This window comes from Azospirillum oleiclasticum (genome assembly GCF_013423485.1).
GTDB lineage: Bacteria > Pseudomonadota > Alphaproteobacteria > Azospirillales > Azospirillaceae > Azospirillum > Azospirillum oleiclasticum.
The window spans coordinates 1-55,392 of record NZ_JABFFR010000050.1 but is presented as its reverse complement, the minus strand read 5'-3'; the positions used below and the strand labels follow the sequence as shown (position 1 = coordinate 55,392).

Annotated in this window: 52 protein-coding genes, 1 tRNA gene and 1 pseudogene (1 of these 54 only partly in view); 19 read left to right on the top strand and 35 right to left on the bottom strand. The window is 68.6% G+C overall.

Annotated features, from left to right (window positions below; translation table 11 throughout):
- Together HL658_RS32830 and pgi are read left to right on the top strand one after the other, a co-directional pair.
- Positions 1 to 982, top strand: partial view of a catalase family protein gene (locus tag HL658_RS32830; RefSeq protein ID WP_343055407.1) — the 3' portion only. Its footprint begins 29 nt before the window's first position; 982 of the gene's 1,011 nt are visible here — the last part of the coding sequence; its start codon lies off the left edge, out of view; its stop codon occupies positions 980 to 982.
- Positions 983 to 1,076: 94 nt separating this feature from the next.
- Positions 1,077 to 2,720 (top strand): glucose-6-phosphate isomerase, encoded by a 1,644-nt coding sequence (gene pgi / locus HL658_RS32825; protein WP_180286478.1) that lies wholly within the window; start codon positions 1,077 to 1,079, stop codon positions 2,718 to 2,720.
- A 48-nt stretch (positions 2,721 to 2,768) separates the two neighbouring features.
- On the opposite strand, the gene HL658_RS32820 is transcribed toward pgi, so the two are convergent.
- On the bottom strand, positions 2,769 to 4,124 hold the full coding sequence (locus HL658_RS32820) for an esterase-like activity of phytase family protein (RefSeq protein ID WP_180286479.1): 1,356 nt from the start codon (positions 4,122 to 4,124) through the stop codon (positions 2,769 to 2,771).
- A 246-nt stretch (positions 4,125 to 4,370) separates the two neighbouring features.
- Here HL658_RS32820 and aqpZ point away from each other — a divergent pair, with 246 nt between their 5' ends.
- Positions 4,371 to 5,111 carry an aquaporin Z gene (gene aqpZ / locus HL658_RS32815; protein ID WP_180286480.1) on the top strand — a complete coding sequence of 247 codons (741 nt, stop codon included), beginning with the start codon at positions 4,371 to 4,373 and terminating at the stop codon, positions 5,109 to 5,111.
- 77 nt (positions 5,112 to 5,188) lie between these two features.
- Entirely contained in the window at positions 5,189 to 6,640 is a 1,452-nt protein-coding gene (locus HL658_RS32810) for an ATP-binding protein (RefSeq protein ID WP_180286481.1), read from the top strand.
- Between the two features lie 53 nt (positions 6,641 to 6,693).
- Here HL658_RS32810 and HL658_RS32805 read toward each other — a convergent pair whose 3' ends face one another.
- The 3 genes from HL658_RS32805 to HL658_RS32795 all read right to left on the bottom strand — a co-directional run bounded on the left by HL658_RS32805 (position 6,694) and on the right by HL658_RS32795 (position 8,470).
- Positions 6,694 to 7,929: an argininosuccinate synthase gene (locus HL658_RS32805; RefSeq protein ID WP_180286482.1), complete on the bottom strand. Its 1,236-nt coding sequence runs from the start codon at positions 7,927 to 7,929 to the stop codon at positions 6,694 to 6,696.
- A 63-nt stretch (positions 7,930 to 7,992) separates the two neighbouring features.
- On the bottom strand, positions 7,993 to 8,223 hold the full coding sequence (locus HL658_RS32800; RefSeq protein ID WP_180286483.1) for a hypothetical protein: 231 nt from the start codon (positions 8,221 to 8,223) through the stop codon (positions 7,993 to 7,995).
- 13 nt (positions 8,224 to 8,236) lie between these two features.
- The gene (locus tag HL658_RS32795) at positions 8,237 to 8,470 is read right to left on the bottom strand and encodes a hypothetical protein (RefSeq protein WP_180286484.1); all 234 of its coding nucleotides are present in this window, start codon (positions 8,468 to 8,470) and stop codon (positions 8,237 to 8,239) included.
- Between the two features lie 160 nt (positions 8,471 to 8,630).
- Here HL658_RS32795 and HL658_RS38110 point away from each other — a divergent pair, with 160 nt between their 5' ends.
- A complete protein-coding gene (locus HL658_RS38110; protein WP_180286485.1) occupies positions 8,631 to 10,784 on the top strand; it encodes an ATP-binding protein in 2,154 nt (717 codons plus the stop codon).
- A gap of 24 nt (positions 10,785 to 10,808) precedes the next feature.
- On the opposite strand, the gene HL658_RS32785 is transcribed toward HL658_RS38110, so the two are convergent.
- From HL658_RS32785 to dnaK, 5 genes are all read right to left on the bottom strand, one after another.
- The gene (locus HL658_RS32785) at positions 10,809 to 11,102 is read right to left on the bottom strand and encodes a hypothetical protein (RefSeq protein WP_180286486.1); all 294 of its coding nucleotides are present in this window, start codon (positions 11,100 to 11,102) and stop codon (positions 10,809 to 10,811) included.
- Between the two features lie 69 nt (positions 11,103 to 11,171).
- Complete coding sequence (locus HL658_RS32780; protein ID WP_343055406.1) at positions 11,172 to 12,323, bottom strand: GGDEF domain-containing protein; 1,152 nt, start codon at positions 12,321 to 12,323, stop codon at positions 11,172 to 11,174.
- A 213-nt stretch (positions 12,324 to 12,536) separates the two neighbouring features.
- Complete coding sequence (locus HL658_RS32775; protein WP_180286488.1) at positions 12,537 to 13,067, bottom strand: hypothetical protein; 531 nt, start codon at positions 13,065 to 13,067, stop codon at positions 12,537 to 12,539.
- A 344-nt stretch (positions 13,068 to 13,411) separates the two neighbouring features.
- Complete coding sequence (gene dnaJ / locus HL658_RS32770; RefSeq protein WP_180286489.1) at positions 13,412 to 14,563, bottom strand: molecular chaperone DnaJ; 1,152 nt, start codon at positions 14,561 to 14,563, stop codon at positions 13,412 to 13,414.
- Between the two features lie 115 nt (positions 14,564 to 14,678).
- Positions 14,679 to 16,613, bottom strand: a complete 1,935-nt coding sequence (dnaK, locus tag HL658_RS32765) for a molecular chaperone DnaK (RefSeq protein ID WP_180286490.1) — start codon at positions 16,611 to 16,613, stop codon at positions 14,679 to 14,681.
- Between the two features lie 610 nt (positions 16,614 to 17,223).
- Between dnaK and HL658_RS32760 the strand changes: the two genes are divergently transcribed.
- The gene (locus HL658_RS32760) at positions 17,224 to 17,406 is read left to right on the top strand and encodes a hypothetical protein (protein WP_343055405.1); all 183 of its coding nucleotides are present in this window, start codon (positions 17,224 to 17,226) and stop codon (positions 17,404 to 17,406) included.
- A gap of 24 nt (positions 17,407 to 17,430) precedes the next feature.
- Here the strand turns inward: HL658_RS32760 and HL658_RS32755 are convergent, their stop codons facing one another.
- Complete coding sequence (locus HL658_RS32755) at positions 17,431 to 17,946, bottom strand: hypothetical protein (RefSeq protein WP_180286492.1); 516 nt, start codon at positions 17,944 to 17,946, stop codon at positions 17,431 to 17,433.
- Positions 17,947 to 18,012: 66 nt separating this feature from the next.
- Here HL658_RS32755 and HL658_RS32750 point away from each other — a divergent pair, with 66 nt between their 5' ends.
- From HL658_RS32750 to HL658_RS32740, 3 genes are read left to right on the top strand one after another with little or no spacing between them, the layout of a single operon-like run.
- Positions 18,013 to 18,549, top strand: coding sequence for a GNAT family N-acetyltransferase (locus HL658_RS32750; protein WP_180286493.1), 537 nt, complete (start codon positions 18,013 to 18,015; stop codon positions 18,547 to 18,549).
- 31 nt (positions 18,550 to 18,580) lie between these two features.
- Entirely contained in the window at positions 18,581 to 19,495 is a 915-nt protein-coding gene (locus HL658_RS32745; protein WP_180286494.1) for a DUF1848 domain-containing protein, read from the top strand.
- The gene (locus HL658_RS32740) at positions 19,495 to 19,878 is read left to right on the top strand and encodes a hypothetical protein (RefSeq protein ID WP_180286495.1); all 384 of its coding nucleotides are present in this window, start codon (positions 19,495 to 19,497) and stop codon (positions 19,876 to 19,878) included. Before HL658_RS32745 ends, HL658_RS32740 begins: the two co-directional genes overlap by 1 nt.
- A 52-nt stretch (positions 19,879 to 19,930) precedes the next feature.
- On the opposite strand, the pseudogene grpE reads toward HL658_RS32740, so the two are convergent.
- Together grpE and hrcA are read right to left on the bottom strand one after the other, a co-directional pair.
- A pseudogene (grpE, locus tag HL658_RS32735) lies at positions 19,931 to 20,530 on the bottom strand (nucleotide exchange factor GrpE); the annotation flags it as partial.
- Between the two features lie 39 nt (positions 20,531 to 20,569).
- Positions 20,570 to 21,604: a heat-inducible transcriptional repressor HrcA gene (gene hrcA, locus HL658_RS32730; protein ID WP_180286497.1), complete on the bottom strand. Its 1,035-nt coding sequence runs from the start codon at positions 21,602 to 21,604 to the stop codon at positions 20,570 to 20,572.
- Positions 21,605 to 21,799: 195 nt separating this feature from the next.
- On the opposite strand from hrcA, the gene rph reads away from it, so the two are divergent.
- The 5 genes from rph to HL658_RS32705 all read left to right on the top strand — a co-directional run bounded on the left by rph (position 21,800) and on the right by HL658_RS32705 (position 28,916).
- The gene (rph, locus tag HL658_RS32725; protein ID WP_180286498.1) at positions 21,800 to 22,522 is read left to right on the top strand and encodes a ribonuclease PH; all 723 of its coding nucleotides are present in this window, start codon (positions 21,800 to 21,802) and stop codon (positions 22,520 to 22,522) included.
- Positions 22,519 to 23,118: an RdgB/HAM1 family non-canonical purine NTP pyrophosphatase gene (gene rdgB / locus HL658_RS32720; RefSeq protein WP_180286499.1), complete on the top strand. Its 600-nt coding sequence runs from the start codon at positions 22,519 to 22,521 to the stop codon at positions 23,116 to 23,118. The genes rph and rdgB overlap by 4 nt, the downstream gene beginning before the upstream one ends.
- The gene (hemW, locus tag HL658_RS32715) at positions 23,106 to 24,272 is read left to right on the top strand and encodes a radical SAM family heme chaperone HemW (protein WP_180286500.1); all 1,167 of its coding nucleotides are present in this window, start codon (positions 23,106 to 23,108) and stop codon (positions 24,270 to 24,272) included. Before rdgB ends, hemW begins: the two co-directional genes overlap by 13 nt.
- A gap of 97 nt (positions 24,273 to 24,369) precedes the next feature.
- A complete protein-coding gene (locus HL658_RS32710) occupies positions 24,370 to 25,494 on the top strand; it encodes a CaiB/BaiF CoA transferase family protein (RefSeq protein ID WP_180286501.1) in 1,125 nt (374 codons plus the stop codon).
- Positions 25,495 to 25,646: 152 nt separating this feature from the next.
- Complete coding sequence (locus tag HL658_RS32705; protein WP_180286502.1) at positions 25,647 to 28,916, top strand: beta strand repeat-containing protein; 3,270 nt, start codon at positions 25,647 to 25,649, stop codon at positions 28,914 to 28,916.
- A gap of 18 nt (positions 28,917 to 28,934) precedes the next feature.
- Here the strand turns inward: HL658_RS32705 and HL658_RS32700 are convergent, their stop codons facing one another.
- The 8 genes from HL658_RS32700 to HL658_RS32665 form a co-directional block, all read right to left on the bottom strand.
- On the bottom strand, positions 28,935 to 30,116 hold the full coding sequence (locus HL658_RS32700; RefSeq protein ID WP_180286503.1) for an acetyl-CoA C-acyltransferase family protein: 1,182 nt from the start codon (positions 30,114 to 30,116) through the stop codon (positions 28,935 to 28,937).
- Positions 30,117 to 30,176: 60 nt separating this feature from the next.
- Positions 30,177 to 31,994: an AMP-dependent synthetase/ligase gene (locus HL658_RS32695; protein WP_180286504.1), complete on the bottom strand. Its 1,818-nt coding sequence runs from the start codon at positions 31,992 to 31,994 to the stop codon at positions 30,177 to 30,179.
- On the bottom strand, positions 31,991 to 32,794 hold the full coding sequence (locus HL658_RS32690; protein WP_180286505.1) for an ABC transporter ATP-binding protein: 804 nt from the start codon (positions 32,792 to 32,794) through the stop codon (positions 31,991 to 31,993). The genes HL658_RS32695 and HL658_RS32690 overlap by 4 nt, the downstream gene beginning before the upstream one ends.
- Before the next feature lie 125 nt (positions 32,795 to 32,919).
- Positions 32,920 to 34,104, bottom strand: a complete 1,185-nt coding sequence (locus HL658_RS32685) for an ABC transporter substrate-binding protein (RefSeq protein WP_211109911.1) — start codon at positions 34,102 to 34,104, stop codon at positions 32,920 to 32,922.
- A gap of 28 nt (positions 34,105 to 34,132) precedes the next feature.
- The gene (locus tag HL658_RS32680; RefSeq protein WP_180286506.1) at positions 34,133 to 35,176 is read right to left on the bottom strand and encodes a branched-chain amino acid ABC transporter permease; all 1,044 of its coding nucleotides are present in this window, start codon (positions 35,174 to 35,176) and stop codon (positions 34,133 to 34,135) included.
- Positions 35,177 to 35,180: 4 nt separating this feature from the next.
- Positions 35,181 to 36,065 carry a branched-chain amino acid ABC transporter permease gene (locus HL658_RS32675; RefSeq protein ID WP_180286507.1) on the bottom strand — a complete coding sequence of 295 codons (885 nt, stop codon included), beginning with the start codon at positions 36,063 to 36,065 and terminating at the stop codon, positions 35,181 to 35,183.
- Positions 36,065 to 36,916: an ABC transporter ATP-binding protein gene (locus tag HL658_RS32670; RefSeq protein WP_180286508.1), complete on the bottom strand. Its 852-nt coding sequence runs from the start codon at positions 36,914 to 36,916 to the stop codon at positions 36,065 to 36,067. The genes HL658_RS32675 and HL658_RS32670 overlap by 1 nt, the downstream gene beginning before the upstream one ends.
- Positions 36,906 to 37,691 (bottom strand): enoyl-CoA hydratase-related protein, encoded by a 786-nt coding sequence (locus HL658_RS32665; RefSeq protein WP_180286509.1) that lies wholly within the window; start codon positions 37,689 to 37,691, stop codon positions 36,906 to 36,908. The genes HL658_RS32670 and HL658_RS32665 overlap by 11 nt, the downstream gene beginning before the upstream one ends.
- A 156-nt stretch (positions 37,692 to 37,847) precedes the next feature.
- Between HL658_RS32665 and HL658_RS32660 the strand changes: the two genes are divergently transcribed.
- Entirely contained in the window at positions 37,848 to 38,465 is a 618-nt protein-coding gene (locus tag HL658_RS32660; protein WP_180286510.1) for a TetR/AcrR family transcriptional regulator, read from the top strand.
- Between the two features lie 34 nt (positions 38,466 to 38,499).
- Here the strand turns inward: HL658_RS32660 and HL658_RS32655 are convergent, their stop codons facing one another.
- The 6 genes from HL658_RS32655 to HL658_RS32630 all read right to left on the bottom strand — a co-directional run bounded on the left by HL658_RS32655 (position 38,500) and on the right by HL658_RS32630 (position 45,264).
- Positions 38,500 to 38,784, bottom strand: coding sequence for a DUF2934 domain-containing protein (locus HL658_RS32655; protein ID WP_180286511.1), 285 nt, complete (start codon positions 38,782 to 38,784; stop codon positions 38,500 to 38,502).
- A gap of 11 nt (positions 38,785 to 38,795) precedes the next feature.
- Positions 38,796 to 39,227 (bottom strand): CBS domain-containing protein, encoded by a 432-nt coding sequence (locus HL658_RS32650; protein ID WP_180286512.1) that lies wholly within the window; start codon positions 39,225 to 39,227, stop codon positions 38,796 to 38,798.
- A gap of 55 nt (positions 39,228 to 39,282) precedes the next feature.
- Entirely contained in the window at positions 39,283 to 40,836 is a 1,554-nt protein-coding gene (locus HL658_RS32645) for a SpoVR family protein (protein WP_180286513.1), read from the bottom strand.
- Positions 40,837 to 40,850: 14 nt separating this feature from the next.
- Positions 40,851 to 42,140, bottom strand: a complete 1,290-nt coding sequence (locus HL658_RS32640; protein WP_180286533.1) for a YeaH/YhbH family protein — start codon at positions 42,138 to 42,140, stop codon at positions 40,851 to 40,853.
- 57 nt (positions 42,141 to 42,197) lie between these two features.
- Positions 42,198 to 44,144, bottom strand: coding sequence for a PrkA family serine protein kinase (locus tag HL658_RS32635; protein ID WP_180286514.1), 1,947 nt, complete (start codon positions 44,142 to 44,144; stop codon positions 42,198 to 42,200).
- 730 nt (positions 44,145 to 44,874) lie between these two features.
- The gene (locus HL658_RS32630; protein ID WP_180286515.1) at positions 44,875 to 45,264 is read right to left on the bottom strand and encodes a response regulator; all 390 of its coding nucleotides are present in this window, start codon (positions 45,262 to 45,264) and stop codon (positions 44,875 to 44,877) included.
- Positions 45,265 to 45,487: 223 nt separating this feature from the next.
- On the opposite strand from HL658_RS32630, the gene HL658_RS32625 reads away from it, so the two are divergent.
- Entirely contained in the window at positions 45,488 to 46,336 is an 849-nt protein-coding gene (locus HL658_RS32625; RefSeq protein WP_180286516.1) for a DUF4743 domain-containing protein, read from the top strand.
- 16 nt (positions 46,337 to 46,352) lie between these two features.
- Here the strand turns inward: HL658_RS32625 and HL658_RS32620 are convergent, their stop codons facing one another.
- The 3 genes from HL658_RS32620 to HL658_RS32610 all read right to left on the bottom strand — a co-directional run bounded on the left by HL658_RS32620 (position 46,353) and on the right by HL658_RS32610 (position 48,144).
- Positions 46,353 to 46,730 carry a response regulator gene (locus HL658_RS32620; RefSeq protein WP_180286517.1) on the bottom strand — a complete coding sequence of 126 codons (378 nt, stop codon included), beginning with the start codon at positions 46,728 to 46,730 and terminating at the stop codon, positions 46,353 to 46,355.
- A 265-nt stretch (positions 46,731 to 46,995) separates the two neighbouring features.
- Positions 46,996 to 47,898: a tRNA glutamyl-Q(34) synthetase GluQRS gene (gene gluQRS / locus HL658_RS32615; RefSeq protein ID WP_180286518.1), complete on the bottom strand. Its 903-nt coding sequence runs from the start codon at positions 47,896 to 47,898 to the stop codon at positions 46,996 to 46,998.
- Positions 47,899 to 47,976: 78 nt separating this feature from the next.
- Positions 47,977 to 48,144 (bottom strand): hypothetical protein, encoded by a 168-nt coding sequence (locus HL658_RS32610; protein WP_180286519.1) that lies wholly within the window; start codon positions 48,142 to 48,144, stop codon positions 47,977 to 47,979.
- Between the two features lie 131 nt (positions 48,145 to 48,275).
- Here HL658_RS32610 and HL658_RS32605 point away from each other — a divergent pair, with 131 nt between their 5' ends.
- Both HL658_RS32605 and HL658_RS32600 read left to right on the top strand, forming a co-directional pair.
- On the top strand, positions 48,276 to 48,935 hold the full coding sequence (locus HL658_RS32605) for an alpha/beta hydrolase (protein ID WP_180286520.1): 660 nt from the start codon (positions 48,276 to 48,278) through the stop codon (positions 48,933 to 48,935).
- A gap of 157 nt (positions 48,936 to 49,092) precedes the next feature.
- Positions 49,093 to 49,656, top strand: coding sequence for an HNH endonuclease (locus HL658_RS32600; RefSeq protein WP_180286521.1), 564 nt, complete (start codon positions 49,093 to 49,095; stop codon positions 49,654 to 49,656).
- Between the two features lie 7 nt (positions 49,657 to 49,663).
- On the opposite strand, the gene HL658_RS32595 is transcribed toward HL658_RS32600, so the two are convergent.
- Positions 49,664 to 50,284 (bottom strand): demethoxyubiquinone hydroxylase family protein, encoded by a 621-nt coding sequence (locus HL658_RS32595; RefSeq protein WP_180286522.1) that lies wholly within the window; start codon positions 50,282 to 50,284, stop codon positions 49,664 to 49,666.
- Complete coding sequence (locus tag HL658_RS32590; protein ID WP_180286523.1) at positions 50,281 to 50,790, bottom strand: disulfide bond formation protein B; 510 nt, start codon at positions 50,788 to 50,790, stop codon at positions 50,281 to 50,283. The genes HL658_RS32595 and HL658_RS32590 overlap by 4 nt, the downstream gene beginning before the upstream one ends.
- A gap of 110 nt (positions 50,791 to 50,900) precedes the next feature.
- Here HL658_RS32590 and HL658_RS32585 point away from each other — a divergent pair.
- Positions 50,901 to 50,987 (top strand) — tRNA-Leu (locus tag HL658_RS32585).
- Positions 50,988 to 51,163: 176 nt separating this feature from the next.
- On the opposite strand, the gene HL658_RS32580 is transcribed toward HL658_RS32585, so the two are convergent.
- From HL658_RS32580 to HL658_RS32565, 4 genes are all read right to left on the bottom strand, one after another.
- The gene (locus HL658_RS32580; protein ID WP_180286524.1) at positions 51,164 to 52,735 is read right to left on the bottom strand and encodes a DUF927 domain-containing protein; all 1,572 of its coding nucleotides are present in this window, start codon (positions 52,733 to 52,735) and stop codon (positions 51,164 to 51,166) included.
- A gap of 556 nt (positions 52,736 to 53,291) precedes the next feature.
- Complete coding sequence (locus HL658_RS32575) at positions 53,292 to 53,915, bottom strand: class I SAM-dependent methyltransferase (RefSeq protein ID WP_246338155.1); 624 nt, start codon at positions 53,913 to 53,915, stop codon at positions 53,292 to 53,294.
- Between the two features lie 154 nt (positions 53,916 to 54,069).
- Positions 54,070 to 55,002 carry an electron transfer flavoprotein subunit alpha/FixB family protein gene (locus tag HL658_RS32570; protein WP_180286526.1) on the bottom strand — a complete coding sequence of 311 codons (933 nt, stop codon included), beginning with the start codon at positions 55,000 to 55,002 and terminating at the stop codon, positions 54,070 to 54,072.
- 2 nt (positions 55,003 to 55,004) lie between these two features.
- A partial coding sequence (locus tag HL658_RS32565; RefSeq protein WP_180287707.1) for an electron transfer flavoprotein subunit beta/FixA family protein occupies positions 55,005 to 55,392 on the bottom strand: 388 nt, incomplete at its 5' end.

The window sequence follows — 55,392 nt, the reverse complement described above, 5'->3', positions numbered from 1 at the left end:
GCTCGACGCCATGCATGGACAGGTGGTCGGGATTCTCCGCCGCACCTTCCAGCGGCGGCGTCCCGACGGTGCCCTGCCCCGTTTCTTCCACGAGAAGAGCCACGGTTGCCTGCGCGGCACCTTCCGCGTCGAGCCACCGGTGGATCCGGCCTTGCGGCAGGGGCTGTTCGCCGTGCCGGCCGAGTACCCGGCGCTGGTGCGCTTCTCCAGCGGCATGATGGCCGACGACCGTGAGCCCGACACGCGCGGCCTGGGCATCAAGCTGTCCGGCGTGCCGGGCCCGGTGTGCGACGGCGCGCCCGCCGGCCAGCAGGATTTCCTGATGATCAGCCAGCCCGCCATCCCCACCCGCGACGTGACGGAGGCGGTGGAGTATTTCGGAAAGATCGACGGCGCCCGCGCGATCACGCCGCTGACCGCGCTGGTCCCGTCCTACCTGATGCCCGGCTTCCGGCCCTGGCGCACCCGCTGGCAGTATCTGGCGCTGATCATGGCCGCCATCCGCGCCCACCTGCGGGGCTGGGACCTGGCCCGCCTCACCTATTACGGCGTCACCCCCTACCGGCTGGGTGAGGGCGCCATGCTCTACCGCTGCCAGCCCGACCCGGCGACCTTCGCCCGCCGCCGGCCGCGCGGGCGCAGCTTCGCCGAGCGGCTCCAGGCCACGCTGGACGACGGCCCCCTCGCCTTCGACTTCCTGATCCAGCCCCGCCAGGGCGAGACCGACCCGCTCGACCGCATCGGCGTACCCTGGACCGGCCCCCTGCTCCGCGTCGCTCGGCTGGAGATCCCGCCGCAATCGGTGTCCGCCCTGCTGCCCACGGGCGACCGCCTGACCATGAGCCCGTGGAACGCGCTGAAGGCCCACGAACCGCTCGGCTCCATCAACGCCCTGCGCCGTACCGTCTATCACGCCTCCGCCACCGACCGCGGCGCCGACCCGTTGTTTCCAACAACCCTCTCCCCCCGGGGAGAGGTATAGAAATGCGCTCGGCACCTGCGCCGTTCCGCGCGTGCCCGCGCGGGCGGGATTGGTGTTAGACTCCCGGCCAAACCCGCAGGGAGACGAAACGACAATGTCCGCGCTCACCGAATCCCCCGCCTGGACGGCGCTGGCCCGGCATCGCGCGGCGATGGAGGGCGTGCGCATGCGCGACCTGTTCGCCGCGGATCCCGGCCGCTTCGACCGCTTCTCGGCGGAGGCTGCCGGCCTGTTCCTCGACTGGTCCAAGAACCGCATCACGGCGGAGACCCAGGCGCTGCTGCTCGACCTTGCCCGCCAGCAGGATGTGGAGGGCTGGCGCGACCGCATGTTCGGGGGCGAGGCGATCAACCTCACCGAGGGGCGTGCGGTGCTGCACACGGCACTCCGCAACCGCTCCGGCCGGCCGGTGACGGTGGACGGCAAGGATGTGATGCCGGAGGTGTCGTCCGTTCTGGAACGCGTCGGCCGCTTCGTGGGCGCTTTGCGCGCCGGCGACTGGAAGGGCTGGACCGGCCGGCCGATCACCGACGTGGTCAACATCGGCATCGGCGGCTCCGACCTCGGCCCCGTGATGGCGACCGAGGCGCTGAAGCCCTACCGCCACCCGCAGATCGAGGTGCATTTCGTCTCCAACGTCGACGGGACCCACCTCGCCGAGACGCTGAAATGGCTGGACCCGGAGACCACGCTGTTCGTGGTGGCGTCCAAGACCTTCACGACTCAGGAGACGCTGACCAACGCCCATTCCGCCCGCCGCTGGTTCCTCGAATCGGCCCGCGACGAGGCCCACATCGCGCGCCATTTCGTGGCCGTCTCCACCAACGAGGCGGAGGTGCGGAAGTTCGGCATCGACCCGGCCAACATGTTCGGCTTCTGGGACTGGGTGGGGGGCCGCTACTCGCTGTGGTCGGCCATCGGGCTGCCCATCGCGGTCGCCATCGGCATGGAGCGCTTCGAGGAGCTGCTGGCCGGCGCCCACGCCATGGACGAGCATTTCCGCACCGCCCCGCTGGAGCGCAACCTGCCGGTGATCCTGGGCATGCTGGGGGTGTGGTACGGCAATTTCTGGGGGGCCGCGGCGCACGCCGTGCTGCCCTACGACCAGTATCTGCACCGCTTCGCCGCCTATCTCCAGCAGCTCGACATGGAATCGAACGGCAAGTCGGTGGACCGGCAGGGCAACCCGGTGGACTATTCCACCGGCCCCGTCGTGTTCGGCGAGCCGGGGACCAACGGGCAGCACGCCTTCTACCAGCTGATCCACCAGGGCACGCAGCTCATCCCCTGCGACTTCCTGGCTCCGGTGGAGTCGCAGAACCCCATCGGCGACCATCACCGCATCCTGCTGTCCAACTTCCTGGCGCAGCCGGAGGCGCTGATGCGCGGCAAGACGCCGGACGAGGTGCGGGCGGAGATGTCCAAGGCCGGCGTGCCGGCGGCGCGCATCGAGGCGCTGGTGCCGCACCGCGCCTTCGCCGGCAACAAGCCCACCAACAGCATCCTGTTCCGCAAGCTGGACCCGGCGACGCTGGGCGCGCTGGTGGCGCTCTACGAGCACAAGGTGTTCGTGCAGGGCGTGGTGTGGAACATCAACAGCTTCGACCAGTGGGGCGTGGAGCTGGGCAAGCAGCTCGCCAGCGCCATCCTGCCGGAGCTGGCCGCGGGTGCCGAAGCACCCGCCCACGACAGCTCCACCAACGGGCTGATCGCGCGGGTGACGGCCCCGGCGGCGTAGAGGCCGGAGGCACCGGCCGCGGCATCGCCCGCGGCCGGTGCCGGTCGGTCACTTCGCCTTGAGGAAGTCGCCGACCTCGAGCAGGACCAGCTCGTTGTCGTCGGCGGCGTTGGGCTCGCGGCTGCTGGAGAAGGGCAGATTGTTGTCGTTGCCCACCACGATGTGGGTGGCGTCCACCACGTCCACATTCTCGATGGTGAAGAAGGGGAAGGTCAGCACGCCGTTGGTGAGCGGCTTGCGGGACTTCTTGTCGGGGTCGGCGATCTTCATCAGGTCGATGTAGCCGATCTTGCGCACCGGGCCGCCGGCGTTGGCGTCGGTCAGCTCGATCTTGTAGACGCGCTTGAATTCGGCCGGCTTGGCGAAGCAGTTCGTGGTCGGCGCCCCCGCGGCGCAGGCCTTGTCGGCCGTGCCTTCCAGGTTGTCGCGCTCGATGATCATGCCGGTGGTGCCGTCGATCATGTTGAAGTCGCCGATGGCGTTGCCGTTGGTCTCCAGCACATACTGCCAGGAGCGGCCGGTCCAGGCGCCCTTCGCCACGTCGAACTCGACGATGCGCAGGTATTCCTTGCCGTCGGCGGTCTTCTCGACGTCCTTCTTTTCCGCATTCCAAACCGGCCCTTCGAGCAGGCCGTAGAGGAACTTGCCGTCCTTCGACGACGCCAGCCCCTCGTAACCCTTGGAGCGGCGCGCCTCGAAGGCGACGGTGCCGCCGGGGGCGGCGGGGGTGAGAACCGCCGGGTGATCCGGCGAGCGCACCGGCTTGCCATCCACCATCGTCTCGTAGACCGCCAGCACCTTGCCCGTGAGATCGGCCTTGATGATGAAGGGACCGAACTCGTCGCCGATCCACAGCGTGTCGCCGATGATCTGGAAGCCTTCGGTGTCGAAGTCGGAGCCGGTCAGGTAGCGCTTCTCCGTCCCCTCATGGACGATGCGGAAGGGCACCTTCTTGTCGGGGTCGTGCAGGAAGATGGTCGCCAGCCGCTTCATGGTGCCGGCCGCGAAGTCCACCGTGTAGTGGTTCAGGAACAGCATGCTGTCGGGCGAGTTGGCCTTGCTGCCGAAACCGTTGTCGGTCAGCAGCCAGAAGGACCCGTCGGCCATGCGCTGGATGCCGGAATGGCCCTGGACGGGCTGCCCCTGGAAGGGCAGCGACACGCCGGTCGGGCGCCCGCCCGACTTGCCCTCGACGCTGCCGACCGCCTCGACACGGGTGCCGGTGGTGAATTTGCCGGAGACCTTCAGGTCGGCCGGCGCGTCGGCCGGGGCCTCGATGAAGGTCTTGGCGGGCAGCAGGGCATGGCCGGCCAGCGTGGCGGGAAAGGCGGTCTGCGCGTGGGCGGCGGACGCGGCGGCGAGGGCCACCAGGGCCACGCCGGCAAGGACGGCGCTGCGGATCATCGGGGGGGCTCCGGTGAATGGGTACGAAAGGATGCGGCCCTTGATGACAGGCTTGGGTGACCGGGGCGTGACGGGGATGGGGCGGTTTTGTTGCGGCCGGAGCCTCCACCACCAATTCGTCGGGAGCGTTGCGCCTGGAAGGGTGGACCCCTGCCCGAAAAAGCGAAAGGCAAGCACCGGTTGCCGACTTATCCTTGTCCAGTCTTCCCGTCCAACAAAGGACGACAGACGTTAAGGGAGGCTCCCATGAAATTGCTGCGGAGAACATCCGCCGAATTCATCGGCACGTTCTGGCTGGTTTTCGGGGGATGCGGCAGTGCCGTGCTGGCCGCCACGTTCCCGGAGGTGGGGATCGGGTTCCTGGGGGTGTCGGCGGCCTTCGGTTTGACCGTGCTGACGATGGCCTACGGAATCGGCCACATCTCCGGCTGCCATCTGAACCCCGCCGTGACGGTGGGCCTGTTCTCCGGAGGGCGCTTTCCGGCCAGGGACGTGCTTCCCTACGTCGTGGCGCAGGTGGTCGGCGCCTTCTGCGCCGCGATCGTTCTCTACGTCATCGCCAGCGGCAAGACCGGCGCCGACGTGCTGGCGGGCGGGCTGGCCTCGAACGGCTTCGCGGAGCATTCGCCCGGCGGCTACAGCATGGCGTCGGGCTTCCTGATCGAGACGCTGCTGACCTTCTTCTTCGTGCTGGTCATCCTCGGCAGCACGGACCGCCGGGCACCGGCGGGCTTCGCCCCCATCGCCATCGGCCTGGCGCTGACCCTGATCCACCTGATCAGCATTCCGGTCACCAACACCTCGGTCAACCCGGCGCGCAGCACCGGGCCGGCGCTGGTGGTCGGCGGCTGGGCGATCCAGCAGCTCTGGCTGTTCTGGCTGGCCCCGCTGCTGGGCGGCGCGCTGGGCGGCCTCGCCTACCGGATCCTGGCGGAGGAGGAGTTGCCGAAACCGGCGATCACCGGGGAGGTCAAGCCGTCGGTGTGACCGGCCGCCGCAACGCGCTGGTGGAGCGGGTATCCATGCGCTACCATCGATCACGATCATGATCGATGGTAGGCATCATGCGCGACGTGTCCGACGACGAAGTGCGATTGCGTCTGAAGTTGGACAACCCGTGGTGGCGCGACGGGGTGGTGCCCGATTATCTCGCTCCAACCCTGAAGCGTGCCCATTTCGAGCCGTTCTTCGATCTGGTGACGGAAACCGGGGTGCGGCGCGCCATCGTCCTGATGGGACCGCGCCGCGTCGGCAAGACGGTGCTCATCCACCAGACGATCCAGACACTCATCGCCGACGGCACGCCCCCCGCCGACATCATGTATCTGTCGCTCGACACTCCGGTCTACACGGGTGTCGGGCTGGAAAAGCTGCTGCGCATCCAGTTTGGCGACGACACGCTTCTGGAACGCCGGCCGCGCTGGGTGTTCTTCGACGAGGTGCAGTATCTCAAGGACTGGGAGCGGCACCTGAAGTCCCTGGTGGACACCCTGCCCGGCTTCCGCTTCGCCGTCTCCGGTTCCGCGGCGGCGGCGCTGCGCCTGAAGAGCACGGAGTCCGGGGCCGGGCGCTTCACCGATTTCCGGCTGCCGCCGCTGGCCTTCTGCGAGTATCTGGGCTTCGTCGGGATCGACGACATCAAAGGCATGCCTATCGACGACCTGAACCGGGAGTTCTTCAACTACATCAATTACGGCGGCTTCCCGGAAACCGTGCTGGTTCCGTCCGTGCGCTCCAACATGGAACGCTTCATCCGCAGCGACATCCTCGACAAGGTACTGCTGCGCGACCTGCCGGATCTCTATGGAATCGACAGCATCCAGGACCTGAACCGCCTGTTCACCGTGCTCGCCTACAACACCGCGGAGGAGGTCAGCTACGACGGGCTGTCGCAGTCGGCGGAAATGGCGAAGAACACCATCCGCAAGTACCTCGATTACCTCGAAGCGGCCTTCCTGATCCTACGCCTGCCGCGCATCGACCAGAACGCCAAGCGGTTCAAGCGGGAGACCCACTTCAAGGTGCACCTGACCAACCCCTCCATCCGGGCGGCCCTGTTCGGCGCGGTGGGACAGGACGATCCGATCGCGGGAAATCTGGTGGAGACGGCGATTGTGGCGCAGTTGCTCCACACGAAAGTGACAGAGGCGGCGCGTTATGCGCGATGGGCGGATGGGGAGGTGGACCTTGTCATTTCAGGACAACATCTTGACTTGAATTCGATAGGCACTTTCGCAGACCGAACTACAACAACCAGCATCGAGATAAAATGGTCCGATCGATACGCGGCTCGACCGGAAGAACTAAGATCTCTAATGGCTTTCGCCAAGAAAACTTCAGTTAATTTGTCCGTTGCGACAACGAGAACAAAGTCGCTTTATCAGTTTACCAAAGAAATTAGCCTTCAAATGTTGCCAGCGGCATACCTCTGCGACGACTTGGGGCGTGCCGCAATGGACGACCCATTCGAATCACTGAACGCAATGGCGATTGAAGCCGCCCTGCGGCGGGAGTGACTCCATCACAAGGAGACAACCTCCCATCCGCAGGTGCATCGACAGCTGAAAACTTACCCCAGCTTCCCCTTCGCCATCGTCGCCAGCCGGAGCCGCAGCGCGTTCAGCTTGATGAACCCCTCGGCGTCCTTCTGGTTGTAGACGCTGTCCTCCTCGAAGGTGACGTAGTCGAGGCGGTAGAGGCTGTTGGGGGACTTGCGGCCGACCACGGTGACGTTGCCCTTGTAGAGCTTCAGGCGCACCACGCCGTTCACCATCTCCTGCGTCTGGTCGATCAGCGCCTGCAGCGCCAGACGCTCCGGGCTCCACCAGTAGCCGCAGTAGATCAGCTCCGCGTAGCGCGGCATCAGCTCGTCCTTGAGATGCGCCGAGCCGCGGTCGAGCGTGATGCTTTCCATGGCGCGGTGCGCGGCCAGCAGGACGGTGCCGCCCGGCGTCTCGTAGACGCCGCGCGACTTCATGCCGACGTAGCGGTTCTCCACCAGATCGAGCCGGCCGATGCCGTTCTCGCCGCCCAGACGGTTCAGCTCGGTGAGCAGGTTCATGGGCGACAGCGGCTTGCCGTCGACGGCCACCGCGTCACCGCGGCGGAATTCCACCTCCACATAGGTGGGGGTATCCGGCGCCGTCTCGGGCGAGACGGAACGGGTGAACATGTCCTCGTCCGGCTCGACCCACGGGTCCTCCAGCGCCTTGCCTTCGTAGGAGATGTGCAGGAGGTTGGCGTCGGTGCTGTAGGGCGCCTCGCCCCGCTTGTCCTTGGCGATCGGGATCTGGTTCTTCTCGGCGTAGTCGATCAGCCGGGTGCGGCTGTTCAGGTCCCACTCGCGCCAGGGGGCGATGATCTTGATGTCCGGGCGGAGCGCGTAATAGCCCAGCTCGAAGCGCACCTGGTCGTTGCCCTTGCCGGTGGCGCCGTGGGCGACGGCGTCCGCGCCGACCTGGTTGGCGATCTCGATCTGGCGCTTGGCGATCAGCGGCCGGGCGATCGAGGTGCCGAGCAGGTAGGTCCCCTCGTACAGCGTGTTGGCGCGGAACATCGGGAACACGAAGTCGCGCACGAACTCCTCTCGGAGGTCGTCGATGAAGATGTTCTCCGGCTTGATGCCCAGGAGCTCGGCCTTGCGCCGCGCCGGCTCCAGCTCCTCGCCCTGGCCGAGGTCGGCGGTGAAGGTCACCACCTCGCAGCGGTAGGTCTCCTGCAGCCATTTCAGGATGACGGAGGTGTCGAGACCGCCGGAATAGGCGAGGACGACTTTCTTGATCTCTTTGCCGGTCGCACCGCTCATGACGCGCTCACTTGGAAGCCAACTGGAGGTGAGCGCGGACGGTACGGCCTTTCCGGGCCCGCTTCAAGGCCCGCGCGCGGCGCCCTTCGCAGCACCGTCCACCGCCGGCCAGCGGGCGAAGGCGAAGGCCCAGAAGGCGATCACGTTCAGGTATGGCACCAGCAGCAGCAGGATCCACAAGGGGCTGCGCCCGGCCTTCGCCAGCACCCAGCCACCGATCGACAAGGTGTAGGTGAGGATGGCGGCGACGATCAGATAGCCCAGCCAGGGCTCGAGTCCGAGAACGGTTTCCATGGATTGCGGCTCCTTACAGGCTGCGCCGCGCCTTGGGCGGCAGCGGGGCCGCGCGCTCCGGCAGCACCGGCCAGCGCTTGTGGCCCAGGATGCCCAGCGCCAGCGCCACCCCCACCATGGGCACGAACACCACCAGCGACCACCAGGGCGTCAGACCAGCCCGCCGGTAGATCCGCCACAGCGGCCACGCGATGAGCGCGTTGAACAGCGTCATGGTGACGGCGGGATTCTGCAGCAGCTCCTGCACGCGACGGGCTCCGGTCGGGATCGGTGGACGGACGGCGGACAATGTGTGCTTTCGTGTCATCTTGTCGAGGCGGAAGTGACGGATTGCCGCAAATGCGTGCCCTGGAACGGGGGTTCTGATACCATAGGCTGGATTGGACGATAGGGGACGCAGCAGGGCCGTGACCGCCAGACCCGAATCCGGCAGCGCGGCCATCGCAGCGTTGCCGCCGATGTTGTTCGTGCGTCTGCGGATCGCGTTGCTGTGTCTGGTGGCGCTGGTCGTCTGCGGTCTTGCGGCCGACGCGGTGCTGGAGATCGTCCGCACCCGCGAGGAGGCGGTGGCCGAAGCCACCCGCCAGACCGGCAATCTGGCGGAGACGCTGGAGCTGCACGCCTCGTCGGCGTTCCGCATCGCCGATCTGGCCGCCGCGTCGCTGGCCGACCGCATGAGCCACCGCGCCGGCCGGCCGGGCCTGTCGCCGGAGGAGGCGATGGAGCTGATCCAGGAACGGCTCGACCCGTCGCTTCCCTACCGCAATCTGGTGGTCACCGACGCCGAGGGCAATGTCCGGGTGGACGGCACGGGGATCCCTCCGACCTTCAACATTGCCGACCGCAGCTATTTCCGGGTGCAGCGCGACCGCCCCGATGCGGGCATGTTCATCTCGGAACCGATCCGCAGCCGGCTCGGGCGCGGCTGGTTCGTCGCGGTCAGCCGGCGCATCACCGACGCGGCCGGCGCCTTCGCCGGCATCGCCTACGCGGTGATCGACCTCGACATGTTCGACCGCTTCTACGCCAGCCTGGATGTGGGGCCGAACGGGGTGGTGACGCTGTGGTCGCGTGACGGCTACGTGCTGGCCCGCCGCCCCCGCGACGCCGCGCTGTCGGAGAACCCCGCCCGCTTCTCCGACATCGTCACCCGCATCCGCGAGCCGGGCTACCGCGGCACACTGCACAGCGTGTCGCCCATCGACGGCAAGCTGCGGGTGCGCTCGATGCGGGCGGCGACCGACCTGCCGGTGCTGGTGACGGTGGGGCTGGCGGAGGAGGATTTCCTGGCGCTGTGGCGCACCAACATGTGGCAGCGGATGGCCGCCAGCGCCGCGGCCTTCCTGTTCGTGGTGGCGCTGACGCTTCTGCTGTTCCGCCAGCTCCGCGCGCTGGAGGCCACCACCCGCGCGCTCCGCGAGAGCGAGGCGCAGGCGCGCGCCAGCACCGGGCGGCTGACCGCCATGGTCAACGCGCTGCCGGACCTCGCCTTCATCCTGGACGGTGACGGACGCTACACGGAGGTGATCGGCCACGGCAGCCCGGACCTGCTGGCGGTTCCCGCCGAATCACTGCACGGGCGCCGCCTGCACGATGTGCTGCCGGAGCCCGTGGCCGACCGGCTGCTGGCGGCGACGCGGCAGACCATCGAGGGCGGCGGCCCGCAGCGGCTCGAGTACCCGCTGACCACTCGGGCCGGGCGGCCGGCGTGGTTCGAGGGGCGCACCGCGGTCCTGCCGGCCGATTTCGCGCCCCGCCCGATGGCGCTGTTCCTGGCCCGCGACATCACCGACCGGGTCGAGGCGGCGGAGCGTCTGGCGCGCGCGCGCGATCTGGCGGAGAGCGCCAGCCGCACCAAGAGCGCCTTCCTCGCCACCATGAGCCACGAGCTGCGCACCCCGCTGAACGCCATCATCGGCTTCTCGGAAATCATGGTGCACGGCATGTTCGGGCCGCTCGGCAACGATCGCTACCGGGAGTACGCCACCCACATCCACCAGAGCGGCATTCATCTGCTGGACCTCATCAACAACATCCTCGACATGTCGAAGCTGGAGGCCGGGCGCCTGGCCCTGGAGGAACGACCCGTCGATCTGGGCGAAGTGATCGCGGCCTGCGCCGCCCTGAACGAGGTGCCGGCCGGCAAGGGCGGGGTGGCGCTGTCGGTGCGGATGGTCGGCGATCCGCCCTGGGTGATGGCCGACGAGCGGGCGCTGCGCCAGATCCTGCTGAACCTGCTGTCCAACGCCGTCAAGTTCACCCCGGCCGGCGGGACGGTCACGGTGACCGTGGAGTCCGTGGCGGGCGGGCCGGTGGTGGTGGGCATCGCCGACACCGGCATCGGGATCTCGCCGGAGGCTATGGCGCACATCACCGAGCCCTTCCATCAGGCCGACACCTCGATCAGCCGGCGCTTCGGCGGCACCGGCCTGGGGCTGGCGATCACGCGCAGCCTGGTCGAGCTGCATGGCGGCAAATTGTGGATCGACAGCCGCGAGGGATGCGGCACCACGGTGACGGTCAGCCTGCCGCCGGAGCGGGTGGTGGAGCCCAGCCTGTGACCCGGCCGCAGCGGCGATAACCCCTCAGAAAACCCCGACGGCGGCGTGCGCCCAGACCGTCAGCACGAGGCCGACGAGTACGGCCGCGATCATGACCCGATGCGCGGGCTTGCCCGTCCGGCGCACCGCGAGTTCGAAGACCGCTCCCGCCCCGACGAGGAGCGCGCCAGCCGCGGCGAAATCCTCCACACCCCAGGCGACCTCGTCGGTGAAGCGCATCGCCACCAGCGGCAGCAACAGCAGGACCGCGATCGTGCCCCACAGCACCGGTCTCCACCGCGGCGTCCGCCGACGCCGACCCGATTCCGTTGCGATCATGCCATGCCTCCAGCCGCGGTCCCCACCGGGCGGGCGCCCGGCCCGGTCATCATCACGACCGGCGATGGCCTAATCCGCCGCATCCACGTGATCGGGAGACGCGGAGCCCACGCCCTCGCCGGCGACGATGCGGTTCTTGCCGGCCTGCTTGGCGAGGTACATGCGGTGATCGGCGAGGTCGACCAGCGTCTCCCAGCTCTCCGGGCGGTCGAGCGACAGCTCGGCGATGCCGACGCTGGCGGTCTGTCCGGTGCCGTCCGGCCGGCGGCCAAGCCCGCGGGCGCACAGCCGCTCCACCGCGGCGCAGGCGCCGTCGCGGGTGGTGTTGGGCATCACCACCAGGAACTCCTCCCCACCCCAGCGGATCATCACGTCGGTCTGCCGCAGCATGCCGCGGATGGTGCGGGCGGTGTCGCGCAGCGTGCGGTCGCCCTCCTCGTGGCCGTGACGGTCGTTGACCGCCTTGAAATCGTCGAGGTCGAAGAACACCACCGACAGCGGCAGGGCGGCACGGCGGGCGTGACCATACTGGATGCGCAGCAGCTCCTCCCCCACCCGGCGGCCGAAGGCGCCGGTCAGCGCGTCGTGCGAGGCCTGCTCGACCAGCGCCATCATGAAATGGAGCTGGCTCATCGCCGCCAGCGTCGCCACCACCATGATCAGCAGCAACAGCCACAAGGCCCCGACATAGGACGGGAAGGGAAAGACGATCGAGCCGTAGAGCCCGGTCCCGAAATGCGCCACCAGCAGCGGCAGCGCGAACAGCCCCCCCTCCAGCGCCGTCAGCGGGAAGACGCTGAGCCCCGCCACCATCACGAAGGGCAGAAAGGCGTAGCCCGCCGCCATCGCCACCCCGGCACCGGCGATGTGGTCCTCGTTCAGGAGCGGATGGGACAGCAGGAAGAAGACCGTCGGCACCGCCAGCAGCAGCGCCAGCCCGCGCCGCGCGGCACCCACGTCGTCGGTGACGCGGTAACGCAGCGCCAGCCAGCCGAAGGCCCCGCTCGCCGCGATGCGCAGCGCCGCCAGCCAGCCGGACAGCGGCCAGGTGAAGATCAGCACGTCGATGATGATCCACAGCGGCGTCAGCAGCGCGAACACGCCGGCGACCATGCGCATGCGCGACTGGATCAGCAAGGCGCGGCGGCGCTGGATCAGCGTGGTGTGCCCGCCGGGAAGCAGCAGATCCCGGAGCTGGGCGAGCGAGAGATCGCCGCTCACGGCTTTGAAGGCCCTTTCCGTGAACAACCGGAGGAAGTTCAAGCCACGGTCATACACGCGAATGCCTCCGTCGGCAACGCTGTTCCGTCCGGCCCATACCGGAGTCCGTGGCTGCGTGCCCGCCGATCCGGGTCCCCCAGAGTCCCAGCGACACCGTCCCGCGTCAAGCATCAAGGGTGCGACCGCTTGGCGCGGCCGTTCCCACAACAGCCGTTACAGGAAAACCGAGCAAAGTATCGAGCCGACCACGAAAATGGTGAACGACAACGAGACGGCCGATACCCGGAAGGTCGGCTCGTCCCACCGGCTGGTGCCGAACGACTTCCAGTGCTCCGGATAGAGGCTACGGCCAGTAAGATAGATCCCGGGCGTGTGGAGCCCCAGCGCCTCGTCCAGATTGCAGATCACTCGCGCGATGTCCCGGAAGTAGTCGTACAGCATGCGGGTGACATAGAGACCAAACACGCCGATGACGATGGGCAGGTAGACGGCCACGTACCGCGCCGGCCGCCCCAGTGCGCCGGCATGCTCGACCGCCCACAGGCAGGTCACCGCCATCGCACCGATGGTAGCGAGCGTGAGGCTGGCGCACAGCCTTCGAAAATCATGCATCTCCCGCGAAAGCTGGGTGTGGACGGCGATCACCGCGGCCGGAGGCTGCGCGGGTGCGATGACCGTCGGTGGCTTGGCCTCGTCCTCGCTGGAGGAAATGGGTGAAAGAGCGCCGACATCGGTGAGTGACACGGCGCGCCTCCCCCAAACATGCATCTGCGGGCATAATACGCGCATCGCGCGCATAAGGTCGATCGCATTCTCATTAACAGAATGTACAGCGGCGGAAACTCCCGGCACGCGATCTGACCCATCACGCGCGGCGGGAACTCCCACCGCCTCGACACCGGGGGAGAGCGTGCGGTTGCAACGCCGCATCCGAAGACGATTTTCGGCAGAGTCCACGCCGGGTTCACCGGCAAATGGGACGGGTGGGCACGCGGCGTGGGGGCTGGCGGATATGGAGGAAAGCCCAGCCCACATCCTCCCGCCGCACTGCCTCCTTCCTCCCCCGCGGCTGGCGGGAGAGGGCTTCCTCAGTCCTTCAAATCCTCCCAGAGTTCCTTGACCTTGGCGAAGAAGCCCTCCGACTGGGGGTGGCTGCCTTCCTTGCCGGCCTTTTCGAACTCGCGCAGCAGCTCCTGCTGGCGCTTGGTGAGGTTGACGGGGGTTTCGACCACCGCCTGGATGTACATGTCGCCGCGCTGCGGGCTGCGCAGCACCGACATGCCCTTGGAGCGGAGGCGGAACTGGTGACCGCTCTGGGTCCCGGGGGGCACCGTGATCTTGGTGCGGCTGCCCTCGATGGTCGGCACCTCGATGGTCCCGCCCAAAGCCGCGGTGGTCATCGGGATGGGCACGCGGCAGTGGATGTTGGCACCGTCGCGCTGGAACATCGGGTGCGGTGCCAGGGCGAGGAAGATGTAGAGGTCGCCCGGCGGCGCGCCGCGCAACCCGGCCTCCCCCTCCCCCGCCAGACGGATGCGGGTACCGTCCTCGACGCCCGCGGGGATGTTGACCTGGAGCGACTTTTCCTTGCGCAGCCGCCCGGCGCCGCCGCAGCTCTTGCAGGCGTCCTTGATCACCCGGCCCTGGCCGTGGCAGGCCGGGCAGGTGCGTTCGATGGTGAAGAAGCCCTGCTGCGCCCGCACCTTGCCATGGCCCGAGCAGGTTGGGCAGGTGACAGGCTGCGTGCCGGCCGCGGCACCCGAACCGCTGCAGGTGTCGCAGACGACCGACGTCGGGACCCGGATGGTGGTCTGGGTGCCCTTGAACGCCTCCTCCAGCGTGATCTCCAGGTTGAAGCGGAGATCCTGGCCGCGCCCCGAGCCGCCGCCGGCACCGCGCCGACCGCCGCCCATGAACTCCCCGAACATCTCGTCGAAGATGTCGGCGAAGCCGCCGGACCCGAAATCGAAATTGAAGCCGCCAGCGCCCGCCCCGGGCCCGCCGCCGCGCCCGTTCTCGAACGCCGCGTGGCCGAAACGGTCGTATGCGGCCCGCTTCTGCTCGTCCTTCAGGACCTCGTAGGCTTCACTGATTTCCTTGAACTTCTGCTCGGCGTCCTTGTCACCCTGATTGCGATCGGGGTGATACTGCATCGCCATCTTGCGGTAAGCCTTCTTCAGCTCATCCGCAGAGGCGCCCTTCTGCACGCCAAGCAGCTCGTAATAATCTTGCTTCGCCATGGCCCACCGAGCGCGTCACCGACCATCCGGTATAGCGTCCCGGCCCGACCGCTGGGAAGCGGAATCGGGACCGGGACGGTACGACAACGGACGGCCGAAGCCTCAACACACGGCCTCAGGCCGACTTCTTCTTGTGATCGTCGTCGACTTCCTCGAAGTCGGCATCGACCACGCCCGGCTCGTTGGGCGCGCCACCGGCGGCACCCGCACCGGCAGCACCCGCCGCGGCCGCACCCGGATCGGCCTGGCCGGCCTTGTACATGGCCTCGCCCAGCTTCATGGAGACCTGGGCCAACGCGTCGGTCTTGGCCTTCAGGGCGGCGATGTCGTCGCTGTCCATCACGCCCTTCAGCTCGGCCACCGCCGTTTCCGCCGCCGCCTTGTCGGCCGCGGGGATCTTGTCCTCGGCCTCCTTGATGGTGCGCTCGGTGGTGTGGATCAGCGCATCGGCGTGGTTGCGGGCGTCCACCAGTTCGCGCCGCTTCTTGTCGTCCGCGGCGTGGGCCTCCGCGTCCTTCACCATTTTCTGGATGTCGGCGTCGGACAGGCCGCCGGAGGCCTGGATGCGGATCTGCTGCTCCTTGCCGGTCGCCTTGTCCTTGGCCATGACGCTGACGATGCCGTTGGCGTCGATGTCGAAGGTCACCTCGATCTGCGGCACGCCGCGCGGGGCCGGCGGGATGCCGACCAGGTCGAACTGGCCCAGCATCTTGTTGTCGGCCGCCATCTCGCGCTCACCCTGGAAGACGCGGATGGTCACGGCGTTCTGGTTGTCCTCCGCCGTGGAGAAGACCTGGCCCTTCTTGGTCGGGATGGTGGTGTTGCGGTCGATCAGGCGGGTGAACACGCCGCCCAGCGTCTCGATGCCGAGCGACAGCGGGGTCACGTCGAGCAGCAGGACATCCTTCACCTCGCCCTTCAGCACGCCGCCCTGGATGGCGGCGCCGATGGCGACCACCTCGTCCGGGTTCACGCCGCGGTGCGGCTCGCGCCCGAAGAACTGCTTCACCGCCTCGATCACCTTGGGCATGCGGGTCATGCCGCCGACCAGTATGACCTCGTCGATCTCGCTGGCCTTCAGCCCGGCGTCCTTCAGGGCCGCCTTGCAGGGCTCGATCGTGCGCTGGATGAGCTGGTCCACCAGGGCTTCCAGCTTGGCGCGGGTGAGCTTGATGTTGAGGTGCTTCGGCCCCGACTGGTCGGCGGTGATGAAGGGCAGGTTCACCTCGGTCTGCATCGAGGACGACAGCTCGATCTTGGCCTTTTCCGCCGCCTCCTTCAGGCGCTGGAGGGCGAGCTTGTCCTTGCGCAGGTCGATGCCCTGCTCCTTGTTGAACTCGTCCGCGAGGTAGTCGATGATCCGCGCGTCGAAGTCCTCGCCGCCCAGGAAGGTGTCGCCGTTGGTGGACTTCACCTCGAACACGCCGTCGCCGATCTCCAGCACGGAGATGTCGAAGGTGCCGCCGCCGAGGTCGTAGACCGCGATGGTGCCGGTGCCCTTCTTCTCCATGCCGTAGGCGAGCGCGGCCGCCGTCGGCTCGTTGATGATGCGCAGCACCTCCAGGCCCGCGATCTTGCCGGCGTCCTTGGTGGCCTGGCGCTGGCTGTCGTTGAAGTAGGCCGGGACGGTGATGACCGCCTGGGTCACCTTCTCGCCCAGATAGTTCTCCGCCGTCTCCTTCATCTTCTGCAGGATGAAGGCGCTGATCTGGCTCGGGCTGTACTTCTTGCCGAACGACTCCACCCAGGCGTCGCCGTTGTCCCCGGAGATGATCTTGTAGGGGACGAGGCCCTTGTCCTTCGTGGTCAGCGGATCGTCGTAGCGCCGGCCGATCAGGCGCTTGATCGCGAAGAAGGTGTTCTCCGGGTTCGTCACCGCCTGCCGCTTGGCCGGCTGGCCCACCAGGCGCTCGCCGTTCTGGGCGAAGGCGACCATCGACGGGGTGGTGCGCGCGCCCTCGACGTTCTCGATCACCTTGGCGCTGGAGCCCTCCATGACGGCGACGCAGGAGTTCGTGGTGCCGAGGTCGATGCCGATGACTTTGCTCATGTTGAACCTCTGGTTTCCGGCAGATGCGTGGTGGCCCGTGGTCACGGCACCGCCCGCATCCCCACTCGGGTCGTTGGAACGGTTGGGGTGACAAGACACGACTGTACGCGGGGAGATATAGGCAGGTGCGCCGGACGCTGCAACGCCCCTGACACACGGCCCGGCGGGGTGGCGCGGCCAAGCCGGCGGACAAGGCGGGCGGCGCAAGAATATTTGTACACAAATTGAATACGGCGGTATTCAAGTTGAAGTCACCATGCCCTGCACTCAATTCTTCGATGCAGGCCAGCCGCCGCAGCCCGTCACAGTATCAAAGTGCAGAATCAATAGTCTAGATGCGATCTTAACGGTTTGTTAATGGCTGCCCGTGTGGATTCTATGCTATCGGCAATTGGCGGTTGCTGCGATCTTTTGCTTGTCCCAAGATTCTAATAGTTGAGCCTAATCCCTCTTATGGTATAGCGTTATCCCAATACGGCAATGATGGGCGGAATTGCCGACAATTTCCGTCCTGCCGCATCGGACCTTCTGCCTTAGGTGGTGGGAGGCGGTCGCAACGGATCGAGCAACGGATCTAGGGGTGTGAACGATGAGGGATGATCGGCGCGGCGTGGCACTTGCCATCAAATCCTGCCTGGACAGTCTGCAGCACGATGCCGCGTGCAGCGATCTGGAGGATCTCGCCCGCTTCATCGGGCTCGCGGCGCTGGCCGCGGAAGAGGCCGCCATGGCGCACGACCCGCACTCCGCCCAACTCAAGGCCCTGATGGCCGGCGGCTTCGGCCACTGCTGAGCGCCGCGCGCGCTCCGGCGGCCGCTACAGGGGAAAAGCCGCCGCCCGGATCGCCGCGTCCGCCGTTCCGATCGCGGCGACCGCCGCCTCTTCGCCATCCTGCGCGGTGGAAAGCGCGAAGCTGAACATGGCGGCCGCCACGCGGCCGCCCTGTTCGGCCCCCAGCATCCACAGGTAATGCGCCTCCGCGTGCCCGTGCCAGGTCGTGCGCCCATCCTCGTCGGTCCGCAAAACCGCGCTGGCGATCAGACCGCCCCCCGGCCGGTCCTCCACCACCCGGTCGCCGCAGCGCGGATCGTCCGGCCGCACGAAGCGCAGCGCCATCTCCCGCAGCAGCACCGCCGTCCCGCCCTCGCCCGCCCGCGGCGGGGTGACGCGGTCGGTGACGAGGCGCAGCGTGCCACCGCCGGGCGCGTCGAAGGCGGTCACGGCGTGGCCCTCGTGCTCCTCCATCCGGATGGTCCAGTCCGCCGGGAGCCGGAACCGCACAACCCCGTCCCGCTCGATCGTCCGCCCGCCGAACATCCGCTCGTCCGCCATCGCCAACCCCACAGCTTTTGCGGCACCATAGCGGCGACCGTTCCGAACCGAAAGCCGGCCCTGCGCATGGACCCCGTGATCCGCATCTCCACCCCCGACGACCTGCCCGCCATCCAGGCCATCTACGCCCACCACGTGCTGCACGGGATCGCCTCCTTCGAGGAGGTGCCGCCGGACACCGCGGAGCTGGGCCGTCGGCGCGCCGACGTGCTGGCGCGCGGCCTGCCCCATCTGGTGGCGGTGCGCGACGGCGCCGTCATCGGCTTCGCCTACGCCGGCCCCTACCGTACCCGCCCCGCCTACCGCCACACGGTGGAGGACAGCGTCTATGTGGCGCAGGGGCTGGCCGGGGGCGGCGTCGGGCGGGCGCTGCTGGAGCGGGTGGTGGCCCTGTGCGAAGTGGCCGGCTGCCGCCAGATGGTGGCGGTGATCGGCGACAGCGGCAACGCCGGATCGATCCGGCTGCACGAGGCGCTGGGCTTCACCCGGGTCGGGCTGCTGCCGTCGGTCGGCTTCAAGCTCGGCCGTTGGGTGGACAGCGTGCTGATGCAGCGCGCGCTGGGACCGGGCGACACCACCCCGCCGCGGCCGGAGTCCGCTTGACCGGCCTTTCCGACCGCCCACATGGTCGGGGATGATCGTATCCGCCAGCTACAAGACCGACATCCCCGCCTTTTACGGACGCTGGTTCCTGAAGCGGCTGGAGGCGGGGTACTGCCGCACCGTCAACCCCTATGGCGGGCGGCCCGGCCGCGTCGATCTGACGCGTGCGGCGGTCGACGGCTTCGTGTTCTGGACCAAGAATCTCGCTCCCTTCCGCACCGGGCTGGAGGCGGTGGAGCGGCTGGGCCTTCCGTATGTGGTCCAGTACAGCATCACCGGCCTGCCGGGTGCGCTGGAACGGTCCGTCACCGGCTGGGAGCGGGCGGCCGACCATGTGCAGGAGCTGCGGGACCGCCGCGGGCCGCGGGCGGCGGTGTGGCGCTACGACCCGGTGGTGGTGACCGACCCGACCCCGCCCGCCTGGCACCGGGAGCGCTTCGCGCGCATCGCCGCGGCGCTCGCCGGGGCGACGGACGAGGTGGTCGTCTCCTTCATGCAGCCCTACCGCAAGACGGTCCGCAACCTGGACGCCGCCGGCCTGCGCTGGCGCGACCCGGAGCCGGAGGAGAAGCGCGCGTTGCTGGCCGACCTCGCCGCCATCGCCGCCGATCACGGCATGGCGCTCACCCTGTGCACCCAGCCGGGGCTGGAGGGAGCGCCCGGCACGGCCCCGGCCCGCTGCGTCGACGCCGACCGCCTGTCCGACGTCGCGGGCCGGCCGGTCCAGGCGCGGGAGAAGGGCAACCGCCCCGGTTGCCTGTGCGCCGAAAGCCGCGACATCGGCGAGTACGACACCTGTCCGCACGGCTGCGTCTATTGCTACGCGGTGTCCAGCCATGCTACGGCGCGCCGCCGCTTTCACGCCCATGACCCGGACGGCGAGTTCCTGTTCGCTCCGGCGCTGGAACGGACGCCCGTGGAGAAGACCCCGGTGGAGAAGACCTGATGACCGACCGCCAGTGCGGCGAGTGCACCCTCTGCTGCAAGCTGATGGGCGTGCCCGAGTTGAAGAAGCCCGCCGCCAGATGGTGCGAGCTGTGCGACCAGGGCAAGGGCTGCACCGCCTACGGGGAGCGCCCGCCCTCCTGCCGGAATTTCCAATGCTTCTGGCTGATGGACGAGGCCTTCCCCGACGAATTCCGTCCTGACCGCATCGGCGCGCTGGCCTCCTTCAACGACACGCCGGACAGCGTGGTGCTGCACGTGGACCCCGCCCGCAAGGCGGCGATTCGCAGCCGCCCGGTCAACGCTCTGATCGACGCCCTGCTGAAGGTCTACGCCCGCGTCTTCGTGGTGACCGGCAAGGAGAGCGCGCTGATCCAGCGGTGAGGGTGACGAAGCCGGCGTTGCGCCGGCTTCGGTGTCTCCTTCGCCCCGGCGCTCACGCCTTGGTGTCGACGTGCACCGGCTCGTCGGCGCCACGCTTGGCGACGCCCACCATGGCCTCGCGCAGCAGGCGGCCGTGGATGGTGTAGCCGGCCTGGAGCACCTGGACGATGGTGCCGGCGGGCTTGCCGGTGTTCTCGATCTCGAACATCACCTGGTGGAAGTTGGGGTCGAAGGGCTCGCCCATCGGCTCCAGCTTCCGGATACCGGCCCGCTCGAAGGCGGCGGCGAGCTGGCGCTCGGTCGCCTCGACGCCGACGGCGAGGTTCTTCATCACGTCGTCGGTCTCGCGCGCCTCGGCCGGCACCGCTTCCAGCGCCCGGCGCAGATTGTCGGACACCGCCAGCAGCTCCTTGGCGAAGCTGGACACGGCGAACTTGGCGGTGTCCTCGCGCTCGCGCTGGGCGCGGCGGCGGGTGTTCTCGGTCTCCGCCATGGCGCGCAGGAGCTGGTCCTTGAGGCTGGAGACCTCGGCCTCCAGCTTCGCCACCCGCTCGTCGGACGGGGCGGCGGCCTCGGCGGTTGCCGGCGCCTCGGTGGGGTTGGCGCTGTCGTTGGGCTTCGTGTTGGGATCGCTCATGTCGCTCACTTGCTTCTTTTGGTCGGTGGCTGCTTGCGGGTGGGTCTCGCTGGATCAGCCGATCAGACGGCCGACGACCTTGGCTGTATAATCCACCAGGGGGATGATGCGCGCGTAATTGATGCGGGTGGGGCCGATCACGCCGATGGCACCGATCACCCGCTCGCGGCTGTTCTGGAAGGGGGCGATGATCAGCGAACAGCCGGAATGGCGGAACAGCACATTCTCGGCGCCGATGTAGATCTGCACGCCGTCGCCCCGGCCGGTGGCGTCCAGCAGGCGCAGCATCGCCTCCTTGGTCTCCAGCGCTTCGAACAGGGAGCGCACGCGCTCCAGGTCGGACAGGGCGGTCACGTCCTCCAGCAGCTTGGCCTGACCGCGGACGATCAGATGCCCCTCCTGCGCGGTGCCGCCCCAGGTGGCGAGACCCGCCTCCACCACCCGGCGGGACAGCTCGTCCAGCTCGGTGCGGTGGCTGTCCAGCTCCTGCTGCACCTCCGTCCGGGCCTCCTCGAGCGTGCGGCCGGACAGCTTGGCGTTGAGGTAGTTGGACGACATCTGGAGGGTGCTGCCGGGTAGGCCGAGCGGCACCTCGATCACCCGGTTCTCGACCAGCCCGTCCTCGTTCACCAGCACCACCAGCGCGCGGCCGGGGCCGAGCGACACGAACTCGATGTGCTTCAGCGGCCGGTCGGTCTTGGGCGCCATGACCAGCCCGGCACAGCGCGACAGGCCCGACAGCATGCCGGTCGCCTCGTTCAACACGTCGGGCAGGGATCGGCCGGCCGAGGCGCATTTCGCCTCGATGACGGTGCGCTCGTCCTCGGTCACCGACCCGATCTCCAGCAGGCCGTCGACGAACAGGCGCAGCCCCGCCTCGGTCGGGATGCGGCCGGCCGAGGTGTGGGGGGAGTAGAGAAGCCCCTGCTCCTCCAGGTCGGCCATGACGTTGCGGATGGTGGCCGGCGAAAGCGCCATACCCAGCCGCCGCGAAATGGTGCGCGATCCCACCGGCTCCCCGGACGCCACATAGGCGTCGACGATCAACCGGAAGATCTCCCGCGATCTCTGATTCAGCTCGCTGATCATCGCTCCTGATTCAAGGTCAACGGGTGACGGTGCGGCGGCCGGCGGCGAAATCCGACGGCACCGCGCGCCTGTGGAATTTAGGCAGGCCGGCTCGCCGAATCAACGCAGTCAGGGGCGGGACTGGACGCGCGGGCGGCCGGGCGCTAGCTTGCCGGCCCGAACACCCGGCACATCCGAACTTCCGAGGACACGACCATGCGCCCCTCCGGCCGCGCGACCGACCAGCTCCGCACCGTTTCGCTGGAACCCGGCTTCAGCAAATACGCCGAAGGGTCCTGCCTCGTGCGGTTCGGCGACACGCATGTGCTGTGCACGGCCAGCGTGGACGAGACGGTGCCGCGCTTCCTGAAGGGCACGGGGCTGGGCTGGGTGACGGCGGAATACGGCATGCTGCCCCGCTCCACCCACAGCCGCACCGACCGCGAGGCGGCCAAGGGCCGGCAGAGCGGCCGCACCCAGGAAATCCAGCGGCTGGTCGGCCGGGCGCTCCGCGCCGTCACCGACCGTGCGGCCATGGGCGAGAAGCAGATCAAGGTGGACTGCGACGTGCTCCAGGCCGACGGCGGCACCCGCACCGCCGCCATCACCGGCAGCTACGTGGCGCTGCATCTGGCCTTCCAGCATCTGCTGGAGATCGGGGCGATCAAGCGCATGCCGCTGACCGACGCGGTGGCCGCCGTGTCCTGCGGCCTCTACCAGGGCACGGCGGTGCTCGACCTCGACTACGCCGAGGACAGCAACGCCCAGGCCGACGCCAACTTCGTGCTGACCGGCAACGGCGGCATCGTCGAGATCCAGGGCACGGCGGAGGAGAAGCCCTTCTCCGAAGCCGAGTTCAACGCCCTGCTGGGCCTCGCCCGCAAGGGGGTGGACGAGCTGGTGGCGCTGCAGAAGGCGGCGCTGGCGGTGACGACGTGAGCACGCCGCGCCGATTCGCCGGCGACCGGCTGGTCATCGCCACCCACAACCCCGGCAAGCTGCGGGAGATCGCCGAGCTGCTCGGGGCCTGGGTGCCCGCGATCCAATCCGCCGGCGAGCTTGGCCTGCCCGAGCCGGAAGAGACCGGCGACACGTTCATTGCGAACGCGGAACTGAAGGCGCGCGCCGCCGCGGCGGCCGGTCACATCGCGCTGGCGGACGACAGCGGGCTGGCGGTGACGGCGCTGGGCGGCGACCCCGGCATCTATTCGGCCCGCTGGGCCGGACCGGGCAAGGACTTCACCGCCGCCATGCGGCGGGTGGAGGACGGGCTGGCCGGCAGGGCCGACCGCAGCGCGCATTTCGTCTGCGCCCTGTCGCTCGCCTGGCCGGACGGGCATGTGGAGACGGTGGAGGGGCGCTGCGACGGCACCCTCGTCTGGCCGCCCCGCGGCGACAAGGGTTTCGGTTACGATCCGATCTTTGTTCCGGAAGGCTTCGACATCACCTTCGGGGAGATGGACCCGGCGGCCAAGCACGCGATGAGCCACCGGGCCGACGCCTTCCGGCAACTGGTGGAGCGATGCTTCCGGTAGACCACGATCCCGGTTTCGGGATCTACGTGCATTGGCCCTTCTGCAAGGCCAAATGCCCCTATTGCGACTTCAACAGCCACGTCCGTGACCGCATCGACCAGGAACGCTGGCGGGCGGGGTTGTTGCGCGAACTTGACCATTACGCGGACGCAACGGCCGGACGCACGGTTACGTCCATCTTTTTCGGGGGCGGAACGCCCTCGCTGATGGAGCCGGCCACGGTGGCGGCGCTGGTCGACCGGGTGGCCGCGCGGTGGCCGGTGGCCGACCGGCTGGAGGTGACGCTGGAGGCCAACCCGACCTCGGTGGAGGCCGGGCGTTTCCGCGGTTTCCGCGAGGCGGGGGTCAACCGGGTGTCGCTCGGCATCCAGGCGCTGGACGACGCGTCGCTGCGCTTCCTCGGCCGCCAGCATTCGGCGGCGGAGGCGTTGGAGGCCATCGGGCTGGCCCGCTCGATCTTCGACCGTTTCAGCTTCGATCTGATCTACGCCCGCCCCGGCCAGACCGTTCCGGACTGGGAACGGGAGCTGCGGCGCGCGCTCGATTTCGCGGTCGGGCATCTGTCCGTTTACCAGCTCACCATCGAGGAGGGGACGGCCTTCTTCCCGCTGCACGCCCGCGGCGCGCTGGTTCTGCCGGACGAGGAGACGGCCGGCGACCTCTACGAGGCAACGCAGGCGGTGCTGGATGCGGCCGGGCTGCCGGCCTACGAGATCTCCAACCACGCCCGACCGGGCGAGGAGAGCCGGCACAACCTGACCTACTGGCGCTACGGCGATTACGTCGGCGTCGGCCCCGGCGCGCACGGGCGGCTGACCCTGGACGGCACGAAGCTCGCCACCCGCGCCCACCGCGCCCCGGAAATCTGGCTGGAGCGCGTCGAGCGCGACGGCCATGGCGCCCACGCGCCGGAGACCGTAGGGCTGGAGGAACGCGCGTCGGAAATGCTGATGATGGGGCTGCGGCTGGCCGAGGGCGTGCCGCTCGCGCGGCTGCGGGCGGAGACCGGCCGCGACCTGCACGATCTGGCGGCCCCCGGCGCGCTGGAGCGGCTGGCCGCCGGCGGCTTCATCGAGGTGACGGCGGAGCGGCTGCGGGCGACGGAGGCCGGGCGCCAGCGGCTCAACGCCGTGCTGGCGGCACTGCTGGCCTGATCCCCGGGAGCGCTGACGACCGCGTGCCGGCCGTGCTATACCCGGGCAACGCCGCGCCGGACGTTCCGGCCCCCGAACGGCGACGCAGGGACGGGACATGAACGCACCGCTGGACGGAATTCTCGTGATCGCCCTGGAGCAGGCCGTGGCCGCTCCCTTCTGCACGTCGCGGCTGGCCGACGCCGGGGCGCGGGTGATCAAGATCGAGCGGGCCGAGGGCGATTTCGCCCGCGCGTACGACCATGTCGCGCATGGGGAGAGCGCGTATTTCGTCTGGCTCAACCGCGGCAAGGAATCCATCGTCCTCGATATCAAGCAACCGGAAGACGCCGCCCTGCTGGCCCGCATGATCGCGCGGGCCGACGTGCTGGTGCAGAACCTCGCCCCCGGCGCGGCCGAGCGGGCCGGCTTCGGGTCGGAGGCGCTGCGCGCGAAGCACCCGCGGCTGATCACCTGCGACATCAGCGGCTACGGCGAGGACGGGCCGTACCGCGACATGAAGGCGTACGACCTGCTGATCCAGTGCGAGACGGGCTTGGCGTCGATCACCGGCGCGCCGGAAGCGCCGGGCCGCGTCGGCGTGTCGGTGGCCGACATCGCCTGCGGGATGTACGCGCACGCCGGCGTGCTCCAGGCGCTGTACGAGCGGGAACGTACGGGGCGCGGCCGGGGGGTCTCTGTGTCGCTGTTCGACGCCATCGCCGACTGGATGACGGTGCCGCTGCTGCACCAGGATTATGGCGGCAAGGCGCCGCGACGGGTTGGCCTCAACCACCCGTCCATCGCCCCCTACGGTGCCTTCGCGCTCGGCGACGGGCACGCGGTGGTGATCTCCATCCAGAACGAGCGGGAATGGCGTCGCCTGTGCGAGGTGGCGCTGGAGAGGCCGGAGTTGGCGACCGACCCCCGTTTCGCCAGCGGAACCGCCCGCGTCGCCAACCGTCCGGCGCTGGACGCGGCCATCGGCGCGGTGTTCGCGGCGATGAACCGGGAGGAGGCGCGGGAGCGGCTGAGCCGAGCCGGCATCGCCTTCGGCTCCGTCAACGGGGTGGCGGAGCTGTCCACCCACCCCCAGCTCCGCCGGATCGCGGTGGACACACCCACCGGCCCGGTCTCCATGGTGGCACCGCCGCAGCGCTGGAACGACGACGCGTTCGCGCCGAATCCGGTCCCGACCATCGGCCAACACAACGAGAGTGTGCGTTGGGAGTTTGCCGAATAGTGTCGCCGGCGCGACACACCTCGCCGCCCGCTACGACCCTGCGTCCCAAAAGTAGTAGGCCGGCAGGCCTGTTCCGGTAGAATCGACGGCAAAAGAACACACGCCCCCCGTCCGAGCCGCCCACCCCCGTGGTGGCCCTGGAGAACGCCGCCATGCCGTCCTTCGCCCGTGCCGTGCTTCTCGGCACCACCGCTCTCGTCGCGTCCGTTCCCCTCCTCGCCGGTGCCGCCCACGGCGACGTGCTGTTCACTGGTACGAACGGAGTGTCTGGCTCCTGCGCGACCGGAGCGACGGCCTGCACGCTGACCGGCTACACGGTGGGTTTCCTCGGCACGGGGTCGCTGACGGTCAACAACGCCACCATCCTGACGGTCAGCGAGTTCGCCACCATCGGCGAAAGCAACGCCGGCAATGGCGAGACCGGCGCCGGCAACGGCAGCCTGCTGCTGACCGGCCGCGGCACCGAGCTGCGCACCGGCGGCAACGGCACCAGCGCCTTCCACATCGGCCGCAACGGCGCCACCGGCACGGCCCAGGTGACCAACAACGCGCTGTGGACCATCTCGGCCGGCGTGAGCGGCGACGACGCCGGCGAGGCGACGCTGTCGGTGGGGCGGAACGCCGGGGCCAACGGCCGGCTCACCATCGATGCGGGCGGACGCGTGCTGGTGCAGGACACCGGCACCAACACCGGCGACGACGGCGTGCAGATCGGTGGCACCGGGCAAAACACCAACGGCGTGGGCACGATCGTGGTGTCCGGCTCAGGCTCGCGGCTGTCGGTGCAATCGACCGCCGCGAGCGCCTATCTGAACGTGGGTCGGAATGGGACGGCGGCCAACGGCACCCTGAGCGTCCTCAACGGCGGCACGGTCGACCTGACCTCCGGCGCGCTGGACGCGGTCGTGAATGTCGGCCGCGGCGGCGCCCTCGGCACGCTGGAGGTCGCCGGCACCGGGTCCGCCCTGACGCTCTCCGCCCAGCGCGTCAGCTCGCTCCACGTCGGGCGCGACAACACCGGCACGGCCACCGTCACCTCCGGTGGCTCCGTGACGCTGTCGAGCGCCAACGGCGCCGCGGTCGTCCTCGGCCAGGAGGTCGCCGGCAACGGCACCATGACGGTGAACGGCAGCGGGTCGCGGCTGGCCCTGAGCGGCACGGGCACCAACGACCAGTCGATCATCCTGCAGGTCGGACGCTTCGGCACCGGCACCTTCCGGGTCGAACAGGGCGGAACCGTGACGGTGGACGCCGGCCAGACGGTCGCCGGCGTGCAGATCGCCCGCGAATCGGGGTCGACCGGCTCGCTTGTGGTGACCGGGGCCGGATCGTCCCTCACCGTAAGCGGCAGCGGCGCCGCCAGCGACAACGGCCCCTTCTTCCAGGTCGGCCGCGCCGGAAGCGGCCGGCTGGACGTTCTCGACGGCGGCACGCTCACCTTCAACACCGGCACTCCGCTCACCGCGGGCCTGACCATCGGCGGCACGGGCTCGGTCTCGGGGGGATCGGGTGCGATGCTGGTGTCCGGCAGCGGGTCCACGGTCACCGTCAGCGGCGGCAGCGCATCCGTGGCGGTCGGCACCAACGGCACCGGCTCGCTGGCGATCACCGACAGCGGGCGGCTGAACACGCTCGACCTGACCGTCGGCTACGCCGCGGGAAGCGTTGGCACGATGGTGATGACGTCCGGCGGTTCGGTGCGGCTGTCGGGCACCGACCAGAGGGACAGCGGCGGCGCCCAGGCCCTGATCGGTCAGGCCGGCACCGGCTCGCTGACCATGACCGGCGGCTCCACCGTCACCATCGACACCTCCGGCGGCGCCAACGGCGGCCTGTTCGTCGGTGCCGAAGCCGGCGGCCGCGGGACGGTGCTGCTCAGCGGCACCGGCACCGTGCTCGACGCCGGCTCCGAACTCGGAATCGGCTACACGGCGGGCAGCACGGCCGAGGGCGGCACCGGCAGCGTGACGGTCAACGACGGCGCCACGCTGCGCGCCACGACGGTGCGGCTCGGCAGCAGCGGCGGCTCGTCGGCCCTGTCCAAGATGCTGTCCTTCAACAGCACGGGCCGCATCGAGTCGGCGAACGTGCTGGTCAACCCCGGCGGCGTGCTGAGCGGCACCGGCACCATCACCGGCCACGTCACCCTGAACGGCGGCACGCTGACGACCGGCGGCTCGGTCGGCACCATGACCATCGGCAACGGGCTGACCGTCAATTCCGGCACCATCGAGGTGAAGGTCAACGGCCGCACCGCCGGCAGCTACGACGTCTACGCCGTCACCGGCACGGCGGAACTGAACGGCGGCACCATGCTGGTGGTCTTCGCCGACAGCTTCACCCCGGCGGAGGGTGAACGTTTCAACGTCATCCAGGCGACCGACGGCATCACCGGCACCGGCGTGACCTCCGTGCAGACCAACCTCGACGGCGTGACCGCCAGCGTCGTGCCGGCCGAACAGACCGGCGGCATCGATGTCGTGATCGTCGGCGGCACCGCCTCGGCGGCGCAGGAGGCGGAGGCAACCATCTCCACCACCGCCGAGCAGCAGACCCGCAGCGTCGTGCGCACGGTGGTGGCCGCCGTGTCCGGCCGCGTGCGCGAGGCGATGGCGGCCCGCCGCGGCCGCGCCACCGCGGGCATCGAGTCGGAGAGCGGGCTGGCCGCCGGCAATGGCGGCTCCACCGGGCTGGCCGCCTGGGCGGACGGCGGGGCGTCGCGGCTGATCAATTCGCAGACCGGCGGCAAGTTCGACGGCTGGGGCCGCACGCTGCTGGTGGGCGCCGACTACACGGTCGGCAGCCTCGTGCTGGGCGCTGCCGTGGGTCTGGAGCGGTCCACCCTGTCGATCCAGCAGAACGACGGCGACCGCAAGGCGCATGGCGGCTCGCTGGTCGCCTACGCCGGCTATCTCATCGACGACACCTTCAGCGCCGATGTGCAGGTGGCGGCCGGCCGTCTGTCCAACCGCCTGCGCGAGATGCGCGGCGGGGTGGTGGACACCGGCAATTTCGACAGCAACCGGCTGATCGTCGCCGCCAACCTGACCGCCGTCCACACGGTGTCGGACTGGACCATGACCGGCATCGTCGGCACCAGCTTCAGCCGCGAGCGGTTCGACAGCTACAGCACCGACGCCGGGCTGCGGGTGGACCCCGGCTCGGTCTATCTGGGGCAGCTGCGCGTCGGCGGCGAGCTGTCCTACGCGGTGTCGCCCACCATCAATCCCTATGTCGCCGCCAGCTACGAGGTGGACGTGCGCTCCAGCGAGAACGGCGACCGCAACGGCGCCGTGCTGGGTGCGGGCCTGCGCGCGGCGCTGGCCGACAACTTCACGGTCGGCGTCTTCGGCTCGGCCCAGGTGCTGCGCCGCGACGACGAGAACTACGCCATCGCGGTGAACGGCCGGTACAGCTTCTGACCGGCCGTTCTCCCAGCTTCAGATCCGCTCGAACACGGCGGCGATGCCCTGGCCGCCACCGATGCACATGGTGACGAGCGCGTAGCGGCCGCCGGTGCGGTGCAGCTCGTGGATGGCCTTGATGGTGATGATGGCGCCGGTCGCCCCCACCGGGTGGCCGAGCGAAATCCCGGAGCCGTTGGGGTTCACCTTCGCCGGGTCGAGCCCCAGCTCGCGGGTCACGGCGCAGGCCTGGGCCGCGAAGGCCTCGTTGGATTCGATCACGTCGAGGTCGGCGACCGACAGGCCGGTGCGCTCCAGCACCTTGCGGCTGGCCGGGATCGGGCCGATGCCCATCACCTCCGGCTCGACGCCCGCGTGGGCGTAGCCGACGAGGCGGGCCAGCGGCTTCAAGCCCAAGGCGTCGGCCCGCGCGGCGTCGGCCAGCACCACCGCCGCCGCCCCGTCGTTGATGCCGGACGCGTTGCCGGCGGTCACCGTGCCGTCCTTCTTGAACACCGGCTTCATCTTCGCCAGCCCCTCGGGCGTGACGTCGGCGCGGACATGCTCGTCGGTGTCGAACGTGACGGGGCCCTTGCGGCTGGGGATCACCAACGGGACGATCTGGTCCTTGAAGCGCCCTCCGGCGATGGCGCGGGCGGCGCGGCGCTGGCTTTCCAGCGCCAGCGCGTCCTGCGCCTCGCGGTCGATGCCGTAGCGGGCGGCGACGTTCTCCGCCGTGATGCCCATGTGCACCTTGTGCCAGGGATCGTGCAGGATGCCGACCATGTAGTCGACCAGCGCGCCGTCGCCCATCCGGGCGCCCCAGCGCATGGCCGGCGCGATGAAGGGGCCGCGGCTCATCGCCTCCGCACCGCCGCCGATCGCCACGTCCGCGTCGCCCAGCAGGATCGACTGCGCCGCCGAGACGATGGCCTGGAGACCGGAACCGCAGAGCCGGTTGACGTTCATGGCCGGCACCTCTTTGGGGATGCCGGCGTCGATCGCCGCCACGCGGCTGAGATAGGCGTCGTTGGTCTCGGTCGGGATGACGTTGCCCATCACCACATGCCCCACCGCGTCGGCCGGAGCACCCGAACGCTCCAGCGCCGCCTTGACCGCCGTCGTGGCGAGGCTGGTGAGGGGCACGTCCTTCAGCGCGCCGCCGAAGGTGCCGATGGCGGTGCGGGCGGTGCCAACGATGACGATGTCGCGGGACATGCGGGGTCTCCAGGGGGGTGGGGTTGGTCATGGAAAGCCCTCTCCCCGGTGGGGAGAGGGTCAGTACAGCGCCTCGATCTCGGCGGCGTATTTCGTCTGGATGTTGGAGCGGCGGACCTTCATCGTCGCCGTCACCTCGTCGTCGTCGTGGTCCAGCTCCTTGGTCAGCAAGTGGAACTTGCGGATGTGGGAGACCGGGGCCAGGCCGGCGTTGGCCTCGTCGATCTCGCGCTGGACCAGCTCGCGCACGGCGGGGTGTTCGGCCAGGCTGCGGAAATGGGTGTAGGGGATGCCCTGCTCCTCCGCCCACTGGCCCACCGTCTCCCCGTCGATCTGGATGAGGGCGGAGACGTAGCGGCGGGATTCGCCGATGACGATGCATTCCTTGATGTAGGGGCTGGACTTCGCCGCGTTCTCGATCTCCGACGGGCTGAGGTTCTTGCCGCCCGCGGTGATCATGATGTCCTTCAGCCGGTCCACCACGCGGAACTGCCCGTCCACCAGCTCCACCACGTCGCCGGTGTGCAGCCAGCCGTCGCGGATGCTCTGGGCCGTCGCCTCCGGGTTCTTGTAATAGCCGGCGAAGACGGCGCCGGAGCGGATCAGCAGTTCGCCATGCTCGCCCACCCGCGCGTCGGCACCCAGGATGGCGGGGCCGACGCAGCCAGGCACGCGCTGGGACAGATACTGCCCCGTCACCATGCCCGAGGTCTCGGTGAGGCCGTAGACCTCCACCAGCGGCACGCCCAGCGTTCGGAAGAAACGCACGATGCGCGGCGAGATGGGGGCGGCCCCGGTCATCACCACACGGGCATTGCGCAGACCGATGTAGTTCTGGAGCGCGCGGAACACCAGCCAGTACCAGAACCCGAAGGTCAGGCGGGCCGCGAGGGGCCGTTTCGCCGGCTCCGTCTCCGCCCACGGCTCGCACGCCGCCATGGCGCGCTCGAACAGGCGGCGTCGCAGGCCCCCGGCCTCCCCGATCTTGATGGCGATGGCGGAGTGCAGCTTTTCCCAGATGCGCGGCACGCCGAGGAAGACGCTGGGCGCCACCTCCCGCAGATCCTCCTGCACCGTGCGGATGGACTCGCCGAAATTGACGGTGGAGCCGAGATAGATCGGCGCGAAGTTGGTCAGCATCTGCTCCGCCACATGGCAGAGCGGCAGATAGGACAGGTGCGTGCTGTCCGCCGTCATCCCCAGCCGCTCGATCAGGCCGGGGGCGACCGCCCGGATGTTGACGTAGCTGAGCATCGCCCCCTTGGGCTTGCCGGTGGAGCCCGAGGTGTAGATCATCAGCGCGATGTCATCGAGCCGCTGGATGTCGATCAGCGCGTCGGCGCGGCCCGGCTCCCGCGCGTGCAGCTCCGCCCCCAGCCGCTCCACCGCCTCGAAGCCGATGACGCGGTCGGGGCTGGTGCGGCGCAGCCCGTCCATGTCCATGACGATGATGCGCTTGAGGCGGGGAAGCTGGTCCCAGCACTCCAGCACCTTGTCGGCCTGCTCCTGGTCCTCGCAGACCACGAACTCCGCGTCGGCGTGGCCCAGCACATAGGCCACCTCGTTCGCCGGGCTGGTGGAGTAGACGCCGATGGCGACCGCCCGCACGATGCCGCAGCCGAGCTGCGCGAACACCCATTCCTGCCGGTTCTCGGCGAGGATGCCGACATGCCCCGGCTCCGACAGGCCGAGCGCCAGCAGCCCCAGCCCGAAGTCGCGGGCGCGCTCGAAGTAACGGCCCCAGGTGACGGGGTTCCAGATGCCGAACTCCTTCTGGCGCAGGGCGACGCGGCCGGGCTGCCGGCGCGCCTGCTCGCGCAGCATCTGGGGAAGGGTGAGTTCGGGAAGCCCGTGTTCGTGGATCGTCGGTGCGGTCATGACAGCCACCGTTTGCGGCGCTTGTAGTGTTTGATGTCGCGGTAGCTCCTGGCCCCGCCCTCCCCGCCCAGGCCCAGGTAGAACTCGCGCACGTCCTGGTCGCGGGTCAGCCGCTCGACCGGACCGTCGATGACGATGCGGCCGGATTCCATGATGTAGCCGTAGTTGGCGACGGCGAAGGCGATGGCGGCGTTCTGCTCCACCAGCAGCATGGAGACGCGCTGCTCGGCGTTGATGCGGGCGATGATGGTGAAGATCTCCTCCACCAGCTTGGGCGACAGGCCCAGCGACGGCTCGTCCAGCAGGATGAGCTGCGGCTCCGCCACCAGCGCGCGGCCGATGGCCAGCATCTGCTGCTCGCCACCCGACAGGTAGCCGGCGCGCACGCCGCGGCGGGTGTGCAGGTTGGGGAAATACTCGTAGACCAGATCGAAGCGGGCGGCGGCGGAACCGGTGCGGGCGTAGGTGGCGGCGACGAGGTTCTCGTCCACCGTCAGATCCTCGAAGATGCGGCGGCCCTCCATCACATGGAAAAGGCCGGAACGCACCAGCTCGTGCGGGCGCAGGGTCGACACGTCGGTGCCGGCGAAGCGGATGGAGCCGGCGCTGACCGCCCCGTTCTCCAGCGACAACAGGTTGGAGACGGCCTTCAGCGTGGTGGACTTGCCCGCCCCGTTGGAGCCGAGCAGGGCCACGATCTCCCCCTTCGGCACCGCCAGCGACAGGCCGCGCAGCACCTGGATGGTCTTCTTGTAGATGACCTCGATGTTGGTGACCTCGAGGATCGGGGCCGCGGTCATGGGCGGGGTGGCTCCGGGGGTGGGGTGGGGAGTGGTCGAGGTGAGCCCCCACCAAGCCCTCCCCCGTCGCAAGATGGGGGAGGGTCGGGGTGGGGGCGCAGCGCGTAAACGTGGAACGCCCGCGATCACGCCTCCAGCTTGATCCAGTCCGAGGCCGGGACCATCAGCTTCTTCTGAACGTCGGCGCGGTAGATGCGCCCCACCGGGATGCTGTTGCCGGGGATGGAGATCGGCACGCCGATGATGCCGCCGGTGTCGAAATCCTTGATGGAGTTCAGCGACGCCTTCAGCGTCTTGCCGTTCAGATCCTGGCCGGATTCCAGCGTGCGCTTGACCGCCTCGGTCATCAGCATGGCGGTCAGGAAGCCCTGCATGTAGGCGGTGGACTGGTATTCGGGCCGCATCTGGCGGATCTTCGCCAGCATCGGCGCGTTGCCCTCCGTGTCGTAGTAGTAGCGGTAGGGCATGACACCCATGAAGCCGTCGGCCAGATCGCCCATCTTCTGGACCATGGAGTTGTCCATGCTCCAGAAGGTGCCCATGAAGCGGCTGGTCATGCCCATCTGCTTGGCCTGGGCGATGAACTCCGGGATCGGGGCCATCACGTAGCCGTGGAAGATGGTGAAGTCGGGTGCGGCGCGGCGCAGCTTCAGCACCTCGGTGGAGATGTCGACGCTGCCGGGCGGGGTGACGATCTTCTCCACCACCTTCAGCCCCTGCTCGACCGCCTTCTTCTCGGACGTGGCGATGGGGTCGCGGCCGAACTCGGTGTCGGAATGGACGAAGGCGACCTTCGCCCCCGGCTTCTCCTTCGCGATGTAGCGCAGCAGGATGCCGACCATCTCGGTGTAGTCGGGACCGGCCATGAATTGCAGCGGGAACTTCTTCGGGTCGTTGAGTTCCGACGCGAAGGACGCACCGGCCATGATCATGCCGCCGTTGCGCTCCAGCTCCGGGTTGATGGTCTTGGAGAAGCCGGTGCTGTCGCCGTAGTAGAGGGTCGGCTTCTCCTGCGCCACCAGCTTGTTGAAGACGGCGACGGAGGCATCGACCTTGTAGGCGGTGTCCTCGAAGGCGAAGCGCAGCTTGCGGCCTTTGATGCCGCCGGCGTCGTTGACGATCTTCACATAGTCGGAAATGCCGGCGTGGATGCCGATGCCGGCGAAGGCGAAGACCCCGGTCATCGGGATCGAGCCGCCGAGCACGATGTCGGCCCCCTGCGCCCAGGCCCCGCCGCCGAACGGCAGCGCCGCCGCCGCCCCGGCCCCCAGCGCCAGACCCCCGAATCCCCGCCGCGTCATGGTGAGCATAGCCGTTCCTCCCCTGTCGTTTGTATGGTCACGTCTTGAAAGGCCAGAGATGGAAGAAGCGCCGGGTGCGCCGCCACATCTCGGCGAGACCCTGCGGCTCGAAGATCAGGAAGCCAACGATCATCGCGCCGAACACCACCGTGCGCACCGGCGACAGATGCACCGCCGCGTCCGGCCAGACCGGGGTGACGAAGCCGACCAGCAGCTTCAGGAACTCCGGCACCAGCGTCATGAAGACGGCACCCAGGATGCCGCCGAGGATGGTCCCCATGCCGCCGACGATGATCGCCGCCAAGAGGAAGATGGACAGCAGCAGCGGAAAGCTCTCCGGCGTCACCACCCGGAAGAAATAGGCCCACAGACCCCCGGCCACCCCGGCGTAGAAGGACGCCAGCGCGAAGCTGGTCAGCTTCGTGCGCAAGAGCGGGATGCCCAGCACCTCGGCCGAGATGTCGCGGTCGCGCACGGCGATGAAGGCCCGCCCCACCCGCGTGCGGAACAGGTTGGCCGCCCCCAGCAGAAGCAGCACCGTGATCGGCATGATCAGCCAGTAGAGCTTGAAGGGCGTGTCGAGCGCCATGCCGAAGAACGCGGCCGGCGGCACGTTGATGCCCGACACACCGCGCGTCACCGACGTCCAGTTGGCGAAGACGAAATGCAGGATGAAGGAGGCGGCGATGGTGGCGATGGCGAGGTACAGCCCCTTCACCCGCAGGCTGGGCAGCCCAAAGACCATCCCCACCCCGGCGGCGACGAGGCCGCCACCCAAGAGGTTGAGCAGCACCGGCGTGCCCAGCCGCGCCTCCATGACGGCGACGGTGTAGGCCCCCACCCCCATGAAGGCGGCCTGCCCCAGGCTGACCAGACCGGTGTAGCCGGTGAGGATGTTGAGCCCGGTGACGCTGATCACGTTGATCGCCGCCAGCCCGGCCAGGAACAGCCAGTACTGGTCGGCCAGGAAGGGGAAGAGGGCGAGCGCCGCCAGCAGGATCGCGAACCACACCCGCTGCACGGCGGTGTCGAACAGCGCCTCGTCGGCGGCGTAGGTCTCCTTGGCGGTGGCGATGCGCATGGCCTCAGAGCCTCTCGATCTCGCGGGTGCCGAACAGGCCGTAGGGGTGCACCATCAGCACCGCCACCAGCAGGGAGAAGGTCGCCAGCAGCTTGAACTCGCCGCCCAGATAGGCCCCGGCGAGTGCTTCGACCAGACCGACCAGCAGCCCGGCCACCAGCGCGCCCGGCACGCTGTCCAGCCCGCCGACGATCACCACCACCAGCACCGACAGCCCGAACACCCCCATGGTTGAGCTGATGCCGCCGATGGAACCCACCAGGATGCCGGCCCCCGCCGCCACCATGCAGGCGACGATCCAGGCCAGCGAGAAGACGCCCGGCACGTTGATGCCCACCGAATAGGCCGCCGCCTGATCGCTGGCCGTGGCGCGCAGCGCCACCCCGCCGCGCCAGAAGCGGAACAGCAGCACGAAGACGGCGATCACCGCCGCGGCGACCATGAAGCCGTAGCCGATCTTGGGCGCCAGGAAGGCATCGCCGATCAGGATCGGCGTGTTGGGCATGAACTCCGGCAGGCGGTGCGGGTCGGCGGTCCAGATCAGCTCGACCACCCCCACCAGCATGCTGCCCAGCCCCACCGTGACCATGAAGACGGAGATCGGGCTTTCCCCCAGCATCGGGCGGATGATGGTGCGCTCGACCACCGCGCCGAAGACGCCCGCCACCGCCAGCGCCCCCAGCGCCGCCACCCACCAGGGCAGCGCCCAGCCGGCGGCCAGCCCGAAGAAGGCGTAGGCGCCCAGCATCAGGATCTCGCCGATGGCGAGGTTCACTACGCGGGTGGCCTTGTAGATGATGACGAAGGCCAGCGCGGTCAGCGCGTAGAGCCCGCCGGTGCCGAGCCCGGCCAGGCTGACCTCCGCCAGCAGCAGCCAGTCCATCTCCATCACGCCACCTCCCGCGTCTCGGGAAGGCGGGTCTCGGCGGCGACGCGGCGACGCAGGTCGGCGACGTCACCGGTGCCGAGATAGGCGGCGGCGACCTCCGGGTTGGCCTGAACCTCCCGCGGGGTGCCCTGGGCGATCATCTGCCCGAAGTTGAGCACGACCACATGGTCGGAGATGTCCATCACCATGCCCATGTCGTGCTCGACCATCAGCACCGGCACGCCCCATTCCTCGCGCACGTCGAGGATGAAGCGGGCCATGTCCTCCGTCTCCTCGCGGTTCATGCCGGCGACCGGCTCGTCCAGCATCAGCAGCCGCGGCCGCATGGCGAGCGCGCGGGCCAACTCCACCCGCTTCTGCAGGCCGTAGGGCAAGGAGGCGACCGGCGCCTTGCGGATGTGGTCGATCTCCAGGAAGTCGATGATGCGCTCCTCGACCTCGCGGCGCAGTTCCACCTCCTCCCGCCGGGCGCGGCCAAAATAGAACAGCGCGTCGAGCAGCCCGGTCTTCATGTGGGCGTGGCGGCCGAGCTTGATGTTGTCGAGCACCGTCATGCCGCGGAACAGCGCGATGTTCTGGAAGCTGCGGGCGAGGCCGAGCTTCGCGCGCTCCGGCGGGTGCAGGTGGTCGATGGGCTTGCCGTCCACCCGCACCGTGCCGGTGGACTTGTAGAAGCCCGAGATGCTGTTGAAGAGCGAGGTCTTGCCGGCCCCGTTGGGGCCGATGACCGAGGTGATGGAGCCCGGCTGCACCGCGAAGCTTACCCCGTTCAGCGCGCGGATGCCGCCGAAGGACAGGGAGAGGTTCTCGACCTCCAGGACCGGGGTGGCGGGTGCGGCGTCAGCGCCCATGGAAGTCCGCCCGCCGCTTGCCGAAGAAGGCCTCGATCCCCTCCTTGAAATCCTCCGTCCCGGCGGACGCGCAGAAGGCGTCGGCTTCCGCCGCGAGCTGGCTTTCCAGCCCGCTGGTCCAGGATTGCCGCAGCAGCCGGCGGATGCCGGCGTAGGCGCGGGTGGGACCGGCGGCCAGACGGGCGGCCAGCGCCGCCGTCTCCTCCGCCAACGCCGCCGCCGGCACCACCCGGTTGACGAGGCCGAGGCGCAGCGCGTCCGACGCGTCGATGGTGTCGGCCAGTAGCGCGATCTCCATCGCCCGGCGCAGCCCGACCAGCCGCGGCAGGTTGTAGGTGCTGGAGCCGTCCGGCGTGGTGCCGATGCGGGCGTAGGCCAGCGTGAACTTGGCATCGTCGGCGGCGATGCAGAGGTCGGTTGCCATGGCGACGCTCATCCCCGCCCCGGCCACCGGTCCATGGACCGAGGCGATCACCGGCGCCTCCAGCCGGTCGAGGATCATCAGCCCCTCGTGCAGGGCCTCGATGATGGTGCGGGCGATGTCCGCCGCCCCGTCGGCGCGGAAGCGGGCGAGGTCGCCGCCGGCCATGAAGCCGCGCCCGTTGCCGGCGATCACCAGCACCCGCGTGCCGTCCTCCGCCACCGCGCGGCAGGCGTCGCGGAAGGCCGCCGCGGTGGGTTCGTCGAGCGCGTTGAGGACGGAGGGCCGGTTGAAGCGGATCGTCGAAACCGCGCCGTCGCGCGACAACAGGACCGGTGCGGTCGGCTCGCCCACGAACTCCTCCCCGATTGCTTTCTTATGGGCCGTCCCGGCGTTTACTGCCGGGAAGCCATGTTACCGGGGAGTAGGATAACGGTTTCAATTCGCGCCGTCAATGGTATGATGAACGAACAATATGCCGCACCGCGCGGCGGGGGAAGAGGACGGACCATGACGGATTCGCCGTGGAAGGCCGCCGGCGACCGGCAGAGCGAGCGGGAGGCGAAGCGCATCGCCGTTCTGACGGTGGCGGCGCAGGCGTTCAACGAGACCGGCTACCACGCCACCTCGCTGGACGACATCGCCCGCCGCCTCAACGTCAGCAAGCCGACCATCTACTATTACGTGAAGAACAAGGAGGAGATCCTGTTCGAGTGCGCCCGCATGGGCCTCGAACTCATGGAGGAGGCGGCGAACGAGGTCATCGGCTCCGGCGGGTCCGTCTATGACGAGCTGATCGCCGTCATGCACAAATACGCGGAGATCGTGACGATGGACTTCGGCATGTGCCTGATCCGTGTCGGCGAGGAACCGCTGAACGCGGAAAGCCGGCGCACGCTGCGCACGCTGAAGCGCGGCATCGACGCCAAGTTCCGCAGCCTGATCCAGCGCGGAATCGAGGCGGGGGAGATCGTGCCCTGCGACGCCAAGGTCGCCGCCTTCATGCTGGCGGGCGCGCTGAGCTGGATCGCCCGCTGGTACCGCCCCGACGGCCCCCTCACCCCGCAACAGATCGCCGATCAGCACATCGCGCTGATCATGAGCGGCCTGCGGGTGCGGGGAGGCTGAGGCCGGGGCCGTACCGGCGCTTCCGTCGGTCCGGTCAGGGCGTCGAGGCCGTCCCGGCGTCGGCCTTGCGCTGCTCCCGGTCCATGTCGCGGAAGCGTTCTGCCGCCTCGTGCAGGCTGTCCTGGCTGGCGTTGCCAGGCACCGGGATGCCGGCGTCCGGGCCCGGGGCGCTGTCGGCGGCGCTGTCCGCGGCGGACGAGGCGCCCTCCCCGTCCAGCTCACGCCGTGCCTGGTGCCAATGCTCCTCGTGCCGGCCGTCGGGGCGGCCTTCGCTTTCCCACAGCTCGTAGGCGCGGTCGCGGATTCGGGTGTCGTCCATGGCGGCGGTCCTCACCGGTCGGGTTGCGAAGGTTGGGAGATTTCGTCGAGCGCCGTGTGCACCGCGGCGTCATCCTTGGCGTCGGTCGCCAGATCGCCCAGCGCCACGATGCCGACCAGGCGCTTCTGCCCGTCGATCACCGGCAGGCGCCGGATCTGCCGGTCACCCATCACGCGGGTGACCTCGATCATGGGGTCGTCCTCGTAGCAGACGGTCGGCGCGTCGGTCATGACCGACGAGACCGTCGCGTCGTCGGGCCCCAGCCCGACTGACGTGGCGCGCACGGTGATGTCGCGGTCGGTCACCATACCGACCAGCCGCTCCCCGTCGCACACCGGCAGCGAGCCGATGTTCAGCTCGTCCATCAGCGCCGCGGCGCGCCGGATGGTGTCGTTCGGCGACACCACCTGCACGTCGCGGGTCATCAGATCGCGGACCTTCATGCGTCGCTCCTGTCATTCCCTGGCGGATCAACAGGGCGCAGGGCGCGACGTTGCGTCAGGTCAGCGCGGCGCTCGGGGCGGTGACGGCGTGCTCCTTCAGCACCGCCTCCGACACCGAGGACACCTCGACCAGCTGCACCTCGTAGCCCCAGAGGTTGGCGATGTGGCGGAGCACCGCCTTGGCATCGGCCTCGTCCAGCAGCACGCCGTTGGTGACGCGGTGGTTGAGGATCAGCTTGCGGTCGCCGGCGAGGTCGACGTCCACGACCTGGATGTCCGGCTCCAGATAGCCGAGGTCGTACTGGCGGGCCAGCATGCGGCGGATCTGCCGGTAGCCGCGCTCGTTGTGGATGGTGTCCACCAGCAGATACGGGTCCTCGCTGTCGTCGCGCACCGAGAACAGCTTCAGTTTGCGGATCAGGTGCGGGCTGAGGTACTGGAGCACAAAGCTCTCGTCGCGGTAGTTGGCCCACGCCTCGCGCAGCGCCCCCATCCCGTCGCCGCGACCGGCGATGTCGGGGAACCACTGGCGGTCCTCGTCGGTCGGGTTCTCGCAGATGCGCTGGATGTCCTGCATCATCGCGAAGCCCAGTGCGTAGGGGTTGATGCCCGAGAAGCGCGGGTCGTCGAATTCCGGCTGGAACACCACCGAGGTGTGCGAATGCAGGAACTCCAGCATCGCCCCCTCGTCGATCATCCCCTTCTCGTGCAGACGGTTCATGATCGTGTAGTGGGTGTAGGTGGCGCAGCCCTCGTTCATCAGCTTGGTTTGCTTCTGAGGGTAGAAATACTGCGCGATGTGGCGGACGATGCGGAGAAGCTCGCGCTGCCAGTGCTCCAGCCGCGGCGCCTTCTTCTCCAGGAAATACAGCAGGTTCTCCTCGGGCAGGCCGAGCAGCTTGCGCCGTTCCGACGCGCTGCGCGAGCCCTGGCGTGATCCCGTCGGCTTGGGCACCGTGCGCCACAGGTCGTTGAAGGTCTGCTCCTGGTACTCCTGGCGCTCACGCTCCCGCTTCTGCTCCAGCCGAAGGTCGAGCGGGCGCTTCTTGGGGTATTTGTGCACGCCCTGGTTCATGATGGCGTGGGCGGCGTCCAGCACCCGCTCCACCGCCGGCAGGCCGTAGCGGTCCTCGCACTGCGAGATGAAGCTCTTGGCGAACTCCAGATAGTCGAGGATGCCCTCCGCGTCCGTCCATTGCAGGAAGAGCTGGTTGTTCTTGAAGAAATGATTGTGCCCGAATGCGGCGTGGGCGATCACCAGCGTCTGCATCGTCATGGTGTTCTCTTCCATGATGTAGCTGATGCAGGGGCTGGAATTGATGACGATCTCGTAGGCGAGGCCGCGCAGGCCCTTGCGGTAGAGCATCTCGTCGCGCGCGAAATGCTTGCCGAAGGACCAGTGCTTGTACATCAACGGCATGCCGATCGAGGAGTAGGCATCGAGCATCTGCTCGGCGGTGATCACCTCGATCTGGTTGGGGTAGGTGCTGAGCCCCATCTCCTTCGACGCGATGGTGTCGATCGCGTCGTAGACGCGCTTGATCTTGTCGTAATCCCAGTCGGCACCCTGATACAGCAGGCCCTCGGGCTTGGCGATGACGGTGGTCATGGGCGTCGCCCTCCTCAGGCGCCGGCCTTTTCGCGGGCGAAAAGGTCGCGGAATACGGGGAAGATTTCGCGGCGCGAGCGGACGCGGCGCATGGCGAGCGGCAGGTCGGGCCGCTGCACCAGCTTGTAGGTGCGCCACAGCTCGGTCTCGCGGCCCAGCGCCGACAACCCCATGTTGTGCTCGGCCGCCACCTCGATGTAGGCGAAATACTGGCAGAGCGGCAGGATCTGGTCGCGCAGCAGGGCGGCCGAGCGGGCGTTGTCCGACGACATGTTGTCGCCGTCCGACGCCTGGGCCGCGTAGATGTTCCACTCGTTGTCGGGGTAGCGCTCGGCGACGATGCGCTTCATCTCCTCCAGCGCCGTCGACACCACGGTGCCGCCGGTCTCGGTGGAATAGAAGAACGTCTCCTCGTCCACCTCCTTGGCCTCGTGGGTGTGGCGGATGAAGACGATGTCGACCGACCGGTAGCGCCGCTTCAGGAACAGGTAGAGCAGCATGAAGAAGCGCTTGGCGAGGTCCTTCATGTGCTCGGTCATCGAGCCCGACACGTCCATCAGGCAGAACATCACCGCCTGGGCGATCGGCTTCGGCACCGTCTCGAAGCGGTTGTAGCGGACGTCGATCGGGTCGATGAAGGGGATGCGCCGGGCGCGGAAGACGTGGCGTTCCAGCGCGTGGCGCAGCTCCTGCAACCGGTCCGGATCCGCCCCGCTCTCCTCCAGCGCGGCGATCTCCTCCTCCAGCTCCGTCATCTCCGACGCCTTCGGCCGCTTCAGCGCGATGCGGCGCGACAGGCTGTTGCGCATGGTGCGCACGAGGTTGAGATTGGCGGGCGATCCCGACACCGAATAGCCGGCCCGCGTCAGCGAGTGGGATTCCGACTGCTTGACCTTCTGCTTCACCAGATCGGGCAGTTCGAGGTCTTCCAGGAAGATGTCCAGGAACTCCTCGCGGGAGAGGACGAAGCGGAAATCATCCTCCCCGTCGCCATCCGGGCTGCCCTCGTTGCCGCGCCCGCCGCCCTGCTCGGGCCGCGGGATGGTGTCGCCTTCCACATACTGCTTGTTGCCGGGCACGACATAGTCGCGCACGCCGCCCGAGCCGGCCCGGTGCAGCGAGGGCTCCCGCACGCCGCCGGTGGAGATGCTGATCTTGTCGCCGCTCTCGATGTCCTGGATGCCGCGCTTGCCGGACGCTTCGCGCACCGCCTTGACGACCTGCTCCTTCGCACGGCGAAGGAAGCGCTGGCGGTTGGCCAGGCTCTTGCCCTGCGGGTTCAGGCGGCGGTCGATGATGTTCATCAATGGGGAGCCCTCACCATCATCCATTCAGCTCTTCGACCGGGGAAGAGGCCGGCGTCAGCCGGCCTGCTTCACCCGCATGTACCACTCGACCAGCCGCCGCACCTGCCGCTCCGTGTAGCCGCGGGTCATCATGCGGACCACGAACTCGGTGTGCTTCTTCTCCGTGTCGCTGTCCTTCTTGGACCCGAAGGAGATGACCGGCAGCAGATCCTCGACCTGCGAGAACATACGCTTCTCGATGACCTCGCGGATCTTCTCGTAGCTGGTCCAGGACGGGTTGCGGCCGTTGTTGGCGGCGCGGGACCTGAGCGCGAACTTGACCACCTCGTTGCGGAAGTCCTTGGGGTTGGCGATGCCCGCGGGCTTCTCGATCTTGGTCAGCTCCTGGTTCAGCAGCTCCCGGTTCATCAGCTGGCCGGTGTCCGGATCCTTGAAGTCCTGGTCCTCGATCCACGCGTCGGCGTAATCGACATAGCGGTCGAACAGGTTCTGGCCGTAATCGTGATAGGATTCCAGATACGCCTTCTGGATCTCGTTGCCGATGAACTCCGCATAGCGCGGCGCCAGCTCGGCCTTGATGAACTCCATGTAGCGCTTTTCGATCTCGTCGGGGAACTGCTCCCGGCGGATCGACTGTTCCAGGATGTACATCAAATGGACCGGATCGGCGGAGATCTCGGTCGAGTCATAGTTGAAGGTGGCGGCCAGGACCTTGAAGGCGAAGCGGGTGGAGATGCCGTCCATCCCCTCGTCGACGCCGGCCTGGTCCTTGTACTCCTGCATCGACTTGGCCTTGGGGTCGGTCTCCTTGACGCTCTCGCCGTCATAGACCCGCAGCTTGGAATAGATGCTGGAGTTCGGATGCTCGCGCATGCGCGACAGGACGGAGAAACGCGCCAGCATCTGCAGGGTGGACGGCGCGCAGGGCGCCTGCGACAGGTCGGAGCCCTGGATCAGCTTCTCGTAGATGCGCTGCTCCTCGGTCACCCGCAGGCAGTAGGGCACCTTGATCACGCAGATGCGGTCGATGAAGGCTTCGTTGTTCTTGTTGTTCTTGAAGGTCTGCCACTCCGCCTCGTTGGAGTGGGCGAGGATGATGCCCTGGTAGGGGATGGCGCCGATGTTCTCCGAGCCGACATAGTTCCCCTCCTGCGTGGCGGTCAGGAGCGGGTGGAGCATCTTGATGGGCGCCTTGAACATCTCCACGAATTCCATGATGCCCTGGGTGGCCCGGTTCAGGCCGCCGGAGAAGCTGTAGGCATCCGGATCGTTCTGGCTGAAGATCTCCAGCTTGCGGATATCGACCTTGCCGACGAGCGAGGAAATGTCCTGGTTGTTCTCGTCGCCCGGCTCGGTCTTGGTCACGCAGATCTGGCGCAGCTTGCTGGGGTGCACCTTGACCACGCGGAAGCGCGAGATGTCGCCGCCGAACTCGTCCAGACGCTTCACCGCCCACGGGCTCATCAGACCGGTCAGACGGCGGCGCGGGATGCCGTAGCGCTCCTCCAGCAGTTCGCCCATCTCGTCCGGGTTGAACAGGCCCAGCGGGCTCTCGAAGAGCGGGCTGACCTCCTTGCCGGCCTTCAGCACATAGACCGGGCATTTCTCCATCAACGTCTTCAACCGTTCGGCGAGCGAGGACTTGCCGCCGCCGACCGGACCCAGCAGGTAAAGGATCTGCTTGCGCTCCTCCAGACCCTGGGCGGCGTGACGGAAGAAGCCGACGATCCGCTCGATCGTCTCCTCCATCCCGTAGAAGTCGGCGAAGGCCGGATAGACCTTCATGGTGCGGTTCATGAAGATCCGGCCGAGCCGCGGGTCCTTGGAGGTGTCCACCACTTCCGGCTCGCCGATCGCCGCCAGGATGCGCTCGGGTGCCGACGCGTACATCATCGGATCGTCACGGCAGGCCTGGAGGTATTCGGTGAGGGACATCTCCACCTCGCGGCGGCCCTCGTAGGTTTGTGCGTATCGTGCGAACAGTTCGTCGGCCGGGAACATTCGTTGCTCCGTGTGTCTGAACACTAGGGATGGCGGTTCCGCTGCGGCCTCGATGCGGCGCAGGCGGAGCGCGTTCGAACATCCGGAAGGCGTGTCAGGAGCCGATGCCCCGCAGCACCCCCGCTCACCGTTGAAGCCCAATCTTTTTCGCGGTTGCCACTCAAATGCCGGAAACCCGCAGTGCCACCGATTCTGAATGTAAGGCGCGCCGTAGGGCTTTCCAGCGACGATTGATGGATAGTCCGGGAGTCCATGGCGCCGGCCGGGACTGGACGGACGGGCCGGGGCCGGCCGGAACCGGACCGGTCTGGATGGTGTCGGGTTGTCGGTGGCGTCGGTGTAGGGCCGTGCTTGGCGGCGGCGGAACCGGGGTCCCGAAGCCGCGCCGTGGGGACAAGCTCGGCGCCATGAATCACGCCATCATCCTCCAGAGCTTCGATGCGTCGATATCCGACGCAACACGACCAGAGTAGCCGTTCGGCCGTCCAACAAAAGTTAAAAATGCAGCGCCCGCCTTTATCGGCATCACAGTTCCTCAAATAACACACGCGCCGGACCGCCCGATCCAGTCTCCCGAAGAGGGGGACGGCGGGGTATCACGGCATGACAATATGGCGAAAACCGGGATTTCCGGGCGAGTCCGTACGCTCCGGCGTGGTTGTCCAGACGTTGCGCTCGGCGTTGTGACAACCTCCGGGACAGGATAACCACCCTTGCCGGCCGGAAGCGATCAGCCGAGGCAGCGGCCGAGCGTGTCGCGCAATGCGTCCGGCGTCACCGGCTTGACGATGAAGATGTCGGCGCCGAGGTCGCGGGCCTCGGCCATGCGGCCCTCGTCCGCACGGTTGGTCATGAACACGACCGGCAGCGACCGCAACGGCTCCGCTCCACCGCGCAGGCCGCGCAGGAAACCCAACCCGTCCAGCGGCTTCATCTCCACGTCGCAGAGCACGACGTCGGGCGCATGCTCCCGCACCGCGGCCAGCCCCGCTTCCCCGTCGCCCGCCTGATGGACGGCCTTGAAGCCCAGGCCGCCCAGCATCCGCGCCAGGACCATCCGGGTGAAGGTCTCATCCTCGATGACAAGCACGGAAAAGTTGCCGAACGCGCTGGCCGACATGGGGTCCTCCGGAGGGCGCCGCCGTCCCTGATGTCCGATGGCCCTGTTTACGCTGGCCACAGGCCGGAGCGCAACCGCGCTCGCTCGGGCCCCCCGGGAACCACCCGGTACGCAAGAACCAGCTCCCGACCAGCGCCCGGCCGGGGGTCACGCGACGCCGCTGTTGCACCGGTCGGCGCATCCGTGTGTTGCGCCGGCCGGCGCATGGGTCTACACGGACGGCATGGCCTTCCTCGACCACATCCGGGCGTGCAACCGTCACGACCTGTCCGGCTTCCGTCCCTTCGACGTCGATGGCTTGCGGGTCGGCTGGATCCGTCACGCGCTGGCCAAGGCGCTGCCGTCGGTCGATCCCGCCTTCCTGGTGACGCCGGAGCGGGTGACGCTGGCCCCGGAGCTGCGCGATTTCGAGGCGCGTTCGGCCGCCATGGCGCACGCGGCGCTCTATCTGGCCGAATCCGGTGCCATTCCCGGCCTCCGGGGCGAGCACTACCCGGTGCTGCCGCGCTGGGGGGCGGAGCCGCTGATGCGGGTCGATCGCGCGGCGGTGGTGCATTTCGGCATCGCCGCCTATGGGCTGCACGTCAACGGCTTCGTCCGGCAGCCGGACGGGGGCGTCTCGCTGTGGGTGGCGCGGCGGGCGCGCGACCGGCTGGTGTCGCCCGGCAAGCTCGACAACCTGGTCGCCGGCGGCCAGCCCATCGGCCTGACCCTGGCCGAGAACCTGGTGAAGGAGGCGGCGGAGGAGGCGGGGATCGCCGCCGATCTGGCGCGCCGCGCCGCGCCCGTGGGGGCGGTCACCTACCTGAGGGAATCGCGCGAGGGGCTGAAGCCCGACACGCTCTTCCTCTACGACCTGGAACTCGATCCCGGATTCGAGCCGCGCAACACCGACGGCGAGGTGGAGGCGTTCGAGCTGTGGCCGCTCGACCGCGTCGCGGCCAGCGTGCGCGACGGCGACGACTGGAAGTTCAACGTCAACCTCGTGGTCATCGACTTCCTGGTGCGTCACGGCTGGCTGACACCGGACGATCCCGATTACCTGGAGATCGTCGCCGGTTTGCGGCGCTGAACGGCCGGCCCCCCGGTCAGTGGCGCAGCAGGACGAGCTGGTTGTTCAACTCTCCAATGGTGATCGGCTTGTGCAGCAGGGTGAAGCCGCTGCGCCGCGCCTCCTTCAACCGGTCGGGGCTGGTGTCCCCGGTCAGCAGCATGGCGGGCACCGCCCGCCCGACCATGGCGTGGACGGCACGGATGGCCTCGGCCCCCGTCCGGCCGTCGCGCAGCCGGTAGTCGGCGACGATCACGTCGGGGCAGGTCCGGCGCGCCGCCAGACGGCGCATCGCCTCGTCCGCCGAGGCGGCGGCGACCACCTCCCACCCCAGCTGTTCCAGCACCAGGGTCAGGCCATACAGGACCGTCGGCTCGTCATCGATCACCAGGGCCACGTCGGACCGTCCATCCATGGACGTGGTCCCACCATCGGTGCGTGACGACCGTTCGTCAACGGGATGATCGTTCTGCACCAGCATCGTCGGGGCTCCTCTTCGGCAAAGGCCCGTGTCTCTCGGGCCTCGTCCCAACAATGGAAATTATGCGCACACGCTTCCGGAATCGAGTCCGGTTAAATGGAGATTGCGGAAGACGCCCTTCGTCATAGCGGACATATCGTCGCGCCGAGCGGCCTATGACCTTGAATTTTCATTCCAGAAATCAGATTACATGTCTCTATTATTTTATTACTTTTCCCTGGACAACCAGATCCGATCCCTTCCGTCCATCAGGAAAGCCGGCGAGAGAGCGCACCGCGGCGGGTTCATACCCGGCGGCCCGCAGGTCGCGCAGGCCAATCGCCCGGTCGCGCTTCGACAGGCGCTCGCCCCGGTCGTTGGTCAGAAGACGATGGTGGTGCCATTCGGGCACGCGCAGACCCAGCAGCGCCTGCAGCAGCCGATGAAGATGGGTGGCGAAGAACAGATCCTCGCCGCGCGTCACAAGCGTCACGCCCTGGATGTGGTCGTCCACGGTGACGGCCAGGTGGTAGCTGGTCGGCGTGTCCTTGCGCGCCAGAACCACGTCGCCCAGGATTCCGGGTGTGGCGTCCTGCCAGCCATGGGCACGGTCGTGCCAGCGCAGCGGCCCGGCGATGGCCATGGCGCTCGCCACGTCCAGCCGCAGCGCGTGTGGAACGTCGGCGGCCAGCCGCGCCACCCGCTCCGCCGGATCGAGGCCGCGGCAGGTGCCGGGGTAGAGCGGCCCGTCCGGACCATGCGGGGCATGGCCGGCGCGCGCGATCTCCGCGGCGATGTCCTTGCGGGAGCAGAAGCAGGGGTAGATGACGCCGAGGCCGGCGAGACGGTCGAGCGCCGCCCGGTGGTCGGCGGGATGGTCGGACTGGCGCCGCACCGGCCCGTCCCAGGTCAGGCCCAGCCAGGACAGATCGTCGATCAGGTCGCGCTCATACTCCCGCCGGCAGCGCTGGGGGTCGATGTCCTCGATGCGCAGCAGGAAGTGCCCTCCCACCTCCCGCGCGGCGTGCCACCCGAACAGGGCGGAATGCGCGTGGCCGAGATGCAGGTGCCCGGTCGGGCTGGGGGCGAAGCGGGTGACGGTGGGGGAGGCGGCGGTGTCCATCCCCCTGTCTAACCGAAATCACCCGCCAGCGGCGACCTCTCGTCGCCGCTGGCGGCAGGGTGGTCAGACGTCGGGCGGTCAGAGGTAGGGGCTGTCCTTGATCGGCTCGATCGCCATCACATCGCCCTCCAGATAGAGCGCCAGACGGCGGCGGAGTTCGCGGTCGAAGGCGTCGATGCGTCGCTGCCGCTCCTCCTCCTCGCGCTTGCGGCGGTGTTGGACGAGGTCGATGATCGTGGCGCTCATGGAAGTCCCCCTTGACAGGTGACCGGATGTTGCCGCCCGCTGGTTAACAGGGTGTAACCACACGCCGCCCCCGGAGACGGCCTGCCCCTGCCCGCCACCACTTGTCACACGCCCAAGCCCAAGGAACCGCGATGACCACCCTGCCCCGCCTGACCGGCCCGTCCCTCCCGCCCGCCGCCGGTGGCCCGGCCCGCGCGCTCGTGGTGCTGCTGCATGGGGTGGGGGCGGATGGCGACGACCTGATCGAGCTGGCGCCGCACTGGGCCGACCGGCTGCCGCACGCCGCCTTCCTGTCGCCCCACGCCCCGTTTCCCTGTGACCTGGCGCCCTATGGACGGCAGTGGTTCAGCCTCCAGGACCGGTCACCGGCGGCGCTGCTGGCCGGCGCGCGGATGGCCGCGCCGATTCTGGACGACGTTCTCGACTCCGAACTGGCGGCGCGCGGGTTGGGGCCGGACCGGCTGGCGCTGGTCGGCTTCTCGCAAGGCTGCATGATGGCGCTGCATTGCGGTCTGCGCCGCGCGGTGCCGCCGGCCGCCATCGTCGGCTATTCCGGCGCGCTGGTCGGGGCCGAGCGGCTGTCCGCCGAGGCGGTGGGGCGCCCGCCGGTCCTGCTGGTGCATGGCGACCTGGACCAGGTGGTTCCCTTCGCCGCGCTGGCGCAGGCGGAGACGGCCCTGCGCGCCGCTGGCGTTCCGGTGGAGACCCACGCCTGCCCGGACCTGGACCACACCATCGATGCCGACGGGTTGGATCTGGGCGGCGCCTTCCTGGCCCGGGCGTTGGGCTGACGATCCGCCCCGCCTGTAAGACATGGTTACGGATCCGTGAAGTCTGTGGGGTGCGACGACACACGATGTTGAGTTTGCGCGCCCGATCGCTTATGTATCCTGTGCGCCCCGACCCGTTCAGGGTCGATCGAGAGGGAATCGCAGGAGGGAGTGGCCGTTGGCTCCACCACCCGATCACTGTCCGGCTCTCGTGCTGAACGCGGACTTCCGTCCGCTCAGCTATTTCCCCCTGTCGCTCTGGTCGTGGCAGGAGGCGGTGAAGGCGGTCTTCCTCGACCGGGTGAACATCATCTCCCAATACGACCGTGTCGTGCGATCGCCCAGCTTCGAGATCCGGTTGCCCAGCGTCATCTCGCTGAAGGAATACATCCCGGCGGCACGCCGCCCGGCCTTCACCCGCTTCAACGTGTTCCTGCGCGACCGCTTCGCGTGCCAGTATTGCGGTCACCCCTTCCCCACCCAGGAACTGACCTTCGACCACGTGATCCCGCGCTCACGCGGCGGGCGCACCACGTGGGAGAACGTCGTCACCTCCTGCTCGGCCTGCAATCTGCTGAAAGGAAACCGGCTGCCGCACCTGTGCGGCATGATCCCCCTCAGTCCGCCCTTCCAGCCCACCGCCTACGAACTCCAGGAAAACGGTCGAGCCTTCCCGCCAAACTTCCTTCACGAAAGTTGGCGGGATTTTCTTTATTGGGACACCGAACTGGATCCGGTGTGAGCGGGCTTCACACCCGCTCCGCCACCCAGATCACCGCGCGCGTGCCGGCGCGGATGGCCGCCGACAGCAGCGGGTAGGCGGGCGCCTTCTCCGCCTCGTTCTGCAGACCGATGTCGCGGTGCTCCAGCTCCTCCGCCTGGAACTGGCGGATGTTGGCCTTCAGCTCCTCCTCCTCCGGACCCAGCCGCTCGAGCTGCTTCTCGTAATGGCCGTCGATCACCTCCTCCACCGCCACGGTGCAGGCCATGGCGGCGCGCTCGCCCAGCAGCGCGGTGCCGGCGCCCAGCGCGAATCCGGCGACGTGCCACAAGGGCTGGAGCGCCGTGGGGCGGACCTGGCGGCGGGTCAGCTGCTCCTCGAAATAGCGCAGATGCACCGCCTCCTGGTCCGCCATGTGACGGATGGTGCGGGCGTGGCGGCCGCGGCCCATGATGGCGAGCTGCCCTTCGTAGATGCGCTTGGCGCCATATTCGCCGGCATGGTCCACCCGCACGACGCGGGCGAGATGCTCGCTGGCGGGCGGATCGCCCGGCAGCGCGCCGTGGTAGCGGCGCTGCGGGGTGGTGCCGGGCCGGTCGCTGGCGGACGGGTTCGCGGCCTTGGGGCGCAGCTCCTCGATGACGGTCATCGGACACTCCGTGTGTAGGCGACTCGCGCCGCCGCGAAGGCGAAGGCGGCCAGCGCCAGGGAGACGAGCACGTTGTAGCCGGCCATGGACACGCCGAGCAGCGACCAGGGGATTTCGTCGCAACGCACGATGGGCGCCGCCATGACCTGCGCCCGCAGCTGGTCGAGCGAGGAGGCCGGCCCCGGCACGCCGCAGCCCGACGTGCCCGCCCACCAGTGCTGCTCGACCCCCACATGGTAGCCGGCGATGCCGGCGTTGGCGAGCAGCGCCAGCCCGCTGGCGATCAGCAGCGCGTCCCCCACCCCCGGCCAGCGCCGGAACAGCAGCGTGAGCAGGGTGAAGACGACGACCCCCACATAGGGCCAGCGCTGCCAGATGCACAGCACGCAGGGCTGGTAGCCGAAGCCGTACTGGAAGACCAGCGCCGCCGCCAGCACACCGGCGCTCGCCAGCCCCAGCAGCAGCGAGGCACGGCGCGGATCGGCGAGGAAGGATTGGTTCAGCATGATCCCTGAGCTATAGCGCACCCGCGCCCCGACGGCCAGCCCGTCCGAACGACGCTCTTTGCCGTTGACCCCCGCCAAAGCCGCTGTATCATCCCGCCACCATTCCTGCTGCCCCAATGGCGGAACTGGTAGACGCGGCAGACTCAAAATCTGTTGCCCGAAAGGGCGTGCTGGTTCGATTCCGGCTTGGGGCACCAAACAATTTCAAGCACTTGGCGACCGTTTCGCCATCGGCGGGGCGCTGTGTGGACGGCGCCGAGGTAGCAAATAGGTAGCAGGACACGTGGTGCTGGATGGTAGGCCAGCGTGTTCCGCGCCAGCGGACAGCCGGCTCCAGCAAGGATCCGGCAGCCCACCAGACGCCACCATCCCGTCACTGGAGCAGCGTTGCCTTCAAGGCGTAGTAGCGCCCGCGCCCTTCGATGCCCTTGATCTGGGCCTGGAGCGTTCGGACGCCCCGTCTCTCATCCTTGATCAGGTGGCCGGATCGTTCCAACCACGCCAACACCACGTCGCGCTGCGCAGGTGGGAACCACGATTCGAAAGCCGCGGGCTTGATCAGGAAGTGTCGTCCTGCCGTTGGCGTGCCGCACGCGAAGATCTCCGCGGCCTTCGCCTGCTCGGCTGTCCACATGGTTTTGGTGCCTTGACGGAGCAAGTCGAGCACCCCTTCGCCACGTTGCAGTCGGCTGCGGAGCATCTGGATTCCCTGCTCCAGCAACTCCTGGGCATCCGGCACCAACTTCCGCGCCGCGATGTAGCACGCCTGCATCGACCGGCCGACGGTGGTCGACTTCCACGGCACGATGCCCCACCTGATCGCGAGTTTTCCCGCCGCGAAGCTCAGGGCGAATGGTCGGGCGAACCGCCGCTCCCACCCGTCCTGGGGCGCCCTGGCACCTGTCATGAAGCGCTCGACCAGCGCCTCGACCTTGCCGGGCAGCGAGAGTCGTGGTTCTCGCCGAGCCTGTTGAGGAACGCCAGGAACGCGTGCCCGTAGTGCCGTTGACACGCCGACTCGATCGCTTCCGAAGGCCGCAGGCGACGCGACGGTGTCGGGCAGCGACTCATAGATCCCCAGGCCGGGGCTTGCCAGCGCCGGAACGTCGACCAGCCGGACCAGTTCCCCCTTCAACCGGTCGACGTTGGCCTCCCTCGCCAGGGTGGAGATGGCCTTCTCGCCCGTCGAGAGAAACAGAACCCTCCACCGTGCGTCCTTCAGGTTGAAGCTGGTGCCGTAAACCGACGAGCGCAGACGGCCACGCCCGCTCGCGAGCATGTACGCGACCTCCCGCATGCGCTGGGCGACAGCGGCCGAGTTCCCCTCCGTGTTCGCCAACTCGTCGATGCACATGAGGCAGTCGTTGTGCCCCATGGCCGTCTCGGACAGCGCCGCCTTCGTGGCGTCCCAGGTCAGCAGCTCCCGCCGGTCGGGCCGCCCACTGACCGACGTCGCCGCCAGCAGGCAGGTGGTCTTCCCCTTCGAGGACGGCCCCTCCAGGTGCAAGCCGCAACTGTCGAACCTGGTGAAGCGCAGCAGGGGTGCGGCGAAGGCCAACGCGATCGAGAGCACCAGCCGTGAGGAATGCGCCGCCGGCTCCGCAACGTGGCGCTTCCAGTCACCGAGCGTACCGTTCTTGCCGAAGCACGCGACACGGCCGGCCTGCCCTCCCTGGAACAGGATCACCCGCGCCCCCTGCCGGGAAGGCAGGTTCGGGAGAACGAAGGCGTCGCCATGCCAGCCGACGCTGGCCACCACCAAGCGCTGTTCCTTCGGACTCGATCCGAGAAGATGGTTGTGGATCAGCGTGGCCACGGCACGGTCCTGTGGCAGCCTGTAGCCGGCGTTCAACAGTTCGGAGCGCCATTTGTGAGGCGCATGAAAGTCGGCCGGCGGGAGGGCGATTTCGACCTTCGCCCTCCTCGCCGGCAAAGGAAAGGACATCGAACTTACGGGTATCTCCCTCGATGGACACCCTTGCCGTGTACTCGATCCACGGCGCGATGATTTCGTACCCTCCCTTGTATCACGGGCACAGACGTTCGGGCTCAGCGTTCACTGAGCTTGAATGGACTCGGGAGAGGGGCGCCGCGTTCCCTTGAGGCGTTGGCCTCGCTTCTGAGATTGGCGCCCTCGTCCGATGCGTGGGGCTTGAACGGTATCCTGGCGGATGGGCTTGCGCCGTCGCGCCGCATTCACAAGGGTAAGGACAGGCATCGGCTTCGAGGCTCCCGGTCGCTGAGCTACGAGGTCGACACTATGAATTTCGTCGGCATCGACATCGGCGGTGTCACGCACTTTGCCGCCGCCGTGAATGACCAAGGAAGCGTCACACTGAAGGCGCGGCGCTTCGAGGAAAACGCTGACGGCCACGCCGCTCTTCTGGTCTCTCTCATACGGCGGGCGGGGCCATCCGGCCCCTTGCCTTCGCGCCCACGTGGGCGCGGGGCCGCGGTCGCGGCCCTCCAGCGACACGAGTCAAGGTTTCGTGCCGCCGGTATTATGCCGTGACGCGCGGCTGTGCCACCAAAAGCTTGACCGAATCGCCGAACACGAAGCGGCGTTCGATCAGCTCCAGGCCGGTGTGGGGGAGGACGCTCTCGTAGCTGGCGTTGTAGCGGGCGCCGAAGGCCCAGTTCAGCCAGGGGCCGACCACCCGCATCCACACCTTCGCCGCGGGGTGGCTGGATTCGGTGTAGTCGAGGATGCGGATGGTGCCCCCCGGCTTCAGGATGCGGGCCATCTCGGTCAGCGCCGGCTGGATCAGGTGCTCGGGCAGGACGCAGAAGACGAAGGTGGCGACGATGTGGTCGAAGCTGGCGTCGGGCAGGCCGGTGTCGGTCAGGTCGCGCACCTCGATCGCCACGTCCAGCCCCATCTTCGCGGCGCGCTTGCGGGCGCGGTCGAGCATGCGGGGGCTGGCGTCCACCGCGGTGACGCGGGCGCCGCGCGGGTAGAAGGGCATGTTGCAGCCGGTGCCGGCACCCGCGTCCAGAATCGCCCCGGAGGTGCCCTGGAAGGTCAGCGTCCGCAGACGGCTCTTCCACAGGACCTCGTAGCCCTTGTCGAGAAAATCGTAGAGCGGGGCGATGCGTTCGTAGGTTGCCACGTAGCCGGTCTGCATCGAGCGGTCCTCTGCCAGGGGAGGGATGGGACAAGGGGCCGCCAGGCCGCAATCGGGCCCGGGCGGCGCCATCCCTGCCATAGCAGAGCGCCGTGACAGTGGCGTGACAGCCGGAAGGAAGACCCTCTTCCCGCGGGGGGAAGAGGGTGTGCCGTCACAGCTTTTCGGTCAGCTCCGGCACCGCCTTGAAGAGGTCGGCGACGAGGCCGTAGTCGGCGACCTGGAAGATGGGCGCCTCCTCGTCCTTGTTGATGGCGACGATCACCTTGCTGTCCTTCATGCCGGCCAGATGCTGGATGGCGCCGCTGATGCCGACCGCGATGTAGAGCTCCGGCGCCACGATCTTGCCGGTCTGCCCGACCTGATAGTCGTTGGGCACGAAGCCGCTGTCCACGGCCGCACGGCTGGCGCCCACCGCGCCACCCAGCTTGTCGGCCAGCGCCTCCAGCAGGTGGAAGTTGTCGCCCGACTGCATGCCGCGGCCGCCCGACACCACCACCCGCGCCGCCGTCAGCTCCGGCCGCTCCGACTTCGACAGTTCCGCCGACACGAATTTGGACAGGCCCGGATCGCCGGCCGCCGCGACCGCTTCCACCGGCGCCGAGCCGCCCTCCGCCGGGGCCGCCTCGAAGGCCGTGGTGCGCACGGTGATCACCTTCACCCGATCGGCGCTGGTCACGGTGGCGATGGCGTTGCCGGCGTAGATCGGGCGCGTGAAGGTGTCCGGCCCTTCGACGGACAGGATGTCCGACACCTGGGCCACGTCCAGCAGGGCCGCCACCCGCGGCAGCACATTCTTGCCGGTGGCGGTCGCCGGGGCCAGGATGTGGCCGTAGCCGGGCGCCAGCGCCACGATCAGCGCCGCCAGCGGCTCCGCCAGCGCGTGCGCGTAGGCGGCGTCATCCGCCAGCAGAACCTTGGACACGCCGACGACCTTCGCCGCCGCGTCGGCGGCGGCCTGCGCACCGGACCCGGCAACGAGAACATGGACGGAGCCGCCGATCTTGCTGGCGGCGGCGACGGTGTGCAGCGTCGCGGGCTTCAGCGCCGCGCCGTCGTGCTCGGCAAGGACGAGGATGTCGGCCATGGTCAGATCACCCGCGCTTCGGTCTTCAGCTTGTCCACCAGGGTCGCCACGTCCGGCACCTTGATGCCGGCCTGCCGCTTGGGCGGCTCCGCCACCTTCACCGTGGTCAGCCGCGGCGTCACGTCCACGCCCAGCGCGTCGGGCGTCACCGTCTCCAGCGGCTTCTTTTTCGCCTTCATGATGTTGGGAAGCGACGCGTAGCGCGGCTCGTTCAGCCGCAGGTCGGCGGTCACCACAGCCGGCAGCGTCAGTTCCACCGTCTCCAGACCGCCGTCGATCTCGCGCGTCACCGCGACACTGCCCTCGCCCGGGGCCACCTTGGACGCGAAGGTCCCCTGGCCCCAGCCCAGCAGCGCCGCCAGCATCTGGCCGGTCTGGTTGCAGTCGTCG

What these genes read in the sequence shown, in the direction of transcription:
- pgi (WP_180286478.1), top strand. Translation starts at nt 1,077, where the DNA reads ATGTCCGCGCTCACCGAATCCCCCGCCTGGACGGCGCTGGCCCGGCAT.
- HL658_RS32820 (WP_180286479.1), bottom strand. Translation starts at nt 4,124, where the DNA reads ATGATCCGCAGCGCCGTCCTTGCCGGCGTGGCCCTGGTGGCCCTCGCC.
- aqpZ (WP_180286480.1), top strand. Translation starts at nt 4,371, where the DNA reads ATGAAATTGCTGCGGAGAACATCCGCCGAATTCATCGGCACGTTCTGG.
- HL658_RS32810 (WP_180286481.1), top strand. Translation starts at nt 5,189, where the DNA reads ATGCGCGACGTGTCCGACGACGAAGTGCGATTGCGTCTGAAGTTGGAC.
- HL658_RS32805 (WP_180286482.1), bottom strand. Translation starts at nt 7,929, where the DNA reads ATGAGCGGTGCGACCGGCAAAGAGATCAAGAAAGTCGTCCTCGCCTAT.
- HL658_RS32800 (WP_180286483.1), bottom strand. Translation starts at nt 8,223, where the DNA reads ATGGAAACCGTTCTCGGACTCGAGCCCTGGCTGGGCTATCTGATCGTC.
- HL658_RS32785 (WP_180286486.1), bottom strand. Translation starts at nt 11,102, where the DNA reads ATGATCGCAACGGAATCGGGTCGGCGTCGGCGGACGCCGCGGTGGAGA.
- dnaJ (WP_180286489.1), bottom strand. Translation starts at nt 14,563, where the DNA reads ATGGCGAAGCAAGATTATTACGAGCTGCTTGGCGTGCAGAAGGGCGCC.
- dnaK (WP_180286490.1), bottom strand. Translation starts at nt 16,613, where the DNA reads ATGAGCAAAGTCATCGGCATCGACCTCGGCACCACGAACTCCTGCGTC.
- HL658_RS32755 (WP_180286492.1), bottom strand. Translation starts at nt 17,946, where the DNA reads ATGGCGGACGAGCGGATGTTCGGCGGGCGGACGATCGAGCGGGACGGG.
- HL658_RS32750 (WP_180286493.1), top strand. Translation starts at nt 18,013, where the DNA reads ATGGACCCCGTGATCCGCATCTCCACCCCCGACGACCTGCCCGCCATC.
- HL658_RS32745 (WP_180286494.1), top strand. Translation starts at nt 18,581, where the DNA reads ATGATCGTATCCGCCAGCTACAAGACCGACATCCCCGCCTTTTACGGA.
- HL658_RS32740 (WP_180286495.1), top strand. Translation starts at nt 19,495, where the DNA reads ATGACCGACCGCCAGTGCGGCGAGTGCACCCTCTGCTGCAAGCTGATG.
- hrcA (WP_180286497.1), bottom strand. Translation starts at nt 21,604, where the DNA reads ATGATCAGCGAGCTGAATCAGAGATCGCGGGAGATCTTCCGGTTGATC.
- rph (WP_180286498.1), top strand. Translation starts at nt 21,800, where the DNA reads ATGCGCCCCTCCGGCCGCGCGACCGACCAGCTCCGCACCGTTTCGCTG.
- hemW (WP_180286500.1), top strand. Translation starts at nt 23,106, where the DNA reads ATGCTTCCGGTAGACCACGATCCCGGTTTCGGGATCTACGTGCATTGG.
- HL658_RS32710 (WP_180286501.1), top strand. Translation starts at nt 24,370, where the DNA reads ATGAACGCACCGCTGGACGGAATTCTCGTGATCGCCCTGGAGCAGGCC.
- HL658_RS32705 (WP_180286502.1), top strand. Translation starts at nt 25,647, where the DNA reads ATGCCGTCCTTCGCCCGTGCCGTGCTTCTCGGCACCACCGCTCTCGTC.
- HL658_RS32700 (WP_180286503.1), bottom strand. Translation starts at nt 30,116, where the DNA reads ATGTCCCGCGACATCGTCATCGTTGGCACCGCCCGCACCGCCATCGGC.
- HL658_RS32695 (WP_180286504.1), bottom strand. Translation starts at nt 31,994, where the DNA reads ATGACCGCACCGACGATCCACGAACACGGGCTTCCCGAACTCACCCTT.
- HL658_RS32690 (WP_180286505.1), bottom strand. Translation starts at nt 32,794, where the DNA reads ATGACCGCGGCCCCGATCCTCGAGGTCACCAACATCGAGGTCATCTAC.
- HL658_RS32685 (WP_211109911.1), bottom strand. Translation starts at nt 34,104, where the DNA reads ATGCTCACCATGACGCGGCGGGGATTCGGGGGTCTGGCGCTGGGGGCC.
- HL658_RS32680 (WP_180286506.1), bottom strand. Translation starts at nt 35,176, where the DNA reads ATGCGCATCGCCACCGCCAAGGAGACCTACGCCGCCGACGAGGCGCTG.
- HL658_RS32675 (WP_180286507.1), bottom strand. Translation starts at nt 36,065, where the DNA reads ATGGAGATGGACTGGCTGCTGCTGGCGGAGGTCAGCCTGGCCGGGCTC.
- HL658_RS32670 (WP_180286508.1), bottom strand. Translation starts at nt 36,916, where the DNA reads ATGGGCGCTGACGCCGCACCCGCCACCCCGGTCCTGGAGGTCGAGAAC.
- HL658_RS32660 (WP_180286510.1), top strand. Translation starts at nt 37,848, where the DNA reads ATGACGGATTCGCCGTGGAAGGCCGCCGGCGACCGGCAGAGCGAGCGG.
- HL658_RS32655 (WP_180286511.1), bottom strand. Translation starts at nt 38,784, where the DNA reads ATGGACGACACCCGAATCCGCGACCGCGCCTACGAGCTGTGGGAAAGC.
- HL658_RS32650 (WP_180286512.1), bottom strand. Translation starts at nt 39,227, where the DNA reads ATGAAGGTCCGCGATCTGATGACCCGCGACGTGCAGGTGGTGTCGCCG.
- HL658_RS32645 (WP_180286513.1), bottom strand. Translation starts at nt 40,836, where the DNA reads ATGACCACCGTCATCGCCAAGCCCGAGGGCCTGCTGTATCAGGGTGCC.
- HL658_RS32640 (WP_180286533.1), bottom strand. Translation starts at nt 42,140, where the DNA reads ATGAACATCATCGACCGCCGCCTGAACCCGCAGGGCAAGAGCCTGGCC.
- HL658_RS32635 (WP_180286514.1), bottom strand. Translation starts at nt 44,144, where the DNA reads ATGTTCCCGGCCGACGAACTGTTCGCACGATACGCACAAACCTACGAG.
- HL658_RS32630 (WP_180286515.1), bottom strand. Translation starts at nt 45,264, where the DNA reads ATGTCGGCCAGCGCGTTCGGCAACTTTTCCGTGCTTGTCATCGAGGAT.
- HL658_RS32625 (WP_180286516.1), top strand. Translation starts at nt 45,488, where the DNA reads ATGGCCTTCCTCGACCACATCCGGGCGTGCAACCGTCACGACCTGTCC.
- HL658_RS32620 (WP_180286517.1), bottom strand. Translation starts at nt 46,730, where the DNA reads ATGGATGGACGGTCCGACGTGGCCCTGGTGATCGATGACGAGCCGACG.
- gluQRS (WP_180286518.1), bottom strand. Translation starts at nt 47,898, where the DNA reads ATGGACACCGCCGCCTCCCCCACCGTCACCCGCTTCGCCCCCAGCCCG.
- HL658_RS32610 (WP_180286519.1), bottom strand. Translation starts at nt 48,144, where the DNA reads ATGAGCGCCACGATCATCGACCTCGTCCAACACCGCCGCAAGCGCGAG.
- HL658_RS32605 (WP_180286520.1), top strand. Translation starts at nt 48,276, where the DNA reads ATGACCACCCTGCCCCGCCTGACCGGCCCGTCCCTCCCGCCCGCCGCC.
- HL658_RS32595 (WP_180286522.1), bottom strand. Translation starts at nt 50,284, where the DNA reads ATGACCGTCATCGAGGAGCTGCGCCCCAAGGCCGCGAACCCGTCCGCC.
- HL658_RS32590 (WP_180286523.1), bottom strand. Translation starts at nt 50,790, where the DNA reads ATGCTGAACCAATCCTTCCTCGCCGATCCGCGCCGTGCCTCGCTGCTG.
- HL658_RS32580 (WP_180286524.1), bottom strand. Translation starts at nt 52,735, where the DNA reads ATGTCCTTTCCTTTGCCGGCGAGGAGGGCGAAGGTCGAAATCGCCCTC.
- HL658_RS32575 (WP_246338155.1), bottom strand. Translation starts at nt 53,915, where the DNA reads ATGCAGACCGGCTACGTGGCAACCTACGAACGCATCGCCCCGCTCTAC.
- HL658_RS32570 (WP_180286526.1), bottom strand. Translation starts at nt 55,002, where the DNA reads ATGGCCGACATCCTCGTCCTTGCCGAGCACGACGGCGCGGCGCTGAAG.